54 protein-coding genes (2 of these 54 running past the window's edge) are annotated in these 56,123 nt (G+C 66.2%); 23 read left to right on the top strand and 31 right to left on the bottom strand.

What is annotated here, in order from left to right:
• Positions 1 to 639: the 3' portion of a UDP-glucuronic acid decarboxylase family protein gene (locus GobsT_RS01030; protein ID WP_010047942.1), read on the top strand. The gene continues 297 nt to the left of window position 1, outside the view; the window shows 639 of its 936 coding nt (coding positions 298-936); the start codon falls outside the window, past its left edge; its stop codon occupies positions 637 to 639.
• A gap of 158 nt (positions 640 to 797) precedes the next feature.
• Here GobsT_RS01030 and GobsT_RS01025 read toward each other — a convergent pair whose 3' ends face one another.
• Complete coding sequence (locus GobsT_RS01025) at positions 798 to 1,235, bottom strand: acyl-CoA thioesterase (protein WP_010050954.1); 438 nt, start codon at positions 1,233 to 1,235, stop codon at positions 798 to 800.
• A 160-nt stretch (positions 1,236 to 1,395) separates the two neighbouring features.
• Here GobsT_RS01025 and ndk point away from each other — a divergent pair, with 160 nt between their 5' ends.
• The 5 genes from ndk to ligA all read left to right on the top strand — a co-directional run bounded on the left by ndk (position 1,396) and on the right by ligA (position 5,176).
• The gene (gene ndk, locus GobsT_RS01020) at positions 1,396 to 1,848 is read left to right on the top strand and encodes a nucleoside-diphosphate kinase (RefSeq protein ID WP_010050955.1); all 453 of its coding nucleotides are present in this window, start codon (positions 1,396 to 1,398) and stop codon (positions 1,846 to 1,848) included.
• 178 nt (positions 1,849 to 2,026) lie between these two features.
• Complete coding sequence (locus GobsT_RS01015) at positions 2,027 to 2,302, top strand: hypothetical protein (protein ID WP_010050957.1); 276 nt, start codon at positions 2,027 to 2,029, stop codon at positions 2,300 to 2,302.
• A 57-nt stretch (positions 2,303 to 2,359) separates the two neighbouring features.
• Entirely contained in the window at positions 2,360 to 2,641 is a 282-nt protein-coding gene (locus GobsT_RS01010) for a hypothetical protein (RefSeq protein ID WP_010050959.1), read from the top strand.
• The gene (locus GobsT_RS01005; protein WP_232068318.1) at positions 2,632 to 3,054 is read left to right on the top strand and encodes a type II toxin-antitoxin system VapC family toxin; all 423 of its coding nucleotides are present in this window, start codon (positions 2,632 to 2,634) and stop codon (positions 3,052 to 3,054) included. The genes GobsT_RS01010 and GobsT_RS01005 overlap by 10 nt, the downstream gene beginning before the upstream one ends.
• A gap of 85 nt (positions 3,055 to 3,139) precedes the next feature.
• Positions 3,140 to 5,176 (top strand): NAD-dependent DNA ligase LigA, encoded by a 2,037-nt coding sequence (ligA, locus tag GobsT_RS01000; RefSeq protein ID WP_010050963.1) that lies wholly within the window; start codon positions 3,140 to 3,142, stop codon positions 5,174 to 5,176.
• Between the two features lie 76 nt (positions 5,177 to 5,252).
• Here the strand turns inward: ligA and GobsT_RS00995 are convergent, their stop codons facing one another.
• Positions 5,253 to 5,480 carry a hypothetical protein gene (locus GobsT_RS00995; protein ID WP_109571358.1) on the bottom strand — a complete coding sequence of 76 codons (228 nt, stop codon included), beginning with the start codon at positions 5,478 to 5,480 and terminating at the stop codon, positions 5,253 to 5,255.
• A 262-nt stretch (positions 5,481 to 5,742) separates the two neighbouring features.
• Here GobsT_RS00995 and GobsT_RS00990 point away from each other — a divergent pair, with 262 nt between their 5' ends.
• The 3 genes from GobsT_RS00990 to GobsT_RS00980 all read left to right on the top strand — a co-directional run bounded on the left by GobsT_RS00990 (position 5,743) and on the right by GobsT_RS00980 (position 8,382).
• Complete coding sequence (locus tag GobsT_RS00990; RefSeq protein WP_010043236.1) at positions 5,743 to 6,006, top strand: hypothetical protein; 264 nt, start codon at positions 5,743 to 5,745, stop codon at positions 6,004 to 6,006.
• 160 nt (positions 6,007 to 6,166) lie between these two features.
• The gene (locus GobsT_RS00985) at positions 6,167 to 7,348 is read left to right on the top strand and encodes an MlaD family protein (protein WP_010043237.1); all 1,182 of its coding nucleotides are present in this window, start codon (positions 6,167 to 6,169) and stop codon (positions 7,346 to 7,348) included.
• A gap of 89 nt (positions 7,349 to 7,437) precedes the next feature.
• A complete protein-coding gene (locus GobsT_RS00980) occupies positions 7,438 to 8,382 on the top strand; it encodes an RNA polymerase sigma factor (RefSeq protein WP_010043239.1) in 945 nt (314 codons plus the stop codon).
• A gap of 17 nt (positions 8,383 to 8,399) precedes the next feature.
• Here the strand turns inward: GobsT_RS00980 and GobsT_RS00975 are convergent, their stop codons facing one another.
• The 14 genes from GobsT_RS00975 to GobsT_RS00915 form a co-directional block, all read right to left on the bottom strand.
• Positions 8,400 to 8,999 carry a precorrin-2 dehydrogenase/sirohydrochlorin ferrochelatase family protein gene (locus GobsT_RS00975; protein WP_010043242.1) on the bottom strand — a complete coding sequence of 200 codons (600 nt, stop codon included), beginning with the start codon at positions 8,997 to 8,999 and terminating at the stop codon, positions 8,400 to 8,402.
• A gap of 5 nt (positions 9,000 to 9,004) precedes the next feature.
• Entirely contained in the window at positions 9,005 to 9,460 is a 456-nt protein-coding gene (locus GobsT_RS00970; protein WP_010043245.1) for a TIGR03067 domain-containing protein, read from the bottom strand.
• A 75-nt stretch (positions 9,461 to 9,535) separates the two neighbouring features.
• Entirely contained in the window at positions 9,536 to 10,642 is a 1,107-nt protein-coding gene (locus GobsT_RS00965; RefSeq protein WP_033198773.1) for a sigma-54 interaction domain-containing protein, read from the bottom strand.
• 218 nt (positions 10,643 to 10,860) lie between these two features.
• On the bottom strand, positions 10,861 to 13,599 hold the full coding sequence (locus GobsT_RS00960; protein ID WP_010043252.1) for an FtsX-like permease family protein: 2,739 nt from the start codon (positions 13,597 to 13,599) through the stop codon (positions 10,861 to 10,863).
• A 107-nt stretch (positions 13,600 to 13,706) separates the two neighbouring features.
• Entirely contained in the window at positions 13,707 to 14,390 is a 684-nt protein-coding gene (locus GobsT_RS00955; protein WP_010043254.1) for an ABC transporter ATP-binding protein, read from the bottom strand.
• Positions 14,387 to 14,590 carry a hypothetical protein gene (locus GobsT_RS00950; RefSeq protein ID WP_148087567.1) on the bottom strand — a complete coding sequence of 68 codons (204 nt, stop codon included), beginning with the start codon at positions 14,588 to 14,590 and terminating at the stop codon, positions 14,387 to 14,389. The genes GobsT_RS00955 and GobsT_RS00950 overlap by 4 nt, the downstream gene beginning before the upstream one ends.
• 120 nt (positions 14,591 to 14,710) lie before the next feature.
• Positions 14,711 to 14,848, bottom strand: a complete 138-nt coding sequence (locus GobsT_RS37385) for a hypothetical protein (protein WP_010043257.1) — start codon at positions 14,846 to 14,848, stop codon at positions 14,711 to 14,713.
• Between the two features lie 184 nt (positions 14,849 to 15,032).
• Positions 15,033 to 16,703, bottom strand: coding sequence for an energy-dependent translational throttle protein EttA (ettA, locus tag GobsT_RS00945; RefSeq protein WP_010043260.1), 1,671 nt, complete (start codon positions 16,701 to 16,703; stop codon positions 15,033 to 15,035).
• A gap of 80 nt (positions 16,704 to 16,783) precedes the next feature.
• A complete protein-coding gene (locus tag GobsT_RS00940; RefSeq protein WP_157506827.1) occupies positions 16,784 to 17,671 on the bottom strand; it encodes a DUF1559 family PulG-like putative transporter in 888 nt (295 codons plus the stop codon).
• Positions 17,672 to 17,760: 89 nt separating this feature from the next.
• Entirely contained in the window at positions 17,761 to 18,462 is a 702-nt protein-coding gene (locus tag GobsT_RS00935; protein ID WP_029601034.1) for a hypothetical protein, read from the bottom strand.
• Positions 18,463 to 18,554: 92 nt separating this feature from the next.
• A complete protein-coding gene (locus GobsT_RS00930; RefSeq protein WP_010043267.1) occupies positions 18,555 to 19,124 on the bottom strand; it encodes a cysteine hydrolase family protein in 570 nt (189 codons plus the stop codon).
• Positions 19,121 to 20,266, bottom strand: coding sequence for an ISAs1-like element ISGob5 family transposase (locus tag GobsT_RS00925; protein WP_010033957.1), 1,146 nt, complete (start codon positions 20,264 to 20,266; stop codon positions 19,121 to 19,123). The genes GobsT_RS00930 and GobsT_RS00925 overlap by 4 nt, the downstream gene beginning before the upstream one ends.
• Before the next feature lie 122 nt (positions 20,267 to 20,388).
• A complete protein-coding gene (locus GobsT_RS39245; RefSeq protein ID WP_010043273.1) occupies positions 20,389 to 20,733 on the bottom strand; it encodes a hypothetical protein in 345 nt (114 codons plus the stop codon).
• A gap of 107 nt (positions 20,734 to 20,840) precedes the next feature.
• Positions 20,841 to 22,181, bottom strand: a complete 1,341-nt coding sequence (locus tag GobsT_RS00915) for a hypothetical protein (RefSeq protein WP_148087566.1) — start codon at positions 22,179 to 22,181, stop codon at positions 20,841 to 20,843.
• A 320-nt stretch (positions 22,182 to 22,501) separates the two neighbouring features.
• Between GobsT_RS00915 and GobsT_RS00910 the strand changes: the two genes are divergently transcribed.
• A complete protein-coding gene (locus tag GobsT_RS00910; RefSeq protein WP_010043277.1) occupies positions 22,502 to 23,260 on the top strand; it encodes a 3-keto-disaccharide hydrolase in 759 nt (252 codons plus the stop codon).
• A 69-nt stretch (positions 23,261 to 23,329) separates the two neighbouring features.
• Here the strand turns inward: GobsT_RS00910 and GobsT_RS00905 are convergent, their stop codons facing one another.
• A complete protein-coding gene (locus tag GobsT_RS00905) occupies positions 23,330 to 24,325 on the bottom strand; it encodes a prenyltransferase/squalene oxidase repeat-containing protein (protein WP_010043280.1) in 996 nt (331 codons plus the stop codon).
• A gap of 69 nt (positions 24,326 to 24,394) precedes the next feature.
• Here GobsT_RS00905 and GobsT_RS00900 point away from each other — a divergent pair, with 69 nt between their 5' ends.
• On the top strand, positions 24,395 to 24,754 hold the full coding sequence (locus GobsT_RS00900; protein ID WP_010043282.1) for an STAS domain-containing protein: 360 nt from the start codon (positions 24,395 to 24,397) through the stop codon (positions 24,752 to 24,754).
• Between the two features lie 150 nt (positions 24,755 to 24,904).
• Positions 24,905 to 25,738 (top strand): hypothetical protein, encoded by an 834-nt coding sequence (locus tag GobsT_RS00895; protein ID WP_148087565.1) that lies wholly within the window; start codon positions 24,905 to 24,907, stop codon positions 25,736 to 25,738.
• A 170-nt stretch (positions 25,739 to 25,908) separates the two neighbouring features.
• On the opposite strand, the gene tkt is transcribed toward GobsT_RS00895, so the two are convergent.
• From tkt to GobsT_RS00880, 3 genes are all read right to left on the bottom strand, one after another.
• Positions 25,909 to 27,954, bottom strand: a complete 2,046-nt coding sequence (gene tkt, locus GobsT_RS00890; protein WP_010050531.1) for a transketolase — start codon at positions 27,952 to 27,954, stop codon at positions 25,909 to 25,911.
• Positions 27,955 to 28,124: 170 nt separating this feature from the next.
• Entirely contained in the window at positions 28,125 to 29,123 is a 999-nt protein-coding gene (locus GobsT_RS00885; protein ID WP_071529366.1) for a DUF3592 domain-containing protein, read from the bottom strand.
• A gap of 83 nt (positions 29,124 to 29,206) precedes the next feature.
• Positions 29,207 to 30,334, bottom strand: a complete 1,128-nt coding sequence (locus tag GobsT_RS00880) for a WD40 repeat domain-containing protein (protein WP_010050535.1) — start codon at positions 30,332 to 30,334, stop codon at positions 29,207 to 29,209.
• Between the two features lie 307 nt (positions 30,335 to 30,641).
• On the opposite strand from GobsT_RS00880, the gene GobsT_RS00875 reads away from it, so the two are divergent.
• Entirely contained in the window at positions 30,642 to 31,028 is a 387-nt protein-coding gene (locus tag GobsT_RS00875; protein WP_010050538.1) for an HU family DNA-binding protein, read from the top strand.
• A gap of 70 nt (positions 31,029 to 31,098) precedes the next feature.
• Here GobsT_RS00875 and GobsT_RS00870 read toward each other — a convergent pair whose 3' ends face one another.
• On the bottom strand, positions 31,099 to 32,121 hold the full coding sequence (locus tag GobsT_RS00870) for a histone deacetylase family protein (RefSeq protein ID WP_029601154.1): 1,023 nt from the start codon (positions 32,119 to 32,121) through the stop codon (positions 31,099 to 31,101).
• Between the two features lie 57 nt (positions 32,122 to 32,178).
• Between GobsT_RS00870 and GobsT_RS00865 the strand changes: the two genes are divergently transcribed.
• The 3 genes from GobsT_RS00865 (at position 32,179) to GobsT_RS00855 (ending at position 35,450) form a co-directional block, all read left to right on the top strand.
• The gene (locus tag GobsT_RS00865) at positions 32,179 to 32,610 is read left to right on the top strand and encodes a response regulator transcription factor (RefSeq protein ID WP_010046229.1); all 432 of its coding nucleotides are present in this window, start codon (positions 32,179 to 32,181) and stop codon (positions 32,608 to 32,610) included.
• Positions 32,611 to 32,717: 107 nt separating this feature from the next.
• Complete coding sequence (locus tag GobsT_RS00860; RefSeq protein ID WP_010046231.1) at positions 32,718 to 33,905, top strand: class I SAM-dependent rRNA methyltransferase; 1,188 nt, start codon at positions 32,718 to 32,720, stop codon at positions 33,903 to 33,905.
• Positions 33,906 to 34,046: 141 nt separating this feature from the next.
• Positions 34,047 to 35,450: an IS4 family transposase gene (locus tag GobsT_RS00855; protein ID WP_010034508.1), complete on the top strand. Its 1,404-nt coding sequence runs from the start codon at positions 34,047 to 34,049 to the stop codon at positions 35,448 to 35,450.
• A 199-nt stretch (positions 35,451 to 35,649) separates the two neighbouring features.
• Here GobsT_RS00855 and GobsT_RS00850 read toward each other — a convergent pair whose 3' ends face one another.
• Positions 35,650 to 38,076: a fused MFS/spermidine synthase gene (locus GobsT_RS00850; RefSeq protein ID WP_109571359.1), complete on the bottom strand. Its 2,427-nt coding sequence runs from the start codon at positions 38,074 to 38,076 to the stop codon at positions 35,650 to 35,652.
• 130 nt (positions 38,077 to 38,206) lie between these two features.
• Here GobsT_RS00850 and GobsT_RS00845 point away from each other — a divergent pair, with 130 nt between their 5' ends.
• The 3 genes from GobsT_RS00845 to GobsT_RS00835 all read left to right on the top strand — a co-directional run bounded on the left by GobsT_RS00845 (position 38,207) and on the right by GobsT_RS00835 (position 41,182).
• Complete coding sequence (locus GobsT_RS00845; protein ID WP_010046237.1) at positions 38,207 to 40,081, top strand: Hsp70 family protein; 1,875 nt, start codon at positions 38,207 to 38,209, stop codon at positions 40,079 to 40,081.
• Between the two features lie 134 nt (positions 40,082 to 40,215).
• Entirely contained in the window at positions 40,216 to 40,527 is a 312-nt protein-coding gene (locus GobsT_RS00840) for a hypothetical protein (RefSeq protein ID WP_148087563.1), read from the top strand.
• A gap of 70 nt (positions 40,528 to 40,597) precedes the next feature.
• A complete protein-coding gene (locus GobsT_RS00835) occupies positions 40,598 to 41,182 on the top strand; it encodes a hypothetical protein (protein ID WP_148087562.1) in 585 nt (194 codons plus the stop codon).
• On the opposite strand, the gene GobsT_RS00830 is transcribed toward GobsT_RS00835, so the two are convergent.
• The 4 genes from GobsT_RS00830 to GobsT_RS00815 all read right to left on the bottom strand — a co-directional run bounded on the left by GobsT_RS00830 (position 41,165) and on the right by GobsT_RS00815 (position 44,669).
• Complete coding sequence (locus tag GobsT_RS00830) at positions 41,165 to 42,121, bottom strand: HTTM domain-containing protein (RefSeq protein ID WP_010046245.1); 957 nt, start codon at positions 42,119 to 42,121, stop codon at positions 41,165 to 41,167. The two genes, GobsT_RS00835 and GobsT_RS00830, sit on opposite strands and share 18 nt — an antisense overlap.
• On the bottom strand, positions 42,118 to 42,909 hold the full coding sequence (locus tag GobsT_RS00825) for a hypothetical protein (protein WP_029601156.1): 792 nt from the start codon (positions 42,907 to 42,909) through the stop codon (positions 42,118 to 42,120). The genes GobsT_RS00830 and GobsT_RS00825 overlap by 4 nt, the downstream gene beginning before the upstream one ends.
• Positions 42,910 to 42,996: 87 nt before the next feature.
• Complete coding sequence (locus GobsT_RS00820) at positions 42,997 to 43,929, bottom strand: HTTM domain-containing protein (RefSeq protein WP_010046247.1); 933 nt, start codon at positions 43,927 to 43,929, stop codon at positions 42,997 to 42,999.
• Positions 43,926 to 44,669 carry a hypothetical protein gene (locus GobsT_RS00815; protein ID WP_148087561.1) on the bottom strand — a complete coding sequence of 248 codons (744 nt, stop codon included), beginning with the start codon at positions 44,667 to 44,669 and terminating at the stop codon, positions 43,926 to 43,928. The genes GobsT_RS00820 and GobsT_RS00815 overlap by 4 nt, the downstream gene beginning before the upstream one ends.
• A 171-nt stretch (positions 44,670 to 44,840) precedes the next feature.
• Between GobsT_RS00815 and GobsT_RS00810 the strand changes: the two genes are divergently transcribed.
• On the top strand, positions 44,841 to 45,863 hold the full coding sequence (locus tag GobsT_RS00810) for a YgfZ/GcvT domain-containing protein (RefSeq protein WP_010046249.1): 1,023 nt from the start codon (positions 44,841 to 44,843) through the stop codon (positions 45,861 to 45,863).
• Between the two features lie 108 nt (positions 45,864 to 45,971).
• On the opposite strand, the gene GobsT_RS00805 is transcribed toward GobsT_RS00810, so the two are convergent.
• The 3 genes from GobsT_RS00805 to GobsT_RS00795 form a co-directional block, all read right to left on the bottom strand.
• Entirely contained in the window at positions 45,972 to 46,712 is a 741-nt protein-coding gene (locus tag GobsT_RS00805; protein WP_148087560.1) for a hypothetical protein, read from the bottom strand.
• Between the two features lie 119 nt (positions 46,713 to 46,831).
• Positions 46,832 to 47,254 (bottom strand): 2Fe-2S iron-sulfur cluster-binding protein, encoded by a 423-nt coding sequence (locus GobsT_RS00800; RefSeq protein ID WP_010048371.1) that lies wholly within the window; start codon positions 47,252 to 47,254, stop codon positions 46,832 to 46,834.
• A gap of 120 nt (positions 47,255 to 47,374) precedes the next feature.
• Positions 47,375 to 48,157: a BON domain-containing protein gene (locus GobsT_RS00795; protein ID WP_010048372.1), complete on the bottom strand. Its 783-nt coding sequence runs from the start codon at positions 48,155 to 48,157 to the stop codon at positions 47,375 to 47,377.
• A gap of 217 nt (positions 48,158 to 48,374) precedes the next feature.
• Between GobsT_RS00795 and GobsT_RS00790 the strand changes: the two genes are divergently transcribed.
• Together GobsT_RS00790 and GobsT_RS00785 are read left to right on the top strand one after the other, a co-directional pair.
• Positions 48,375 to 49,283 carry a sugar phosphate isomerase/epimerase family protein gene (locus GobsT_RS00790; protein ID WP_010048373.1) on the top strand — a complete coding sequence of 303 codons (909 nt, stop codon included), beginning with the start codon at positions 48,375 to 48,377 and terminating at the stop codon, positions 49,281 to 49,283.
• A 314-nt stretch (positions 49,284 to 49,597) separates the two neighbouring features.
• Entirely contained in the window at positions 49,598 to 50,737 is a 1,140-nt protein-coding gene (locus GobsT_RS00785) for an alpha/beta hydrolase family protein (RefSeq protein ID WP_010048377.1), read from the top strand.
• Positions 50,738 to 50,791: 54 nt separating this feature from the next.
• On the opposite strand, the gene GobsT_RS00780 is transcribed toward GobsT_RS00785, so the two are convergent.
• Positions 50,792 to 52,771 carry a hypothetical protein gene (locus GobsT_RS00780; protein ID WP_010048380.1) on the bottom strand — a complete coding sequence of 660 codons (1,980 nt, stop codon included), beginning with the start codon at positions 52,769 to 52,771 and terminating at the stop codon, positions 50,792 to 50,794.
• Between the two features lie 138 nt (positions 52,772 to 52,909).
• Between GobsT_RS00780 and GobsT_RS00775 the strand changes: the two genes are divergently transcribed.
• Complete coding sequence (locus GobsT_RS00775; RefSeq protein ID WP_010048383.1) at positions 52,910 to 54,661, top strand: M90 metallopeptidase family protein; 1,752 nt, start codon at positions 52,910 to 52,912, stop codon at positions 54,659 to 54,661.
• 645 nt (positions 54,662 to 55,306) lie between these two features.
• On the opposite strand, the gene GobsT_RS00770 is transcribed toward GobsT_RS00775, so the two are convergent.
• Positions 55,307 to 56,123: the 3' portion of a hypothetical protein gene (locus GobsT_RS00770; protein ID WP_148087558.1), read on the bottom strand. 416 nt of this gene lie beyond the right edge of the window; only the last 817 of its 1,233 coding nucleotides appear in the window; its start codon lies beyond the right edge, outside the window; it ends in the stop codon at positions 55,307 to 55,309.

Raw genomic sequence — 56,123 nt, 5'->3', positions numbered from 1 at the left:
ACGCTGGGGCTGGCGAAGGCGCACGGCGCACGGTACCTGCTGGCGAGCACCAGCGAGGTGTACGGCGACCCGCTCGAGCACCCGCAAAAGGAGAGCTACTGGGGCAACGTGAACCCGGTCGGCGTGCGCGGCGTGTACGACGAGGCCAAGCGGTTCGCCGAGTCGATCACGATGGCGTACCACCGGGTCCACGGGGTGAACACGCACATCATCCGCATCTTCAACACCTACGGCGAGCGCATGCGGCTGAACGACGGCCGCGTGCTGCCGAACTTCATGTACCAGGCGCTGATGGGCGAGTCGATCACCGTTTACGGTAAGGGCGACCAGACCCGGAGCTTCCAGTACGTGTCGGACCTGGTCGAGGGGATCTGGCGGCTGCTGCCCACCGACCACCACGACCCGGTGAACCTGGGGAACCCAGCGGAGATCACGATCCTGGAGTTCGCGGAGGAGATCAAGAAGCTCGCGGGGAGCAAGAGCGAGATCGTGTTCAAGCCGCTCCCGCAGGACGACCCCAAGGTGCGCCAGCCCGACATCGCGCGCGCCCGGCAACTGCTGGGCTGGGAGCCGAAGGTGGGCCGCGACGAGGGGCTGAAGCGGACGATGGACTTCTTCCGCCGCAAGCTCGGAAAGTGACACGTCTCAAGAACAAAGGCGGTTTCACCGCAGAGGGCACGAGAGTACGCAGAGAGAAACAAACACCAAGGAGTGAGCAATTCCGCCTTGGTGCCTTCGTTCTCTCTGCGCGCTCTTGAGCCCTCTGCGGTGAAACCGCCTTTTCTGCTTCTCTGAACTCACCGCAGGCGCAGGAGCTTGTTCATCCGCTTTTCGAGCCGCTCCCACACCTCGCCGGCCGGTCGGCTCACGGCGGGCAGGTGGTCCGGAAAGTGGGTCAGTTTGCCGTCCGCGCTCACCTGGGCGAACCCGAACAGCGCCTCCGCCCACTGCGTGCCGTCGTCCCAGGGCATCCCGACCAGCCCGCACACGAGGTACGCGGAGGTGCGGTGGAGCACCGCACCCTGGATCTCAACCACTACGCCCACCGGCACCGGGCGCAGGCATTCCATGTTTAACACCCGGCGGAGCACCAGGTTCGCTTCCGGGCCGATGTGCTTCCACGCGGTCGCGTACCCGGCTTCCAGCACCAGCCGGAGCATCGCCCCGGCGTAGAGCGTGCCGTGGTGGTTCGCGTCGGCCGGTAAGACCAGCTTGTGACTGTGCGTAATTGCCATTGTGGGCAGCAGTTCGGGAGTAACGGGCGCCCGGTGCCGAAATCGTACCCGGTCCCGCCGAAAGAGTACACGCCGGTCTGCACCCGAGCGCCCGGCAGTAGACGAACCCGCACCGGTTCCGCACCATGACCGGAACCCGTTACCCGTTTATCGGTGGTTCATGACGACGCAGCGTACTCTCATCCTCCTGAAACCCGACGCCGTTCAGCGCCGTCTGGTCGGCGAGATCACCGCCCGTTTCGAGCGCAAGGGGTTGCGGCTCGCGGGCCTGAAGCTGGTGCAGGTGTCCCGCGAACTGGCCGAGAAGCACTACGCGGTCCACAAGGGTAAGCCGTTCTACGAGAGCCTGCTCACGTTCCTCACCAGCGGCCCGACGGTGGCGCTGGTGTGGGAAGGGCGTGAGGCGGTCGCGGTGTGCCGCACGCTGATGGGCATGACCGACGGCGCGAAGTCCCCCCCGGGCACGATCCGCGGCGATTTCGCGCTGAGCGTGCAGAACAACCTCGTTCACGGCAGCGACAGCCTGGAAAACGCGGCGATCGAAATCGCGCTGTGGTTCAAGGACGAGGAACTGGTGAGCTTCACCTCAACCGACGCCAACTGGGTCGCGTGACGCGTTCCAAGCGCCGGGCACACGCACAATCCGGCGTCTGCCCGGCACTCGCGCACAACCGGCGTAAACCGGCCTTCACGTCTCACACGCTGACATCCGCCGTGTGTTCAATTCCTCTCCGGCCCGGACCGCAGCCGAAAAGATGGCTGGACTGGGCAAGATTTCACGGAGAGCGAACATGAAGCGCATCCTGATTGCGGTGCTGGTGCAGGTATTGGTCGCGGGGCACGTGAACGCGGAATGGGTGAAGAAAAGCGGCACAACCGTTCCGACCGCGACTGTCAACCCGCTGAGCGTGACTCCGGCACCGGCGGTCGGGCAGTTGCAACCGATTGTGGGTTCGGTGCGCCGGACGAGTCACTTCACGAACCCGTTCACGCACAAGGCGAAATACAGTTACGGCACGTACAACCCGATCTCGGGTCAGTTCGGCACCGGCGTTTTTCGCCGCTAATCGAGCCACGCCGGCCCGTGTTACAATGACGGATACCAGCCGGCGGAGGGCATTCCGATGAGCACGATTCGTGGCATAATCCGGGACGGCAAAGTAGTCCTTGACGGGCCGGTCACCTTACCGGAAGGGACGCAGGTAACGATCGCAACGCCGCTCCCAGCAGATGATGACAACAGCCCCGAAGCGATCCAACGACGCCTCGTCCTGATGGACGCGTTCGGGGCGTGGATGTCGGAGGACGAACTCGCCGCTTGGGAACGCGTGCGAGCGGAAGATAAGGCGTTTCAACTATCGCAATGGGAGAAATGGTCCCGCGGGGGGAGTGGGCCGTGGCAGTGACCCGCTACCTACTCGATACCGGCATCGCCGGCTTGTACATCGCCCGTCGCGATCCCGTTTACTCTCGGGCACGGGACGAAGTGCGCCGCGGTAATGTGATCGGCATCTGCGTATCTGTCCTCGGGGAACTCTATTACGGAGCGGAAAACAGCACATCGCGTGAACGTGCCCTTCGCGGGCTCCGGGCCGCCCAGCCCTCGTTGCGAGTGTGGCCGTACACGAACGAAGCCGCAGAGGAGTACGGCCGGATCGCCGCGGAGTTGCGGCGCACCGGCCGGCCGATGCAACAAATCGACATTCAAATCGCGGCCATTGCCCTTTCACTCGGGAACTGCACGGTCGTGACCACCGATTCCGACCTTTCTGCGGTGCCGGGGTTGCGCGTCGAGAACTGGGCCGCGCCCGCACCGTGAGCGGCTGCCAAGCTTGCGACGCCGCGACAATCACGGCACAATCCCGGTGTCGAACCTGACCCGAACACCCAGCCGAGGTTTCGCCGTGGCCACAGCCGCCCCGACCCCGCCCGCGGAACGCGCCGCCGAGCTGCGCAAGCAACTCGACCACCACAACTACCTCTACTACGTCGAAGCCGCCCCGGTGATTTCGGACCGCGAGTTCGACACGCTTTTGAAGGAACTCGCGGACATCGAGCGGGCGAACCCGGGCTTAGTCACCCCCGACAGCCCGACGCAGCGGGTCGGCGGGCAGCCGATCCCGGGGTTCAAGCAGGTCACGCACAAGACCCCGATGCTCAGCATCGACAACAGCTACGACGAGGGCGACCTGCGCAAGTTCGACGCGGACGTGCGCAAAGCGGTCGGCCCGGGGGCCGCGGTCGATTACGTGACGGAGCTGAAGATCGACGGCGTGTCGATGTCGCTCACCTACGAGAACGGGGTGCTCGCGTTCGCCGCCACCCGGGGTAGCGGCACCGTCGGCGACGACGTGACCCACAACATCAAAACCATCGCCGCCATCCCGTTAAAGCTCAAAACGAGCAACCCGCCGGCAATCTTCGAGGTCCGCGGCGAAGTCTACATGACCCGCGGCGAACTGGCACGGATCAACGCGGAGCAGGCGAAGGGCAACCAGGAGCCGTACAAGAACGCCCGCAATCTCACCGCGGGGACGCTCAAGCTGAAAGACCCGCGCGAGTGCGCCACCCGGAAACTCGCGTTCTTCGCCTACGGGTCCGGCGACATCGGCGGGCTCGCCATCACGACCCAGGCCGCGATGCTCGCGAAGCTGAAGGAGTTCGGGTTCCCAGTGAACCCGCACGAGCGGGTGTGCGGCAGCATCGACGAGGTTATCGCCTACTGCCAGGAGTGGGAGCCGAAGCGCAAGGAACTGGCCTACGACACCGACGGCATCGTGGTGAAGGTGAACGACTGGGCACAGCGCGAGCGGATCGGGTACACCGCGAAGGTGCCCAAGTGGGCCAAGGCGTACAAGTTCGAAGCCGAGCAGGCGACGACGAAGCTCGGGAAGGTGGTGTTCTACCTCGGCAAGTTCGGCGAGCTGACCCCGGTCGCGACGTTCGACCCGCCCGTCCAACTGGCCGGCACCACGGTCACCCACGCCAGCATGCACAACGCGTCCTGGGTGGCCGAGCGTGACGTGCGAATCGGCGACACGGTGGTGGTGGAGAAAAAAGGCGAGATCATCCCCCAAGTGGTGGACGTGATAAAGGCCGACCGCACCGGCGCGGAGCAGGTCATCACGTGGCCGGACAAGTGCCCGAAGTGCGGCGGCCCCGTTGAGAAAGAGGAGTCGGCGACCAGCTACAACTTCATCTGCGCGAACACCGGCGTATGCCCCGCGCAACTGGCCAAGCGGCTCGAAGGGTTCGCCAAGAAAACGCGGATGGAGATCGACGGGCTCGGCCGTGAGGTGGCGGTCCAGCTCGTCGACACGGAACTCGTCAAATCCGTCGCCGACCTGTACCGGCTCACGAAGGCGCAACTGCTGGCGCTGGAGGGTTTCAAGGACAAAAAGGCACAGAACCTCCTGGACGGGATCGCGGCGAGCAAGGGGCGCGGGCTGGCGCGGCTGCTACCCGGGCTGACCATTTACATGGTCGGCGAGGCCATGTCCGACCTGCTGGTCGAAGAGTTCCCCGACATCGACCTGATCATCGCCGCCGCGCCCGAGGACCTGGCCCGGGTGAAGGGATTCGGGCCGAAACGCGCACAGTTCGTGCGGGCGTTCTTCGACAGTGAGAGCGGACGGCAACTGATCGCCGACCTGAAGCAGTTCGGCATCAAGATGACGCATGACAAGAAGGCAGCCCCGACCGGCGGCCTGCCGCTGGCCGGGAAAACTGTTGTCGTAACCGGTACGCTGGTTAATTACGATCGCATCGGGATCGAACAGGCAATCAAAGATGCGGGCGCCAAAGCGAGCGGCAGCGTTTCCAAGAAAACTGACTTCGTACTGGTGGGTGACAAGCCTGGTAGTAAAGCCGATAAAGCGAAAGAGCTTGGCGTCAAGATCATCAACGAGGCTGAGTTCCGACAAATGATCGGTGAAGGGTAAGTTCTCAGGTACGAAAGTGCGCGAGGGCGGGCGACCAAATCTCGATTTGGTCGCCCGCCCTCGCGCGCGTCCGCACTCACACCCGTTCGGGTTCGGTAACCCGCTGCCAGGATCGCTTCGTAAGCCCAATCAACCACCACCCGCTGACCATCCCGAGCACATATACCCCGATCACAAGTGCCGGCAGCGGGAGGTCGCCGTGCCAGGTTCCGGCACTGACGGCCGTGGTGTGGTTGTTTACGTACGTCAGATATCCCACGCCGCCGACGAGGGCGATCAAGAACAGTGCGCTCAGTAACCGCATGACTTTTCCCCCGATTGAAGTCTGAGAAACGAAACGCGTGAGGCCGCCACTCTGGTTTCCGATTCTTTTGGCGGGCCAGACCGGCGCTTCCCATTTCTCTGTGTGTTGAGGAGAAAGTTCGCATCCGCGGTGTCTGTGTAACCTGGGCGCGAACTGCAGCTCCGTTAGTCCCTAGTGCGAACGGGATACCAATCGCCCATCTTTTGTGGCACTTTTCTTGCTCACAACTTTACGTTGCCCCAGAAGCTACGGAGAACCGGCGATGCGCGACCGCTCCGATGATGCGACCGATCTGAGCACCAATTTGTTTGGCGGGGCGGCAACTCAGCCGCAATCGGTCGATCCGGCCGCCCTGCGGCGCGCGATGCGGTACGGCGAGCGCGCCCGCGAACAGTTCTGGGGGATGTCGTTTCGAGCTGTGGAAGCCGAACTGAGTTCCGGCTGGTATCAGCGCGGCGAAACCACCGAATGGGACTGGGTTCGTGCGGCCGTCCGTGTGGGGTTCGAGCAGGGCGAGGACGTGTGACACCGGTCGCGCGCAACCGCGCAAGATTTTTCACGAGGGGGCGGCGGGCTGAAACCCATCGCCCCCTCGCGTTTTCACTTCGGAGTAAAAGCACAAGACGATCGAGGACACAGCGAAGGGTATAATGTCGCGTCGTTGCACACCGACGGAGCGCGTTCCCGTGTCACAATCGCTGTCGCGCCGGCAGGCTGTTGCTCTGGGGCTGGTCGTTTTGGTGGCCCTGACGCTCGGCGGGTACGGTATTACCTGCATTGCCGACAAACAGGGTGTCTGGGCCGACACGGTCGAACTGACCGCGGGCTTTCCCGAAGCTCACGACATCACCCCGGGAACGCCGGTCCGCTTGCGCGGCGTCGACGCCGGCCAAGTGGTCGCGGTCGAGTACCCGGACCACGACGGCCCCGGCGCCGAGGTCACGGTTCGCATGAAGATCCAGGCGCGGTACGCGAGCCGCCTGTACGCCGACGCGGACGCGCAGGTCCACGGCACCGGGTTGCTCGGATCGAAAGTCATCAGCGTTCGCCCCGGCGACCCGACAAAGGGCGTTCTGGCGGGCGGCCGGCTCCGCGGAGTAAAGCCTTTCCAGATCGAAGAGGCCGTCGCTGAGGTGCGCGATCTCGCAAAAGAGGCCAAGGGCACCGCGGCGGAAGTCAAACAGCTCGCCGCCGAGTCGCGCGAAACGGTCGCGGCGGCGAAGAGCTTCATCAAGGGCGTCGAGGACAGCAACGGAACGCTGGCGAAGCTCGTCAGCGACGACGCCTTGTACGAGGACGCGCGGGGCACGTTGGCAACGCTGCGCAAGGTGCTGGTCGGTATGGAAGCCGAGATGGGCAACCTGAACGGGTTCGTCTCCGACGGCCGCGACACCCTCCGGTCCGTAAGACAGGGGGCCGACGCGCTCAGCAAGATGCCAATCGTGCGCAGCTACGTCGAGGACTCGGTCGCGCTGCTCGTCCGCCCGACAATGAACCGGCACCAGGCGCTCTTCCAATCCAAGGACATCTTCGAGCCCGGCACCGCGACGCTCACGCCCGAGGGCCGGCGGCACATGGATGGCGTGGCCGACTGGCTCAACCAGAACCGGGTCGCGGGGTCCGAGGTGATCGTGGCCGCCTTCCACGACCCGCGGGACAAGCACATCGTCCCGGCGGTGGCTCTGGAATTGACCCGCAAGCAGGCGGAAGTCGTGGCCGAACACCTCAAGAGCGCGGGGGCGACGAAGCTCGGTACGTTCAGCCGGCGGAAGGTCACGCCGCTGGGGATGGGCACCGGCCTGTCGCCCGCGGAGCCGGCACCGGACGCGCCGTCCAACGTTCAGATTTTAACGTTCACCCCGCGGTGAACCGGCCCCGGCGCCCGGGCGGTATGCGAACCCCGGGCCGAAATGCGTATCATAAGAGAGTCTGGATTCATCCGCACCGGACCGGTCACGTGAGTTCATCGACGCCACCCGCGGACCCGCCGACGCTCAGCCCCGCGGACCGCGGCCGGGTCACGGTACTTTACCACTTCACCCGTCTGCAGTTACCTGCAGTGAAGCTCTCGGAAAGTACGTTCCTCGCCCACCTCCGGCGCACGTTCGGCATCTTTCTGCCCAAGGCCGAAGGGGCGGTCAGTTGGGCCGCGTACCTCGAAGGGCTGTACGCGGTGGACTGGCTGGTGTGTGTCGGGTGTTTGGAGGGGCAGAGCGCCGCGTGGGAGTCGCTGTTCAACGCCCGCACAGGGCGGAGCGACTGCTTGCTCGTGGACGCGTTCCGGGCGCGGGCGGTGCGCCTGTACCCGCGGAACGAGGAGCGCCAGGAAACGGCCGTGTCCGAGTTTTGGAGCAACCTGATCGCCCCCGAGAGCGAGGGCACGCTCCCGGTGCTGGCGCGGTACGACGGCCAGCGCCCGCTGGCGCCCTGGCTGATCCGCGTGTTCCAGAACTGGCACCTGTCGAAGCTCCGGCAGCACGCCGGGGTGACCGCGCTGCCCGACGACGAGATCGCGCTGCCGATGAACACCGGGCCGAAGGCGAACGCCTCCGACCGGTGGCACGAGACGTTCGTCTCGGCGGCCCGCGAGTGGCTCGGCACCATCGACGACGACGAGCGCCTGCTGCTCGGGCTGCGGTGGCGCTACCGGTTGAGCCAGCGCGAGGCGGCGAAGCTGTTCGGGCTGAACGAGGGCACCCTGACCCGCCGCACGGACAAGCTCCGCGACCGCGCGCTCGAGCACATCGGCGGAAAGTTGATCGCGGACGGGTGGGACGGCGAAGAGCTGGAAGACTTTATCCTTACCGAACTCGGCACGCTGCTGACCGACGACCCGCGGCTGAGCGCCGACCAGCTCGGTAGGTTGCTCGCGGCCCGCGGGAAGGTGCTGCCCGAATCGTAGGCGGTAGAGAGCCAGTTCTACAACCGCGCGAGCATCGCCTCGCGCACCGGTCCGACCCCTTCGGTCCGCAACCGCTCCAGCCAACTCCAATCCGCGAACCCGTCGAGTAGTTCCCGCCGCCGGGCCTCATCCGGCACCCGCGCCAGCACCTCGGCGCGCAGCTCGGCGAGCACCCGCACCCACTCCCCGAACGCCGCGTCGTATTCGGCTTCGAGCCGTTCGCGCACCCGCCGGGCCAGCGCCGGCGACGCCCCGCCGGTGTTCACCGCCAGCGTAAACTCGCCGCGGCGCACCACCGCGGGCAGCGTGAAATCGCCCTCATGAGGGGAAGAGGCAGCGTTAACCCATACGCCCCGCTTCTTGGCGTCCACGACGACCTGGGCGTTCACCTCGGGAGTCGCACACGCGAACGCCACAGCCGCACCTTCGAGATGTTCGGCCCGATACGCTTCGCCAATGTGAACCACTTCGGGCGGGAGCGTGAGAGCACCGCGCGGATCAACCACACATACGGCCGCCCCCACGGCGAGGAGCGCCGACACCTTTCGTGCGCCGACGGCGCCGCCACCGATGACGACCGTCCGTCTGTCCGTCAGATCGAGGAGAACGGGGAACACGGCGCTCAGTCCTTCACCTTAACGCGCTTCCAGGCCGCGACCTGACCGGTTTCTTCCTTCGTCGCGAACTCGGTCGGCCGCTCCTTGCCCTTGGCCACGTCGCAGGTCTTGTACGTGTCTCCGTCCAGTTCGTAGATGCCAATGAACTCCTGATCGCCGTCGGCCCCGGTGATTGTGTACGTAAGCTGTTTGGGCTTCTTGGCCGGATCCAGGCGAAGTGTTCCCTTCGAGGTGCCGCCGTCCCCGTCCGTCACCGTCCACCGATCACCGTCCACCACCATCACCCATTTGCACTCTTTGGTGTCTTCCTGCCCTGCGGTCTCGTGGTACGTCAGCTCCCACCGACCTTGAAGCTTCTTCAGCTCGGGATCGAGTGGCTTCTCACCCTTTTTGTCGTCCGCGGTGCCGCGCAGCGCGACACACAGAGCCACTACAAGCACGAAGGCTGCCCCGCAACGCATGACGCCCCTCCCACCGGTTCGACGGCCGAAGTGATTCTACCGCGGGCCGGCGGAGCGGACGCTGCGGGAGCGACCTCACCCCGCGGCGGCGGACGAATCGGGCGGCCCATCACCCGCACCGGATTCGGGACCGCCGGAGTCGGCGTCGCGGTACGCCTCGCGCTTTTTGTGCAACGTGTTCCGGTTGATGCCGAGACGGTCCGCGGCCTTCACCTGGTTGTCGCCGCACTCGCGTAAAACCTCCTCGATCAGCTCTCGCTCCACCCCATCGACGAGGAACTTGTGGAGCTTGACGTGCGGCGGGCGCGGGGCGTGCATGCCCGCCCGCACCAGCGAGTGAATCAGGGACGGCACGTCGGCCGGCGCGGCGCCGCGGGGCGCCCGGATCACCGGCCGCGCGCGTCCGAACCGCAGCAGGTCCGCCGTGAGCGGCCCGCCGTCGGCGAATATCGTGAGTCGCTCCAGCGTGTTTTCGAGTTCGCGAACGTTCCCCGGCCAGTCGTGCGCTTTCAAAGCGTCGACCACCAGAGGGGTCAGTTCGGGCACCGCACATTTGTGCTGATCGCCGTAGCGTTTCAGAAAGTACTGCGCCAGCAGGGGGATGTCGTCGCGGCGCTCGCGCAGCGGCGGCAACGCGATCGGGATGACGTTAAGCCGGTAGTAGAGGTCTTCGCGAAACTCGCCATCTTCAACCGCTTGTTCGAGTGAGGTGTTGGTTGCCGCAATAACGCGCACATCAACGCGAATGGTGCGGCTCTCGCCCACCCGCTCGAACTCGCGCTCTTGTAGCACCCGCAACAGCTTCACCTGAAGCTTGGGCGTGGTGCTGTTGATCTCGTCGAGAAAAATGGTGCCGCCGTGCGCGGCCTCGAACCGGCCGGGTTTGTTCTCAATGGCCCCGGTGAACGCACCTTTGACGTGCCCGAACAGCTCGCTTTCGAGCAGGTTTTCGTGCAGCGCGCCGCAGTTCACGCGTATGAACGGTCCGTCCGCGCGGCGGCTGAGTTTGTGAACCGCTTTGGCGATCACTTCCTTACCGGTCCCGGTTTCGCCGATCAACAGAACGGTTGCAGACGAGGGCGCAGGCGCAGCCAGACGCACCAGTCGGTAAACGTCTTGCATGGCCGGCGCGCTGCCCACAATCTCGGGCAACGGTGGCGCAAATTGCTCACTTTTAGGCATTGAGTAAACGCTTCCGGGAGAGGAAGCCGCGATCGCCGTTTAGAACTTGCTCCGCACAATAACAGAGTATCATGCCGTGCCTGAAAGTGCCATAGATCTAGCTCAGGAAACGCGCACCAGCTAAGTGCGAAGTACGGAACACAAAACGCGGCGTTGCAGACCGTAACCAGCGAGGTGGTTACGGTCTGCAACGCCGCGTTCCGCATTCCGCGTTCTGCTCACTCGTATTGCATGGCGTCCGGGATGCGAGTTTGAATCGCGCGCCACGCCGGGAGCAATCCCGCGAGCGTCGCGAGCGTAATCGATGCGCTCGCGATGCCCAGGGTCGCCTTCCACGGGATCAGCATGTCGAGGTTGAAGCCGGACTCGTCCACGAACATCACTTTTAGAACGTACCATTCCATCGGCAGCCCGATAAGGACGCCGAGGACCGTGCCGAACGCGCCCATCAGAAACGCTTCGGCCAGCACCGACAGCAGCACTTGGCCCGGGGTGGCCCCCACCGCGAGCAGCAGCCCGAGTTCACGTTTGCGCTGGAGCACCGAAATGAGCAGCGCGGTGACCACTCCTAGCGCCGCCACCACCCCCACCAGAAGTTGCTGCATGTACGCCAGGACGTACACACGGTTCAACAGCTCGGAGAGAAACTTGCGGAGCGAGAACCGGTCGGTCACGAACAGCCCCTTGTCCGCGGCGTACCGGTCCAGCGCGGGCTCCGCGCCCGCGGTCGCGCCGGGCTTCACGAACACGTGGCAGATGTCGATCAGGTTGTCCCCGAACAGTTTGGCGTACCGGGCGCGGTCGAGGAAGATGGTGCCGCGGCTCCACGAGTAGTCCCGCACCGCCCCGACGATGACGAGCGGCACCGGGCCGCGCGGGCCGGGGACGAGGATGGTGTCGCCCACCTTCACCTTGTGCCGTTCCACGAAGTTGTGGCTCACCAGTACCTTGTTCGCGCCGCTGTGGTCGGGGTGGGTGTCGTCCAGTTCGGGGAACACCTCCAGGTCCGACGCCAGTTCCGGGGCGCGGTGCCGCATCGTGCCCGCGTAGGTCTTCACGTCGAGCGCCACGAGGTACACGACGGTCCCGTTGTACTCGGGCCGGAAGTACCGGATGCTCATCACGTCCTCGACCCCGGGCAGCCCCTTCAGGTCGCCGGCGACGTTCGCCGACATCGGGCTGTTCGAGCTGTTCGCGGAGGTCATGTTCCCGTTGAACACGAAGTGGTCCGCCTGAACCACCTGCTCGATCCACGACAGAATCGGCTCCTCGTTGCTGCGGCCCACGCCGGCGGTCTGGAACATCAGCGCGACCCCGGCCCCCAGCGCGCCGATCACCACGCCCGTCCGGCCCGGCGCGCGGGACAGGTTGTCGAACGCGAGCCGGAGCGTGAACGGGGCCGTCGCGCGCACGACCGGCCGCGCCAGCCGAACCATCACCGCGACCAGAATCGGCGACGCCAGCAGCAGCCCGACCAGAACGAGGGTGAGCCCACCGACCGACCCCACGCGAGAGGGCAGGTTGAACCGGAGGAGAATCATCGCCGCCCCGGTCACGATCAGCGAGAGGCACGCGGAGCGGTGGAGCACGTTCCAGATGCCCTTGACGCTACCCGTGGAGCGGCGGACGACGTGCGCCGGGTCGTCGCCGGCGGCCTGAAGCGCCGGGACCAGCGCGGCGAACACGGCGGTCCCGGTCCCGGCGGCCACGGCCGCGGCGGCGGTCGCCCACGAGAGGTGTGTGAGCCGCACCTCGGGGTTCAGGAACATCGACTCCAGTTCGCTGCGGAACTGGCGGACGGTGAGTTCCGCGAGGAGCATGCCGAGCGGCACCCCGAGCACCGCGCCGACGAACCCAAGCGCCGCGGACGCGGCCGAGAACAGCACCACGATTTGCGTGCGCGTGGCCCCGATGGAGCGGAGCACGCCGATGTCCGCCCTGCGCTCCGCGACGGTGACCGACATCGCGTTGTACACGAGGAACAGCCCGATAATCATCGCCCCCAGCGAGCACATCAGCACGCCCACCTGGATCCCGGTGACGATCTCCTGGGTGCTGCGGCGCTGGGCGTCGGGGGTGCGGACCTCCGCACGGCGGCCGACCACCTGGGCCGCGGCGGCGAGGACGGTTTCCGGATCGGCGCCCGGCTCCAAAAAGAGGTCGATGCGGTTCACCTTCGGGGGGTACGGCGATTCCGCCGCGCCCGCGCCCGCGGCGCCGCCGACCGCGGCGTAGGGCGGCGCGGGGCGCACCACGCCGAGCGCCTGGCCGACGCTCATGCCGATGAAGCTCTTGCCCATCGGGGCGAGCGGGGAGTCCGCTTCGAAGTCCACGACGCCGATCGGCAGGCACACGGCGTCGCGGTTGGCGTGGCGCACCACGAACGGCGGCGCAGGCTGGCCTGCGGCGAGCGCGGTCTGGCACCGGCCGTTCCAGTCCTCGTAGATCGACCGGCTGACCATCGCCAGCCGCGCCGGGATGCGGTCCCACAAATCGCCGGCCCTGGTGAGGTCGCCGTCCTTAACCGCGGCGAGCACCGGGAGGAGCTGCCACTTCGGGATGTCGCCGACCGGGGTCACCTTCACCTTGAGGGAGTTGTTGTCGGTGAGGAGCTGGGACGACACCTCCGCGCCCACCAGAACCGCGACCCGCCCGTCGAGGTCGGGGAGCGAGACCCGTTCGACCACCAGCGGCTGAACAGACTTCACCCCCGGCACCTTGGCCGCGCGGAGCTCGTCCGCGAGCGCGCGGGCGACGCCGGCCTCGCCGTTGGTGACGTACAGCTCGGCGCTGCCGGCGGGCGTGGTGGTGCCCTGGGCCGCGATCTCGAAGCACTGGTTGAGGATGCGCGCGGACACGAGCGTGGCGACGCCCAGGGCGATGCTCGAGATGATGAGCACGGCCCGGTCCCACCGCTGGAACAGGTAGCGCACGGCCAGCAGACGGTACACCGACATGCGGCGGCCCTTGAATGGATGTCACGGGCACCGGCGCGCGGCGGCCCGGTGCGGACCAGTGTTGCTGTCTTCACAGGCGGCGCCGGCCGCGCGGCAGGCGGGCCGGATCACTTGCGGACCGCCTCGTCCGACTCGAGCAACCCGTCCCGGATGCGCACGAGGCGGGTGCCGTAAGACGCCCCGTTGGGGTCGTGGGTGACCATGATGACCGCCCGCTTGCCCGGCTCCGGGAGCTTCGAGAGCAGCGTCAGGATTTCGCGGCTCGCGGCGGTGTCGAGGTTCCCGGTGGGCTCGTCGCACAGCACCGCCTCGGGGTCGGCCACGAGCGCGCGGGCCACGGCGACGCGCTGCATCTCCCCGCCGGACATCTCGTCGGGGAAGTGCTCGGCCCGGTGGGCGAGCAGCACTCGCTCCAGGCACTCGGCCGCGCGGTGGAGCGCCTGCCGGCGGTTCGTTCCGGCGAGCAGCAGGGGCAGCGCAACGTTTTCGGCGGCGGTGAGCGTGGGCAACAGGTTGAACGCCTGGAACACGAACCCGATGCGGTCGCGGCGCAAGAGCGACCGCTGCCGGTCGGACATGGTTTGCAGGTCCTGCCCGTGGAACACGGCCCGGCCGCCGGAGGGCGTGTCGAGCGCGCCCATCAGGTGCATGAGGGTGGATTTGCCGGACCCGGACGGTCCCATGATGGTCACGAACTCGCCGCTGTTGACGCGGAGCGTGACCCCGCGAACCGCGTTCACCGTGCGCCGCCCCTGCGTGTAGGTCTTCACGGCGTCGAGGAGTTCGATCATGGGGATCCAGTGAGTGCGTCGAGGGCCTTGTAAATTTCGGCAAGAATCGCAGCCGACACGTCGCCGAGTTTGTCACCCAACCGCAGCCGATTGGTCGCACCGAACTGGAACGCGAGAGCGTAAGAATCGGCGGTCAGCACATTGGCCGCGGCGGCTGTATGGTTTTGGAGGATGACGCCGGGGCTGCGACCGGCAGGCACGTGTCCACCGCTCGGAGGAACTCGACCCAGTACACCTCACCCGGTTGCACGGTCGCCCTCCCACTCCCATTCGTTAATCATGCCCCAGGCTTCGTCGCCCAACGATTCCCCACCAGCGAATTAGGCCTGTTCCTCCGGCGTGAACGGGAGTGGGGCGACGATGACTTCGACCTCCGTACCATCCGGCAACTTCGTCGGCGCGTCGAACACGACGCCGTTACGAACGACGCCTTTCAGGGCAGGTGCCTTGCCCGACATGCCGCACCTCATTGTTCTGCGTAGCGTCACCCGCGGAACCCGTCATTCACGGGGCCGCGGTGCTCGCGCGTCGCTCAGCCGGCAAACACAATCGCTGGCTGAGCAGTCGCGCGACCTCGACCGCGGTGCCGTGAACCGTTTCAGTAAAGATCGCGGGCACGCCGGTCTCCGTTGTACCCGCAACTTAGTTCGTGAGTTTCCGGTACTTGATCCGGGTCGGCAGTTCGGCGGCGGCGCCGAGCCGGGCCTTGCGCTGCTCTTCATACACCTGGAAGTTGCCGTCGCACCAGACCACCTTGCTGTCGCCCTCGAACGCCAGGATGTGGGTCGCGATGCGGTCCAGGAACCAGCGGTCGTGCGAGATCACCACCGCGCAGCCGCCGAAGTTCAGGAGCGCCTCCTCCAGCGCGCGGAGCGTGTCCACGTCGAGGTCGTTGGTCGGCTCGTCTAATAACAGCAGGTTGCCGTTGCTGCGCAACAGCTTCGCGAGGTGAATCCGGTTCCGCTCGCCGCCCGAGCAGTTGCCCACCAGCTTCTGCTGGTCCGGCCCCTTGAAGTTGAACCGGGCGCAGTACCCGCGGGACGCGACCCGCTGCTTGCCCAGCATGATGTAGTCGGTGCCGCCGGTGATCTCCTCGAAGATCGTGTTGGTCGCCACCAGGGCGTCGCGGTTCTGGTCCACGTAGGCCGTCTTCACCGTCGTCCCAACGGTCAGCTTCCCGCCGTCCGGTTGCTCCTGACCGACGATCATCTTGAACAGCGTGGTCTTGCCCGCGCCGTTCGGGCCGATCACGCCCACGATGCCGCCCTTCGGGAGGTCGAACGTGAGGTCGTCGTACAGGAGCACGTCGCCGAAGCCCTTCTTCAGCCCTTCGGCGCGGACCACCAGGTCGCCGAGCGGCGGGCCGCTCGGGATCTGGATCAGCAGCTCCTTGTCGTCCTCCTCAATGATCGAGTCTTGCAGCTTGTCGATGGCCGCGAGCCGCGCCTTGCTCTTGCTCATACGCGCCTTGGGGGAGCTCTTCGCCCACTCCAGCTCGCGCTCGAGCTGCTTCTTCTTGGCGGACTCTTGCTTCTCCTCGACCGCCATCCGCTTCTGCTTCATCTCCATCCAGCCCGAGTAGTTGCCCGAGAACGGGTACCCGCGGCCGGCGTGCAGCTCCAGAATCCACTTGGCGACGTTGTCGAGGAAGTACCGGTCGTGCGTCACGGCGACGACCGCGCCGGGGAACTGCGCGAGGTGGTGCTCGAGCCACTCGACGCTCTCGGCGTCGAGGTGGTTGGTCGGCTCGTCGAGGATCAGCAGGTCGTTCTGCTGGAGCAGCGTCTTGCAGAGCGCGACGCGGCGGCGCTCGCCGCCGGAGAGCCGCTCGACGGCAGCGTCCGACGGCGGCAGCCGCATCGCGTCCATCGCCATCTCGAGCGTGCGGTCGAGTTCGTAGGCGTTGGTCGCGTCGATCCGCGCCTGCACCCGCTCCATTTCGTTGGAGAGCTTCTCGAACTTCTTCTCGTCCGCGGTGCCCATCTCGTCGCCGATCTCCTCCTGCCGCCTCAGCAGCGCGCGGATCGGCGCGACGGCCTCTTCGACGTTCTCGATGACCGTCTTGCCCGGCGTGAGGTGCGGCTCCTGCGGCACGTAGCCGATGGTCGCGCCCTGGTGCGGCCACGCCTCGCCCATGAACTCCTTGTCCACACCGGCCATGATGCGGAGCAGCGTGGTCTTGCCGGACCCGTTGGACCCGATCACCCCGATCTTGGCGCCGGGGTAGAAGTTCAGGTTGATGTCCTTGAGGATTTCCCGCTTCCCGTAGTGCTTGGTCAGGTTGCGGATGTTGTAGATGTAATGGTCGCTCATGCAGTCCTCGCGCGGTGCCGGCCCGTCTGGGTGGTGGAATCTTATCAGGCGGGCGCGATATGGGGTAACGCGAGTTCGCGTCACTCCGGCGGCCGGTCCGTGAATTCCGCAAGTTCTTTGGGGTCGAACGCACGCACGGAGCCGTCGAGCATCAGGAACTGGGGCGGGCGTTTGCCCGCGGTGCCGTAGGCGTGCGGCCCGCCGCCCGTGCCCGCGCGCGGATCGCGAACGTTAAGCGGATCGCCCCACGCGCGGAACCCCGCGTTCACCTCGCCCGCCAGGATCGTGTTTTCGCTGCCCTTTTGGAAGTCGCTGAGCTTCTTTGCCCGGCCCATGACCACAGCCGGGTTGCAGGCGTAATGGCTGACGCCGAAGCCGTTTACCCGATCGTCCGGCATTGCCGGATTCAAAAACGATTTCACGGGCGTGCCGAGCGGTTCTGCGTTCGCGGGGTGTGTCCACGGCTGCGTTCGGTCGATCCGTTTGTAAGTCTCGTCTTGCTCCAGCCAGGGCAGCAGCGCCGTCTGCCACGAGTGCATCGGCCGGCCGGCGGCGTCGAACGTCGATTGCGGAAGGGTGCCGGCCCGGTCCTCGTTGTCGTGAGCCGCTAAACCAATTTGTTTCAGGTTGTTTGATGAGATTATTCGCGCGTGCATCTTGCGACCGTCGCTCACAAGCGGTTCGGGCGAACGGGCCAGCCACGCGGCCTGGTGCGTCACACCGACCATCGCGATACCCGCGACGAACATGAGCAGTACCAGCGTCACACACTTCAGGCTGCGTGTCCACGGCCACGCGCCACCGGCCAACCACCGCAAGAAGTAGTGCGAACCGACGGTCACACCCGCCAGGGACGCCACGGCCGTGCCAACGGCCCACGGGTCGGGGTTGACGTTCGGAATCACACGCCGCAGGTACGTCACCCATCCGAACGCAAGAGTGGCCGGGATATCCAGAACAGATCCCAAATTGGCGATCACCAAAAAAAGGCCCCACGTGCCCAACGTAATAATGCTGCCCGTGGTCAACAGAGTTCGGACGATTTTCCTGTGCGCCATCACTTCACGCCTTTCAGCAGCGGCGCCAGTTCGTCCGAGGTCATGCCCCGGATATCACCGTTCGTGAACAGGACGAGCCGCTCCGAACCGAACAGTTCGGGCTCACAGGCCAGCACGCGTCCCGGATCGGTCGTCGTGCGGCCGGGGAGGTAGATGAACGGCATCCCCGATGCGTGGGCCGTGTGCCACAGGCTCGCCGGGATCGCGGTGTCGTTCGGCGGCGGGTACTGGCCGTTGTGCGCCGCCGCGTAGACCACGAGCGAGTGAAACAACGATTTCAGTTTGTCCCGTCGCACACTCTCTGACGGTTCAAAAGCAGGCACCGGCGCCGCCGGCTTCTGCTCGTCCGCCAGCGAGTAGGTCACGCCATCCTTTTTCCAGGCGCCGGGCGTCATCAGCTCGCGCGCCCCGGAAATCATCGTGAGGACGAGTACGAACAGCAGCCCCCAGAGCCCGACCAACGCCACGGCCTTCGGGTAGCTGAGGCGCGGGAGCCGCGGGAAGTCGGACCGGAACCCGTTCCAGATCCCGCGCACCGCCACCGCCGAGAGTAGAAACAGCGCGAGGAAAAACGAAATGCTCTGGAGCCGCAGCGACGCGGCGTCGGTGAGGTTGACGCTGGGCATCCCGGCGGCAACGGGCGCGGCGTCGGACGCCACAAGCGCCAAGCCTCCGAGAAACCCCGCTCGCGTTCGGCGCATCGAATCGCTCGTAATGAAAGGGCCGGGCCACCGAATCGACGCGAGCCGCGGCACCGCGTTTCACACCTACCCGCTGGCGTCTGTCGTGGCCGTCACTTCTTGAGCAGCGCGTTGCTCTCGGTCGTCGGGCACCAGTGCTGTTCGATGAACGCGATGATGAGCTGCGTGCCCTTGTCGTGCTCCACGAACGGTTTCATCTTCGGGTTGTACATCGCGTCCGTCAGGTCGCGCACCAGAACCGTCCGCACGTCCCACTTCACCAGTTGCTTGATGGCAAACGTGCGGTTCAGCACGCACATGTTGGTGTGAACGCCGAGTACGAGGACGGTGTCGAGACCCTTCTCTTTGAGAACGTTGTACACCTCGGCGCCGCTGTCGGTGATGTAGTCCTTCGCGTCGTCGATGTTGATGGCGGCGTGCTGCCGCGTCCAGGCCTTGAACGACTTCGCGGGCTTCTCGTCGTCGCACCCGCCGTCGGAGTCGTCCACCGGCAGCGGCGGGTTCGGCAGTTCCTTCGCCTTCGGCGGGGCGGCCTTCTTGGCCTCCAGGGCGCGCGTGCGTGCCGGGTGGTCCTTGTAAAAGCTCATCGTGTCCGACGGGCAGTGAATGATCGTCATCCCCCGGTCGCGGCACGCCTTCAGCACCAGGGCAAACGCACTCAATCCTCGGGATTTTTCAGTAGTACCTGTTCGAGGTAGGTATTATCCCATCCGGCCTTGAGTCGCCGGTTCTTGATCCCACATTTGGCGTTTGCCTTCTTCAACATCGCCAAGGCGATCTTGCGCACGAGGGCCATATTCTGCGGGCCGTGCCCTTCACGGAGTCGGTGGTCGTCTTCTCGGAACGCGACATCCAGCACCCAATGGCATGAATTCTCGATGCACCAATGAGCCCGGATCCACGTTTGGAACCGCTTGGCCGATGCCTTCCGCGAGCTGATGTAATACCGCACCTCGTCGCTCGTCCTACCGGCGACCGTGCGGCTGCTGACGAGCACCACGACGGACCGCAACCGGGGCCACACATTCCGGTCCCGGATCGACTCCAGGTCGTCGATCACGAAGCAGAACCGCATCTCCTCGCGCCCGTGGCCCGTTCCTTCGTTGAGGTCGGTCGAGCGGCCCGCGTAGCTCGCCTCTAGGGCCCCCTCGGCCAACCGCTGGATGTCCTCGAGCAGCCGCGGCTGGTTGTCCTTGACCGCCAGCAGGTAGTCCCCCTTGGCGGCCACGATCTGCTGGGCGATGTCCTTCTGGGTGCCCATCGCGTCGATGCTCACCAGGGCCCCCGCGAGGTCCAGCCGCTCCAGCAGTTCCGGGATCGCGGTGATCTCGTTGGACTTCTCGTCGGTCTTCACCTGGGCCAACGTGAGGCCCAACTGCTGAGCCCATGCGCTGACGATGTGTGTGGCCTTGCGAGCCCCCGTGCCGGTGACCCGCTTGGACCCCCGCATGGTCTTCCCGTCGATCGGGATGTGGGGCACCCGGAGGCCCTCGGCGGCGTCCGCGACCCACGCCCGGAAGCACCGCCCGAACGCCTCCGGGCGGACCAGCGCGAACACCCGGTTGAGGGTGTCGTGGGACGGAATCCCGTTGCGCAGCGTCAGCCCCAGCCGGTCCCGGAACCAGGACTCCTTGGCCCGCGCGAACTCGGCGATCGACACGAAGTCATCGGCCCCGACGATCGTCCCACAGGTCACGATCATGAGTACATCAATCAAGTCGTGGAAGCACTTCAACTCGACCCGCGGATCCGGGATCTGGGACAGGTACTCGATTAACGGGCGTGGGCCGGGGGCGGCACTCATCGGCAGACTCCGAGGCGGTGAGGGCGCGCCAGAATCATATGGAGGCGGGGCCGCACATGCGCAGGAGGCGAGCGATGGCCGCTCGATCACACGCCTCAAAATTAGCTAGAATCCAGCGATTCCTAGGGGATTGAGTGCGTTTGCCCTGCCTTCAGCACCGGTTCGGTTCGCTTGGCGAGTTCGCCGCACCGTTTCGAGGCGCTCTTACACCAGTGGTCGTCCCACATGTCGCAGACCACGACCGCGCACTTCTTCGGGTCCACCTCGTAAGTCGTGAACACCGGTGCCATCTCCGAGGTGAGGACCTGCTTCTTTTCCTTGGCTCCCGGGTTGGTGACCGTTTTAAACTTCGTCACCTCGGCGATCTTTCGGATCGGCAGCTTCAGCACCTCCGGCTCGGCCGCCGGCGTGCCCGCGATGATGAAGAGGAAGGCGGCGAAGGCGAGAACGGCGCGGCAGCGGGTCATTGCGATACTCCGTCGGGTGTTCGGCCCGATGATACCCGGCTGACGAGCGGAGAAAAACGAAAAGACCCCCGGCACACGCCGAGGGTCTTGGGGACTTCAAAAGCGGGTTACTTGCAACCGCACAGCTTGCCCTTGAACAGCCCGCCCTTGGCCGGAGCCGCGCTGCCGCAGCCGGCGGTCATGGCCGGAGCGCACGGGGTTTCGCACGGCGAAGCGCACGGGGCCGGAGCCGGGGCCGGAACGAAGGTGCTGACCGCGACCTTCACCACCTTCTCCGTCGGAACGCACTTCTTCACGTCGCGGGTGCCGGTCTTCTCGACCTGCTTGTAGGTGGTGATGTCCACTTCCTTGGTCACGTCCACCCAGTGGCACACCTTGCGGGTGCCGGTCTTCTCGACCGGCACGCACTTCGTCACGTTCACTTCCTTTGCCACGTCCACCCAGTGGCACACCTTGCGGGTGCCGGTCTTCTCGACCGGCACGCACTTGGTCACGTTCACTTCCTTGGCCACATCGACCCAGTGGCACACCTTGCGGGTACCGGTCTTCTCAACGGCCACGCACTTCTTGACGTCCACTTCCTTCTCGGTCCAGACGGTCTCGTAGGTGGTGACCGGCTTCTTTTCCTTCTTCTCGACCTTGTTGTAAGTGGTCACGTCCACCTCGACCTCGCGGGTCACCGGCTGGCGCTGCATGACCGTCTTGGTGACGACCTGCGGGCACGGGGCGTCGCAGGGGGTCGGGCACGGCGGGGCGCAGTCGCTCTTCTTCTTGCCGCACAGCCGGCCGAAGAGCCCGACCTTGCCGGTCTCGCACGGGGCGGGGGCCGGGGCGGCGCAGGTCACGGTGACCGGCACGCACACCCACTCGCACACCGTCTTCTTCTGCTTGGTCACGACCGGCGTGTAGCTGTAGCTCGTGTACTCGACGTCCTTGGTCACGGCCTTGCACTCGGCGACCTTCACCTTTTCCTTGCTCGTCACCCACTCGTTGGCGGTGTACTTGAAGGACTCGTCCTTCCAGGCCGCTTCCTTAACCGTCACCTTCTCCTTGCTGGTGACCAGCTCGTTGACGGTGTACTTGAAGCTCTCGTCCTTCCAGGCCGGCTCCTTGACCGTCACCTTCTCCTTGCTGGTGACCAGCTCGTTGACGGTGTACTTGAAGCTCTCGTCCTTCCAGGCCGCTTCCTTGACCGTCACCTTCTCCTTCTTGGTGACCGGCTCGTTGACCCAGTACTTGTACTCTTCCTTAACGGTGACCCACTCGTTGACCTTCACCTTCTGGTCAACGTAGTTGGTGACGTAGCTGCCACAACCGACGGTCGAGGCCGGGGCGCACGGGGTCTCGCAGTCGCTCTTCTTCTTGCGGCCGCCGAAGCCCTGAGCTTCGCCGGCCACGAACAGCACTGCGGTTCCCAGCAGGGCGACACCCAACAAACGCCTTTTCATTGCGAAGCCTCCACTAACGGGATGGGGAGTGGGGCGACCGCTACGTCCCTGCTGCGACCCGGCCCGGTGAATCGTCGGCGCGAACCGTGAGGCAATCAAATTGCCCAAACTGCCCAGCCCGGCCCGACGACAAACAACGTACTGGCGATCCAAATGGTAGGCAACGAAATCTGCACACTCTGGGTGATTTTTTCGGGGTGTGATGGTGGCGTCGTAACGATTGATTGCTCCGAACGCTGGAACCACACCGCGCCTACCGGTAGGATTGGCTCCGGAATCGCGCACGTCGCGATTCGGCCAACTTTTACTGGAGCCCGCATATGCAATCCCGATGCCTCTCCCGTCCGTCCGCGCTGGTTGCGCTGGTCGCGGCGGTTGCCCTGGCTTCTGCCGCCGCCCCCCGGTCCGCTCGCGCCGCGGACGACGAATGGGTCCAACTGTTCAACGGCAAGGACCTCACCGGCTGGAAGATCCCGAACCCGCCGAGTGGGCAGTTCAAGGGCGTGAAGGAAGTGAAGAACGACGCCGGCAAGGTGACCGCCTTCGTAGGCATCCTGAAGGACTCCAAGGACGGCACCCCGGGCAAAGAAGTGACCCTGTGGCAGGTGAAGGACGGTATGATCGTCGGCGGCGGCCCGGCGTCGCACATCTTCACGGAAACGGAAGCCGACAACTGCCACTTCAAGGTCGAGGCGAAGATCAACGACAAGGGCAACAGCGGGATGTACCTCCGCACGAAGTTCGGCCCGGGCTTTCCCCAGGGCTACGAAGTACAGATCAACGCCACCCACACCGACCAGATCCGCACCGGGAGCCTGTACCCGGCGTTCAAGCTGAGCGACGAGGACCGGAAGAAAATCGTGGTGCTGAAGGACGCCCCGCACAAGGCCAACGAGTTCTTCACCCAAGAGGTGATCGCCGAGGGAAACCACATCCAGATCATCGTGAACGGCAAGAAGACGGTGGACTTCAAGGACCCGAACGAGACCTACAAGAAGGGCCACTTCGCGCTCCAGGGGCACGACCCGGGCAGCGTGATGACCTTCAAGAAGGTTGAGTACAAGCCGATCAAGAAGTGAGTGCGGCCTGAATTGCGATAGCGAGCGGCCAGGGCCTTCGGTCCTTGGCCGCTCGGGTTTCACAGCGGCTTATTTGCCGGGCAGCGCGAACGTGAGTGCGGCGGCGGCCCAACCGCTCGCCGCGATCGAGATGAACTGGTCCTTCTCGTGCGGGAAGCCGCTCTCGTAGTACGGCTGGAACGGCTTGCTCCGCGACTTCACGAACCACGTCCCGTCCGCCCGCTGCGTTTTCAGCAGGTAGGCGGTCCCTGCGCGATACGCGGGCGCGTCCGCCTTCAGTTCGCCGCCAGCGTGCAGGGCTACCAGCGCCAGCCCCGTTGCGTAAGCGTCCCCACGCCCACCGTCGAGCTGCGCCCAGCTACCGTCCGGGCGTTGCCTGCGGAGCAGCTCCCACGCGGCGGCGGCCAGTTCCTTCCGCTCGGCCCCGACCTCTTTCAGCGCCAGCAGCCGGAAGGCCCGGTCCTCGGTGTCCTTCGCGTCCGCTTTTGCGAGCCACCCGCGGGCGCTTGCGGCGCGCGTCTTGACCTTGTCCGCGTCGAGTTTCGCGCCCGGCCCCCACACTCGCAGCGCCCGGAGGGCGAAATACGTCGTTGTGAAGTCGCTCGCCTCCGTGGGCGGACGGTTCGAGGTGGTGCGCCAGTGGTCGCGATCGGCCTGGGTGGTCAGGAGGTAGCCCGCGACGGCGGCGGTGTCCTCGTCCGGCTTGTGACCGGCCAGTTCGAGTGTGAACAGGGCGTAGCCCGCGGTGGCCGCCGCACCGCCGGTGCCGGTGCCGTTCTTGAACCGCGTGCGGTTCGTTTCGAGGAACCCGAGCACGTGCGTGGCCTGAGAGGTGAACAGCGACGCGGGCAGTTCGAACCCGTGCCCTTTCGCGGTGGCGAATGCGAACATCGGCGGGGCCTGGTTGTGACACGCGAAGCACGTTTTCTGCTCGGCGTGACCAACGGCTCCGAGGCGCAGCGGCCCGAGAGCCGCGGTCACCGCGTCGCGAAGGGCTTTCGTGCCCGGCCCGGACGGCACCGGCGCGGGAACCGCCAGAGCGGCGGCGAGGAGGGCGGAGAACATTTGGGGTACTCCGGAAGGTGCCGTTCGTTATACTCGATCCAGCGACACCCTCTCCAACTGAGCCGGCCCATGTCGAAGAAGCCCACATTCGCCTGTCAGTTCGAGTTCACCCCGGACAACCGCGCGGTCGTGATTGCGCTGCTGGGAAAGTTGGACCCGGAGGCGGTTGAAGAGTTGCACCCGCAGGTTCAGGAAGTGTACCGCGCCGGGGTGCGGCGGTTCGTGTTCGATCTGACCCACCTCGAGTACGCCGGGAGCCTCGGCCTGCGGCTCCTGGTGGGGCTGGCGAATCAGGTGCGGGGCGAAGGCGCGATTGCGGTGTACCGCCCGACCGAGGCCGTACTCTCGATGCTGACGATGACCAAGCTCACCCAACTGCTGCCGGTTCATCTCACGCGGGAAGAGGCGCTGGCGGCCGTCCATAAGTGAACGTGGCGCGGAATCTCGGTAACGGGTGTGAGCGTGCGTACATACCGGCATTCGTCGCGCGTGCAGTCCGTCGCCTACGGGCCGGACGGGACGCTGTTCGCGCTGACCGGCGGTGAACTCTGGGCGTACCCGGCCGGCGGTACCGGCCGCGTGCTTGTCGCCCGTGAGACCGCAGAGGATCGGTTCGACGGCTGGCTCGATGTTTCGCCCGACGGTCACTGGCTCGCGGTCACCGGTTTTGAAGCTCCAACTCTTTTTAAAGTCGGCTCGTTCGCACCGCCGGACGCGCCGAATGCCGAGAGCCGTTGCCTGCTCCGCGGCTGGAACAAATATCGCTTCCCCGACCGCGTCTTCTATTCCCGGATGTGTTTCACCGGCGATTCGACCTTCTGGTTCGGCCGGACGGAGCGCCGCGTCACCCGTTACGATTTCCGCTACTGGCGCTTGCCTAACCTCACGGAGTTCGAGTACAGCGGCTTCTCGGATACCGATTGTCAGCACGTGACCACCGTTCCTGGAACGAGCCAAATCGTGATTGATTGCTGGTCACGCGAGCGCGGCGGGGTTGCGTACTGGAGCGGCGACCTCGCGCAGCCGGAAGCGAGGGTAACGAAGCCGGTGGGTACGACAGAACATTGTAACGGGTTCTTGGTCGGCTCCGACGGCCGCTACTACGTCTCGGACCACCAGCGCGTGTTGATCTACTCGGTCGGGAGGAATGGCTTCCACCTCGATTTGACGGTGGAGCTGCCGCACTGCGAGTCCACGCCCAAACTCTCGCTTTGCGCAGACGCCCGACGGTTCATCGCTCACTGTTTCGAGAGTAAATTGGTGTGTGCCATCGAGAGCGGCACCGGGCAGATGCGCGGACCGTGGGACTGGGGAGTTGGGAAGGTGAACGACGCGGCTATCGCACCAGATGGCCTAGCCGCGACCGTCGGCGGCTCGTCGAAGAAGCTCGCCGTCTGGGATTTGGATGACTGATATCAAGTCCGATTGAAAGGCGCTGGTGACGGTGAGCGTTACCTGCCGGCGTTGATCGGTGGGGCAGCATTTTTGACGGGATCGACAGGATGAACAGGATTTGAAAGGCAGAAGCCACTTTCTGCTGCCTTTCAAATCCTGTTCATCTTGTCAAAAGCTATCTCCTCAACTCACTTCCCGACCTGTTCCTTCGCGGCCTTCACGACGGCTTCGACCGTGAACCCGAAGTGCTTGAGCAGGTCCTTCAGCGGGGCCGACGCGCCGAACGACCGCATCGCGATGATGGCGCCCGTGGTCCCCGCGTACCGCTCCCACCCGAACGCCGCGCCCATCTCCACGCACACGCGGGCCTTCACGTCCGGCGGGATGACGCTGTCGCGGTAGGACTTGTCCTGCTTCTCGAACAGCTCCCAGCTCGGCAGGCTCACCACGCGGGCCTTGATGCCCTCGGCCGCGAGCTTGTCCGACGCGTCCAGCGCCAGCGACAGCTCGCTGCCGGTGGCGATGAGGACCACGTCCGGGCTCGGCACGTTGTTGACCGCGTACCCGCCCTTCGCCAGCCCGGACGCGGCGTTGTACTTCGAGCGGTCCAGCGTCGGCAGCGCCTGGCGAGTCATCGCCAGCACGACCGGGTGGTGCTTCTCCTGCACCGCCACCTTGTACGCCTCGGCCACCTCGTTCGCGTCGCCCGGGCGGATGACGATCAGATTCGGCATCGCCCGCAGCGACATCAGTTGTTCGATGGGCTGGTGCGTCGGGCCGTCCTCGCCGACCCCGATCGAGTCGTGGGTGAACACGTACAGCACCGGCAGGCCCATGATCGCGGCGAGGCGGATCGGCGGGCGGCCGTAGTCCGAGAAGATGAGGAAGCCCGAGCCGTAGCTGCGGAGCTTCGACAGCGCCATGCCGTTCATGATGGCGCCCATGCCGTGCTCGCGGACGCCGAAGTGGACGTTGCGCCCGGCCCAGTTCTTGGGCGAGAACACGCCCTTGTCCTTCAGGAACGTCTTGGTGGACGGGTTCAGGTCCGCGGACCCGCCCACGATCCACGGCACGGTCTTCGCGAGCGCGTTCAGCACCGTGCCGGAGCTTTCGCGGGTGGCGAGGCCCTTCGGGTCGGCCGGGAACACCGGGATGTCCTTGTCCCAACCGGCGGGCAGGTCGCGCTTCTCCATCGCGGCCAGTTCCGCGGCCTCCGTCGGGTACTTCGCGGTGTACTCTTCGAACAGCTTCTGCCACGCGGCCCGGGCGGCGGCGCCGCGGGCGCCGATGCCGCTCTTGAACAGGTCGTAAACCCCGTCCGGGACCAGGAACGACGAGTCCTCCGGCCAGCCGTACGCCTTCTTCGTGAGCTTGATCTCGTCGGCGCCGAGCGGCTCGCCGTGGGCGCCGTGCGTGTCGGCCTTGTTCGGCGACCCGTACCCGATCACCGTCTTCAGCACGATCAGCGTCGGGCGGTCGGCGGTCTTGGACGCCGCGATCGCGTTCGCCATGCCCTCCAGGTCGTTGCCGTCGTTGACCCGCAGGACGTTCCAGCCGTAGGCCTCGAACCGCTTCGCCACGTCCTCCGAGAACGCGAGGTGCGTGTGCCCGTCGATGGTGATGCCGTTGTCGTCGTAGATCAGCGTGAGGTTGTTGAGCTTCAGGTGCCCGGCGAGCGACGCGGCCTCGCTCGCCACGCCCTCCATCATGCACCCGTCGCCGCAGATCGCGTACACGCGGTGCTCGAACAGGGGCTCGAACCCCGGGCGGCCGTAGTACCCGGCCCGCCACTTCTGCGCGATCGCCATGCCGACCGCGTTGCCCACCCCGGTGCCCAGCGGGCCGGTCGTGGTCTCGACGCCGGCGGTGTACTCGTTCTCGGGGTGCCCCGGGGTCTTGCTGTTGAGTTGGCGGAACCGCTGCAACTGTTCGATCGGCAGCGACGGCTCGTCGTGCACCTTGCCGTCGTGGTCGACGTTCTTGATCTGCGCCAGGTGGATCAGCGAGTACGTCAGCATCGACGCGTGGCCGTTCGACAGCACGAACCGGTCGCGGTTCGGCCACATCGGGTCGGCGGGGTCGTAGTTGAGGAACTTGTTCCACAGCGTGTACGCGACCGGCGCCAGCCCCATCGGCGCGCCCGGGTGCCCGGAGTTGGCCTTCTGCACCGCGTCCATGGCGAGCGTACGAATGGTGTTGATCGCGGTGGTGTCGAGCGCGGTGAAGGTGCTCATCTCGTCGGCCTCATCAGAGTGAGTGTGGGGAGCGCTGTAGAGGATATGACCCCGCGCATCGGTTGAAAACAGAAATACTTACCGCAAAAGATGAACAACCTGATGGTTCCCCCCACTCCCAAATTGGACAAGGAAATCCTTTATCTCACAGTGGAATAAACGAGGTTGACTCAGTCGAGAGTCGAAGCACCGAACACGGTCTCGCGCAACCGGGCGGCAACGGCTTCGACCGCAGCCCAATTCGCGCCACCGGGAATGACGAGTGTTTGCGTTCGATCTTTCGTTGTGTACCAGTCGATCTCAAGGCGGCGAGTGCGAATCCCCCGGTGGTCCTCGTGTTCGGCAGTCCGAACATCCACAACGGCCTCGAACGGGAGTCGAAACGTACCATCAAGAAGCCGGCCCGAGCGCCACCGCAGCTCTCGCTTTTCAACATCCACGTCCAGCCGCGCCCTCCAGCGTTGCACCCAAGCACACCCGAACGCGGCGAACACAAACATCAATGAGGACACCAACAAAACTTGGACGGCCTCACTAGTAGTCGGGAATGGTCCTGAAACTACCGCCAGGAGTGGGCCGCCAAAAAACAGAGCAAACACAAAAAGCCAACTACTGGGCACGGGAAACTTGCCCGCCGTGAGAACGATTCGCCAGCCGAACTTGGTGAAACGAATCGTGTGTTTGACGTAATCATCCGGCGGCGACTCGCGCATGGCTTGTGTGATGCCCCAGGGGCACAAGTTTAGCGCAATTAACCACAACAACCCAAAGACGTGCGCCCCTTGAAGCCCTGGAAGCAGCACAGCATCGGCCGGGTCCGCCGGATTGTAGGACACCGACACCTGGGCGCCGATCGGGAAGCGAGCCGTTAACTCGCGCTCGAGCGGCGGCATAATGAACGCGGCATCGTACCAACAGCAGTCCGAAGTGCGCTGAATTCCGTCGACTTCGTACTCGTAGACGATCACCGGCCTCGTGGATTTCCCTGACGGTACTCGGTGGTGCCCCACGACTACACCAGGGGTCGTGGGAAACGAGGCCGATCGGATCTGGTGAACCCAAGCAAAAGCAACCCACCCGTCCAATGCCAGTAAGCCCAAAGCGATGACCGCAAGCGCTTGCCTGCGTTCTCGTTGTTTCTGTTGCTTGTCTTCTAATTCGGTCGGCATCGGATTGCACATTCGGACCGGGTGACAGTTCCGGCAGCATAGCACGCCCAGCCTCATCAGTTTTCCAGAATCGTGCGGCATCGTCACACGAGCCGCGGGCGCCCGTCGGCGGTAAACCCGATCGCCGCCGGTGGAGCCCCGCGCTTCGGCGGCCAGGCGCGGACCAATTTACCGGTCGCGACCTCCCACATCTTCACGGAACCGTCCGCACCGCCGGACAGCGCCTTCGCGCCGTCGGGCGAAAACGCGACGCAAACGACCCAGCCCGTGTGGCCCGCCAGTCGGCGCAGTTCCTTGCCGGTCCGTGCGTCAAACAGCCGAAGCTTCCCGTCGTACTTCGATCCGCCGAGGACACGGGTGCCGTCCGGCGACGCCGCGACCACGCCGTTGGTTTGTTCGCGGAACCGATCCGCGACCGACGGCTCCGGTACGTCCACGACCTCGTCCGCAAACGGCAACTCCTGATCCCGGAGCGTCTCGTGGAGCGCGTCCAGGCGGGCGGCGACACCCGCGAGCGCGGTCGCGGCGTTCTCCTGCGTGCGGCCGATCACCTCGAGCTGCGAGAACGTGAAGCCCTGGAACAGCCGCGGATCCTCCTCCACTGCGCGGCGGAAGTAGTACCGCACCGTGACCGCCAGCAACGGGTCGGCGTTGGCGTCACCGACCGGGCGCAGGGTCAGCAGTGCGGCCAACGTTCCGAACCCGCAGGCGCGCAGCTCGACGGCGATTTCGTCGGCCAGCGCCCACTGCTCGCGGACAACCGCGGCCGGGTCGCTGAAGTGCGCGAGGTCGCCAAGCCGGTTCGCGAGCGCCGCCGGGTCGGCCGCACCGTCCAGCAAACCCAGGACCCGCGCGGACCGCAACTCGGCCAGGCACCGCGGCGCGAAATCGGCGTCGGCACCGAGCCCGCAGTTCAATTGGGCGTTCAGAACGAACAACCGGATCTGCTCACGCAGCGCCTTATCGTCCGCCCGATCAGCCAACGTGATCACGGATTCACCGCTCAGCGCGCCTTCAATCGCAGCCCAGGCCCGGTCGGAGGCGTGCGCGAGCGCCTCGGTAGCGCGGAGGCTGCGATCGGTGAACCGCTCGGCAATGGCCCGGCCGACACTCGCGGCCCCTTCACTGAGCGCGGCGGCGCCGGCGGCCCGGCAGACCGCGCCGGCCAGCGGGCCGAGGGCCATTAGTGACACGCGCGAAACCAGGTTCATCAGATCGGCCCTCGCGACACGCGCAACCCCACCCGCCGCTCTCGTTACGCCCGTGAGCGAGGACGCGCGAAGCCACTTCCGGGTTCGTGCCCGGCCGGCTGGTGCCGGTGGCGCGCGTAGGGCGCGTACCGTATGTAGGGCCGTGAAAGGCTGAAAAACACGTACAAACCGCGTTACAAGAGGGGTTCGGGTGCGAAAATGCCAGATATTTCAAGTGATTTCGCGTTGTCGTGTTGACAACCCGCTGCGGAAACCCTTAGTTTTCAAGCAGATTCCGGTTTTTACTCCCTCTTTTGGAGGACCTGCTATGGCGAAGGCAGCCAAGTCGGCGGCCAAATCCGCCGCGGCCAAGCCCGCGGCGAAGGCGGCCAAGAAGGCCGTCGTTAAGAAGGCTCTGACCAAGTCGCAACTGGTAGCGCAACTGTCCGAGAAAACAGAGCTGAGCAAAAAACAGGTGGAGGGGGTGCTCGACGCGATCGTCGACGCGGTGAAGGCTCAGCTCGGGCCGAACGGTCCGGGCAAGTTCGTGTTCCCGGGGCTGGCTCGCATGTCGCTGTCCCAGGTCGCGGAACGGAAGGGCGGCGAAACGAAGATCAACCCGCTCAACAAACAGCCGTACGTGACCCAGCCCCGGCCGGCGTACAACAAGGTGAACATCCGCCCGGTCAAGTCGATCAAAACGGAACTCGCGTGAGCGAATGGGTCGTGAACGGAGCCGGGGCGGAACGTGAGTTCCGCCCCGGCTCCGTTCGTTCCACAACACATCAACGAGCTTCAAAGCCGCCCAACAGGGCGACCGCGCTCGCGCCGAGCGCCCCGAGGTCGTACCCGCCCTCCTGAACGATCACCGTCGGCAGCCCCAAGCCACGAACCGCGGCCCCCATTTCGCCGAAGAAGCCGGTCGGCAACTTGAGCCCGCCGATCGGGTCGGCCTCGTGTGTGTCCGCACCGAACGCGAGCACCAGGAACTCCGGACGGAACCGCGCTACCGCGTCGAGCGCCCGCGCGAGGGCCGGTCGGTACTCGTGCGGGCCGGTGCCGGGCGGAAGCGGAACGTTCACGTTCGCACCGAGGCCGGCGCCGGTGCCCGTTTCGTCTGCGAACCCGCTGAAGAACGGGTACAACCCGGCCGGGTCGCCGTGGACCGACACGGTCAGCACGTCCGCGCGGTCGTAGAAGATGTGCTGGGTCCCGTTCCCATGGTGAACGTCGAGATCGAGCACTGCCACTTTGCCCAGGCGCGACAGGTGTTGCGCCGCGACCGCCGCGTTGTTGAAGTAGCAGTACCCGCCGCAGCGGTCGTGTTCTGCGTGGTGCCCCGGCGGGCGGGTCAGAACGTACACCTGCTTTTCGGCCCCCGCGGCCACCAGTTCAGCCGCCCGGAACGCGGCACTGGCGCCTCCGAGGGCCGCGCCAAACGTTCCGGGCAGAATCGGGGTGTAAACGTCGAAACAGTACGTGCCGCGGAGGGCGTGCGCGCCACGGGCGCGGGGGTTCGGCCCGAAGGGAAAAACGGTGGGCCAGAACGAATTCAGTCCGCCGCCTTTCGCGTGCCTGGCCTCGGCACTGGCTCCGCGCAGGTACGCGACGTACGCGGGGTGGTGGACCGCCGCGACGCACCCTTCGTTCTGCGCGGCGTCCTCGAAAGTGAAGCCCCCGGCCGCCTCGAGCGCGCCGCGGATCGCGCCGCACCGCCCCGGCGCCTCGTGGCACGGGATGACCGCCCCGGCCTCGAACTCCCCGGGCGCCGCGTGGTCCGCGTGGCGCGAGTTCAGGATCACTCTCATGGCTCGTCCCGCGCGGCGCTTATAATGCTCCCTGGTGGAAGGATACAGGGGAACAAGATGCCGCGCATTCTGATCGCCGACGACAACCCGTCCAACGCGGACCTGCTCGACGCGCACCTGGACGGCTCCGGGTTCGAGACGAAGTTGGTCCACAACGGGGCCGACGCGCTGGCCGCGGCGCGCGAGTGGAACCCGGACCTGATCCTGCTCGACGTGATGATGCCGAAGATGAGCGGGTTCGAGGTGTGCCGGCGGCTCCGCGCGGACCCGGCCACGGCGGGCGTTGCGGTGCTGATGGTCACCGCGCTGGACCAGCCCAACGACGTCGAGACGGCGGTGGACGCGGGCACCGACGACTTCATCACGAAACCGATCAACAAGACCGAGCTGCTGCTCCGGGTGCGGGCGATGCTCGACAGCCGCGCCGAGCCGACCCAGATCGATCGCGCGCTCGCGTACCTCGGGCGGGTCCAACAGGGGCTGCAGTGACGCCCCGGCTCGTCAGGCCGCCTGGCCTTACCTGATGTTATGTGTGACCGAAAAACCGTCGGCGAACTCGGGGGGCTCACGCCCCCCGATCGCCTTTTGGGGGAATCATGTCCGCGAAAGTGATCTTGAAGGCCAAGCGTGCGCAGCCGTTCTTCGGGCGCCACCCATGGGTGTTCGCCGGGGCGATCGAGCGCGTCGAGGGCGCGCCCGCCGACGGCGCCGAGGTCGATCTGGTGTCGCACGGCGGCAACTTCGTCGCCCGCGGGCTGTTCAACTCGCAGTCGAAGATCCACGTGCGGCTGTACTCGTGGGAAGAGAACGTTCCGCTCGACGAGGCTTTCTTCCGCAACCGGCTCGCGACGGCCCTCCGGCTGCGGCACGACGTGCTGAAGCTGAACGGGCCGGACGCGGGCTACCGCGTTTGCTTCAGCGAGTCCGACTACCTCTCGGGCATGGTGGTGGACCGCTACGGCGACTGGCTCACGGTGCAGTTCACGGCCCTCGGGATCGCGAGCCGCCGCGAGACGATCGTGTCCGCGCTCCGCGAGCTGCTGAACCCGAAGGGCATCTACCTGCGCACCGAAAAGGGCGTCGGCAAGCTCGAAGGCGTTGAGCTGCACGACCAGTTGCTCTGGGGCGAGCCGCCCCCGCCCGACCTCAGCATTCTCGAAAACGGGATGCGGTTCCTGGTGAACCTCACCGAGGGGCAAAAGACCGGCTACTACCTCGACCAGCGCGACAACCGCGCCGCGGTGGCGCGTCTGGCCCCCGGAAAGCGGTTCCTGGACGCGTTCTGTTACTCGGGCGGGTTCGGGTTGCACGCGGCCCGCGCGGGCGCCGCCGAGGTGCTGTGCCTCGACGGCTCCGAGCCGGCGCTGGAACTGGCCCGCCGGAACGCGGCCCTCAACGGCCTCGAAAACGTGGCGTTCGAGCGCGTGAACGTGTTCAACCACCTCGGCACGCTCGCCACGTCGGGGCGGAAGTTCGACGTGGTGGTGCTGGACCCGCCGAAGTTCGCCCGGAACCGGGGGGCGATCCCGGAGGCGCTCAAGGGCTACCGGCGGTTGCACCAGCTCGCGCTGAAGCTGCTCGCCCCGGACGGCGTGCTGGTGTCGTGCTGCTGCACCGGCCTGATCACCATGCTGGACCTCGAAGAGATGCTCGCGCAGGTCGCCGTCGAGGCGAAGCGGGACGTGCAGATCGTCGAGCGCCGCGGCCCCGCCCCGGACCACCCGGTCGCGGTGACGTGCCGCGAGTCCGGCTACCTCAAGTGCCTCGTCAGTCGTGTGCTGTGAGTGAGGGCAGAAGAGGATTGGCCACAAGGGACGAATGCGGAAGAGGATTGGCCACAAGAAAGCCAGGCCATTCACGGTGCCGTCCGTAATTGTAAGGTGTTTCCAGGGAACGATTAGTGTGCTCTACGGACGGACGGGCTCATGATTCTTGGCGCCGTGTTCGAGCGATTCATGAACGAGAGCCCATTAAGCGTCATGTCCCGTGCCACGATCGAACACGCGCTGTCGGCTTCGGCTCTGGATGCGTTGTTCGCACGGGTGGCGGAGCGCGGGTACACTCGGGAGCTGTTGTTCTCCACGGTGGTGGAGCTGATGAGCGCGGTGGTGTGCGGTAAGGCGCACCATGTGCAATCGGCGTATCAGCAGATGGCGGACCGGATCCCGGTGTCCCTGAAGTCGGTGTACGAGAAGCTGCAACATCTTGAGCCGGCGGTGTCGGCCGCGTTGGTGCGGCACGTGGCGGATCGGTGCCACGAGCTGATCCAGCAGTTGGGTGGGGAGCGCTCGCCGGTGCTGTCCGGCCGGGCCGTTCGGGTTCTGGACGGGAATCACTTGGGGGCCACCCAGAAGCGGCTCCGGGTGACCCGCGGGCGCACCGCCGGACCGCTCCCGGGGCTGGTCCTTGCGGTTCTGGATCCGGCCCAGATGCGGATCACGGACCTGATCCCATGCGAGGACGGTCACACCCAGGAGCGGGCTCTTTTGGATCAGGTGGTGCCGCTGGTGCAACCGGACCAGGTGTGGGTCGCGGATCGGAACTTCTGCACCGCCGAGTTCGTGTCCCGGATCGATCAGCGGGGCGCGTTCTTCGCGATCCGCCGACACGGGAACACCACACTCGACCCGGCCGGGGAATGGACCCCGGACGTGCGCACCGCGACCGGGTGGGTGAGCGAGCGACCGGTGTGGGTGTGCGTGGGCGGTGAGCCGGTGCTGCGGGTACGGTGCGTGCGCGTGCGGTTGGATCATCCGACCGGAGACGGGGACGCGGAGATCGAGATCCTGACCAACCTGCCGGAGGACGAGGCGGACGCGGTGGTGGTGGCCGTCGTGTATCGGGGGCGGTGGGCCATCGAAGGCGCGTTCCACGAGCTGACCGTGGCGCTGCGGTGCGAGGTGAACACGCTCGGGTATCCGAAGGCGGCCCTGTTCGGGTTCGCGGTGGCGGTGGTGGGGTACAACGTGCTCGCGGTGCTCAAGGCCGCAATGCGAGCGGTACACGGAGCGGACACGGTGCAGAAGGATGTATCCGGGTACTACGTGGCCTTGGAATGGGCCACCGTGTACCCGGGCATGATGATCGCCCTCCCTCCGGCCGAGTGGGTCGTGTTCGGTACCCTCTCGGCCGACCAACTGGCCCCGCAGCTTCGGGACTGGGCCGCGAAGATCAACCTGAAGAAGGTCCAGAAGGCACCGCCTCGTAAACCGACGAAACAGAAGCCCCCGCGCATCAACGACAATAGCCCGCATGTCTCGACCGCCCGGTTACTCGAAGACGAACGGAAGAGCAGCCGGACAAAAATTAAGGCACGTAAACAAGAGTAGCCCACCGTGAATGGCCTGGCCACAAGAAAGCACAAAGGGCACAAAAGGAAACCAAAGCAGATAGAGAAGAGTTTGAACTTGCTCCTTCGTCTTCGTCTGTGGTTTCCTTTTGTGCCCTTTGTGCTTTTTTGTGGCCAATCCTCTTCCGCATTCGTCTGTAATTTCCGTTTGCGGCCAATCCTCTTCTTCTTGGCTGTTGCTACGGCTTGTTCCGCTGGCGGAACACCTCGGCCATGAGGTTATCGATCGGGCAAAACTGGTCGGTCAGAACGACGCCGGCTTCGCGGTCGGTGTACGGCTTGAGCCGGTCCGCGGGAACCACGGTGGTGAAGATCCGAAGCCGGCGCAGGTACTCGGCGCGCTCCGCCACCATCGACCGGGCGGTGTACGGAACCGGTCCGCCGCCGGGCAGTTCAACGAACCCCATATCGAAACCGAGCGCGCCACCGATCTTCCGCAACCGCACGTCCGACGGGAGCTGCGCGGCGACCACGTTGCTGAGGTCCGTGAAGTTAAACGGCTTGTCGGAGGCGTAGATCACCAGCACCCGCCGGTTCTTATCCCACGCGTCGATCGACTCGCCCGGGGCGGGGCCCTCCGCGGTGAGCAGCACCACGTTCTCGGGCGGGAACGACTGGCGCAGGGTCGCCATTGCGGCCTTCCACAGCTTCCCGTAGCCGACCGAATCGATGATGGTGAGCAGGTACACGCCGTCCTTTTTCAGCGCCACCTTGACCGCGTCGTTGTACTCCTTGGTCATCAGGTGTGCGGGCACCGACAGGTCGTTCACCGCGTCCTGAATGACGAGGTCGTAGGTGCCGACGGGCACCTGCTCCGCCACGAACTGCCGGCCGTCCATGTGGATCGCCCGCATGTTCGGGTAGTCATGCAGCCCGAGGTGCTCGCGCGCGACCTGCGTGACCTTCGGGTCGATCTCCACCACGTCGATCTTCGATTCGGGCATGAGTTCTTGGGCGTACCGCGGGAACGTGTACCCGCCGCCGCCGATCACCAGCGCTTTCGGCTCCGGGGCGTCGGTCCGTGCCAGGCGCAGGAACTCCATCTGGATGTGCTCGTGCTCGTAGTACAGGTACGACGGGTCGAGCAGCTTCACGCTGGAGTGGATCAGGTGGTCCAGGGTGAGCTTCCGGATCGGCTCGTCGCCTTCCACCTCGGTCACCTTGATCGTGTAGTAGTTCGATTCGACCCGCGCCACCAACCCCTCTTCGTTGGCGCTGCGGATGCCCAGGATGAACCCGCCGACCACGCCCCCGAGGACGATGCTGAACAGGTACAGCAGCGAGTTGTTCTCCCACACCCGCGCGACGATCATGCTGGTGGCGATCAGAATCAGGCCGGCGAGAAGTAACGTGTTCCGCATCCCCAGAGTGGAAAGCAGGACATAGCCGGTGGCGAATGTCCCGACGATGGCCCCAGCGGTGCTCCACGCGTACACGCGCCCCGCGACCCGGCCCGCGTGCGCGACGTCGGGAACCGCGAGCCGGATCACCTGCGGCGACACCAGCCCCAACAGGAACATGGGCAAGAAGAACAGGCTGAAGGTCCACGCGAGCACCTGGGTGATCGCGTCCAGGTTCGCGTACGTCTCGGTGCGCGAGAGGACCGCGTAGACGAGCAGCGCGAGGACCACCGACCCCGCGGCACCGCACAGGGTCCAGCCGAGCGCGAGGCGCGGGTTCAAACCCCGCCCGGGCTTATTCACCCCGTCGGCGAGTTGCCCGCCGACGAAGTTCCCCAGCGCGGTGCCGGCGAGCATCACGCCGATGACGCCGGTCCAGGTGAACAGCGACACCCCCAGTTGCTGCGCCAGCATCCGCGTCGCGGTGAGTTCGAGCGTCATTCCGCAGAAGCTCGCGAGGAACACGACGAGGTACGCCCGGGCGATGCTCGGGAACGCGTGCGGGTTGATCCGCGGCGCCCCCGCCACCGACGAATCGGATTCCCCCTTCTCTCCCTCCGGGGCGGCCGACGCAGCGCGCCCCATCGCCAGTGCCACGCCGGCGAGGGCGAACAACCCCCCGGCCGCCGCCAGCACCAGCGCGTTGATCGTGAGTACCGGGATCAGGTAAAACCCAGTCACGTAGTTCCCGATGAGGCACCCGAGCGTGCTGAGGGCGAAGATGACGCCCGCGACGCGACCGGTGTGCCCCACGTCCGGCAGCCCGAGCTTGATCGCGAGCGGGGTGAGCAGGCTCAGCACGAATCCCGCGGGCAGGCACAGGGCCGCGGCCAGGATCAGTATGCGCGGCCCGAGCGGGAGGGACTTGTGCAGGCCCGTGGCGCCGAGCAGTTGCGGGAACAGCATCATCCACAGGGCCGTCAGCCCGCCGACGGCGAGCAGCACCGCGAGCGTCTTCGGGGTGGGATAGCGATCGGCCAGCTTCCCGCCGAAGGCGTTCCCCAGCGCGATCCCGGCGAGGAACACGCCGATCACCGCGGTCCACGTTTCCAGGCTGGAGCCGATGTACGGGCTCAACAGCCGACCCGCGACCAGTTGCAGCACGAGGAGGGCCGCGTTCGCGAAGAAAATGACGGCCCCGACCCCGACGAGCCGGCCCACGGGAAGGGGGGTCAAGGTGCCGGCCGGTGCGGGTGCGATACTCATAAGGTGTTAATCAAAAGTCCGGTGGTACGGGGGCACGGTTGAACGCAAGCTACGTTTGGAACCGGCCGACGGCCATCCGGTTCCGCCGGGCGGGTAGAATTGGTTTAATTCGTACTCGGAGCACCCCGTCATGAGCTCGCGCTTCGTCGTCGGCCTCGACCTCGGCACGACCAACAGTGCCCTCGCATACGTGGACACCGGCGCCGGCAAGGACGCGAAGGTCGTCACGCTCCCCATCGCGCAGGTGGTGGCTCAGGGCGCCGTCGAGGAGCGCCCGCTGCTGCCGTCGTTCCTGTACCTGCCGGGCGAGGGCGAGCAGCCGGCCGGGGCGCTCAAACTGCCCTGGGACGCCAAGCGCGATTACACGGTGGGCGAGTTCGCGCGGGCGTTCGGCTCGCAGGTGCCCACCCGGCTCGTTTCGAGCGCGAAGTCGTGGCTGTGCCACCCCGGCGTGGACCGGCGCGCCCCGATCCTGCCGACCCGCGCGCCCGACGCCGGCGCGCGGAAGGTGTCCCCGCTCGAAGCCAGCACCCGCTACCTGAAGCACATCGCGGAGGCGTGGAACGACTCGATCGCGAAGGACGTGGCCGACAACCGGCTCGAGGTGCAGGACATCGTGCTCACGGTGCCCGCGTCGTTCGACGCCGCGGCCCGCGAGCTGACGGTCGAGGCCGCCCGCGCCGCCGGGTTCGAGAACCTGACCCTCCTGGAAGAACCGCAGGCGGCGTTCTACGCGTGGCTCGACCGCACCGGCGACGAGTGGCGCAAGCAGGTGAGCGTCGGCGAACTGGTGCTGGTGGCGGACGTGGGCGGCGGCACCACCGACTTCACACTCATTGAGGTGGGTGAGGAGGACGGGAGCCTGGCGCTGACCCGGCTGGCGGTGGGCGACCACCTGCTGCTCGGCGGCGACAACATGGACCTGACCCTCGCGTACCACGCGTCGCAGGCGCTGGCCGCGAAGGGGGCGCGGCTCGACGCCGGGCAGATGGTTCAGCTCACCTACGCCTGCCGCGGCGCGAAGGAGGAGCTGTTCGCGCGGCCCGAGCTGCAAAGCGCGCCGGTCACGGTTCTGGGCAAGGGCCGGAGCCTCGTCGGCGGGAGCATCAAGCACGAGCTGACGCGCGCGGACGTCGTGCGGGTGCTGGTGGACGGCTTCTTCCCGGAGTGCCCGCGGGACGCGCTCCCCGCCCTGAACCGCACCTCGGGTCTGGCCGAGGTGGGGCTACCGTACGTGGCGGACGCGGGCATCACGCGGCACCTCGCGTCGTTCCTCTCGCGCCAGGCCGAGGCGCTGGCGAATCGCGAGGCGCCGAGCACCGGAAAGAAGAAAAAGGCCGGCGCTCCGGCTCCGACACCCGCGACCGCGACCGGCACCCCGGCGGCGGTGCTGTTCAACGGCGGGGTGTTCAAGGGCGACCCGCTCCGCACCCGGTTGCTGAGCGTTCTCGGGGACTGGGCGCGGGCCGCCGGCGCCGAGCCGACGCGCGAGCTGCCCGGAGCGGACCTGGACCTGGCGGTGGCCCGCGGGGCGGCGTACTACGGCCTGGTGAAGCGCGGGAAGGGGGTTCGCATCCGGGGCGGGACGGCCCGCTCCTATTACATCGGCGTGGAAACGAACATGCCCGCGGTTCCGGGGTTCGCCCCGCCGGTCAAGGCGATTTGTGTCGCCCCGTTCGGCATGGAAGAGGGCACCGAGGCCGACGTGCCCAGCTACGAAGTCGGCGTGCGCGTCGGGACGGAGGCGGAGTTCCGGTTCCTGGGTTCGACGGTCCGCCGCGAGGACCCGCCCGGCGCAGTGGTCGAGGAATGGGAAGGGCAGATCGACGAACTGGCGCCGGTGAAGACCACCCTGGAGGTAACGGGCGCGGCGCCGGGCGGCACGGTGGTGCCGGTCCACCTGTACAGCAAGGTGACGACGGTGGGACAGTTGGAACTGTGGCTCCAGTCCCGCGACGGCAAGCAGAAGTGGAAGCTGGAGTTCAACGCCCGCGAGGGAAAGTAAAGTGGCGCAATCCAGAGGATGGCGCGGTATGGGCGTGCTAGCGGAATACCTGCGAGCAGAAGCGGAGCAACTCAAAAATAGAGAAGCTCCGGCGCGGTGAGATCCTACAAGAGTGGCTCGACGCGCTTAACGGCTTGTACCGGCAGCTCCAAGAATGGCTGACAGTATGCGATCCGGAAAACCTCATTGACCGCACGATCGAGAAGATCCCCGGCGAGGAACTCGCGTTCGGAGATTACCAAGTACCGGTTCTCAAGCTCGCCTTGGTGGATCGAATCGTGCGATTCCTGCCGATGGCCCGGTTCGTGGCCGCGACGATCCGTCTGCCGGGACAAGCCACACCAGTGCGCGCGCAGGGAGGGGTTCAGCTCCGCGGGCTCGGCATGCGCACGTGCTATTTGTTCCGGGCGGGAAGTGGTACACCCAGAAAAAGTTCGAGCCGCTGAATGTCAACGGAAACGATGTCGTCCCACTGGACGCGGAGCGGTTTGAGGCGGTTGTTCGAGAGTCGTTCTGATGCGCACCCTCAATGACGCCTGGCGCTGGTATCAGGCGGTGGCCGAGGGGATGAAACGCTTGACGCACATCGCCAAATTCTGGGGCGAGTTCCCGTGGGAGCAATCCGATGAGTGGGTGGCCCGCGTCAAACAAAACAATGTGCTCCGGCACGTGGAAGCCGTGCAAATGTCGACAGAAGCCAAGGTCGTGAGCGATGAGCACGACGACCTAGCGGTACTCGTGCTGTTCTCGGTGTTCGAGGCTGTCGTTCGCGATCGACTCCGATCCCAACTGGAGCCAGAAATCAGCCAGCTGAAGCACCCGAGTTTAGTACGAGCTGGGGAAGAGGTAGAAGAACGCATCGCGCACGGGAGCTTCGGCAAGTTACTCCAGGCATTCAAACTCAACGAACGGGTATCAGTACCCCACCGATGTTCCCCGCTTCGTGGTGAATCACGCGCAGCACCCCGGCCACCTTCATGCGCTTCCCGTCGCGAAACTTCGCGAGCCAGTCGCCGCGCAGGAAAACGGTGCACTCCTGATCGTCTGTACACACAACTTGACAGGCTGACGACGCATAGCCATTTACCACGAAACACTTGAAAAATCAGCATTTCGTGGCGTCTTTCGGGTTCGCATAAGCTCCCACGGCACGAACAGGACGTAAAACGCCAGCGAGTACAGCGCGAAGTGCCCCACTTCGAGCGTCAGGAATGTGATGATGTGAAACGCCACGCCCATCACCAAGCACAGCACGCGGGTCCGCCGAAACGCGAGCAGCACCGGGAACGCCAGTTCCCAGCCGATCGCGACCCACGAACTCAACCGGTGCGCGAACGGCGGCAAGTACGGGCTCAGGTTCGGCGTCAGCGACCACTCCAGATCGTGGTTCACGAAGTACATCACGTACCCCGTCTGCCACCCCGGGGACACCAGCTTGTAAACCGCGCTAAACACGTACAGGCACACGAACTGAACTAGCAGCACCTTCGCCGGCCACCCGGGCACGAACACCCGCCCCGCGAACCCGCGGCGCCGCACGGACTCGACGCCCCACACCGCTCCCGTTCGCCCCACCGCGACCGCAAGAAACAACGAGTTGCGGATCTGGTCCCCGCCGTTGCACAGTCCGTAGTTGATGTTCCAGAACGACACCGCACACGCCCAGCACACCAGAGCGCTCACAAACGGCCGCGAACCCACCAACAGGGCAACCGCCGCCACGACCCACACGGACATGAGCGCGACCGGTCCCCAGGTTGGGGGTAACACGCGGAGCAGCGACCAGTAGTAGTGCCCGCTCCGAAAGCGCGACGGGTACGCGTTCGGGCCGCCCAAGCCGTCCTCGAAGAAGTAGGTCGCGAACTGCGGCGCGCACGCAATGCCGATGTCGAGCAGCGCCGCCACCGCGACCGCAACGCGCAGCGCCGCCATGCGCTCGGCCGGGACCGGTCGCAGTAGCCACGCCCAGCGTTTCAGTGGACCGGGGAGCCGGGGCTGGATCCCGACGAACCGCGTCTCGGATTCGGGAAACGCGTTCACGGCGGCGACACCACTTTCAGCTCAACGAACCGTTCCGTAACCGGGTCGAACCCTTCGAGCGGGAGCAGCCCTGGCGCGCGCGGCCCACCCGGGCGCCACCGCGCGAAGGGCCGCTCGAACGACGGCCGGCGCGGCGCGCCCGGCGGGTCGTTCGGAAGCGGCGTGGGGATGTACCGAAACACCAACACGACCTCGACCGGTACCGCCTCACCGGGGCTCGCGCGGAGGTGAACGCGCGTCTTCCACGCCAGCCAGTGCGAGAGGAGTTCGTGATTCTCCCGCACCCGCTCGGGCAGTTCGCGTCCGTGCTCGGGCCGCGCCGCGATCGCTTCCGGTGTCGCGTGCCACCCGAGCATGGTGATGTTGGCCTCGTAGTTGAACTCGCGATCGTGGACGAGGGGCCACCGCATCCCCGGTCGTTCGGGGTCTGCGGGCGAGAACCGCGATTCCACTCGCACCGCACGCCCGTCCGCGAACTTCAGTTCCGCAATGGGGACGACCGTGTGCGGCGGGAAATCGGGGGTGAACATGTTCCACCCCTGGTCCTGGCCGGTCGCCTCGGCCCAGAATGCGAACACGTCGCCGATGCGTTCGCTCGTCACTTGCAGAGTGTCGGAGTTGGTGAAACGGCCCCAGCGCTGGGTGGTGCTGCGCTCGGGGTAGTCGTCGGCGGGTGTCGGGCGCCGCGGGAGCCACTCCCAGGCGTTCGCCAGCGGAATGAACGCGATCTGCCAGAGGGCGAGCAGCCCCACAAGCCACGGGACGAAACCCGCCTTCGGCTCAGGCATGGACGGGTTCTCCGCCATTGGTCGCACCTCTGGTACCACAGCCGACGCTGCCCAGAAGTGTAACCGACCGCGGCCCCGGGGTGTAGGTTACGGCCCCGCGGGCGACTGTGAGGCGACGCCGCAGCGACCGCGGAGCCGCTCCCAGGGCACGAATGCCGTGTAGCAGGCGATCGAGTACAGCGCGAACGCGCCGACTTCGAGCGTGAGCAGGGTGCCGAGGTGGAACAGTACCCCGAGCACCAGTGTGGGCACACGTGTGAGGCGCCAAACGGCCAGTACCGGGAATCCCAGTTCCCAGCCGAGCGTAACCAGCGCCGAAAGCCGGTGCGCCCAAACCGGAACCTGGTTCGCCGTTCCCGGGCACAGCGACCACCCGAGGTCGTGCGAGGCCCAGTACATCACGTACCCGCTCCGCCAGATCGGGCTGAGAACCTTGTAATAACCGCTAAAGAAATACAGGCACGCGAGTTGTACGAACAGCACCTTCACCGGCCACCCGGGAACCACGATCGGGCGCGGGTCGGTGCGATTGCGGAGCGACGCCACGCCCCACACCGCACCCGAACAACTCACGGCGGTCATCAGGAACAAGGTGTGCCGAAGCCGGTCACCGCCGTTGTGCAGCCCGGGGTTGAAGTTCCACACGGAAACCGCGCACGCCCACGCCACCAGCCCGCTCAGCAGCGGTCGCCAGCCCACAAGAAGGGCCACCGCCGAAGCGACCCACACCGCGAACAGGGCTTGCGCGCCCCACGCCTTGGGTAGCCAGCGCAGCGCGGACCAGTACGCGTGATCGGCGCCGAACCGGCTCTCGTACAGGTGGTCCCCCACGGCGTCGGGCGAAAAGAACTTCGTGAAGTGCGGGGCGTACCCGAGTCCGATGTCGATCAGAAGCACGAGCGCGGTGGCGACGCGCAGGGCCGCGACCCGCTCCGCGGGGATTTGCTCGTTCCACCAGTTCCACCGCGACAGCGGCCAGGGGAACCACGGCCGCACGCCCACCGCTCGCAGGTCACTCAAGGGTTGCCCTCCCGCACCGCGACGAACCGCTTCGCGACCACGTCGAACGCTTCCAGCTCGTTGGTATCCGGGTGCCACCGGGCGTACGGCCGCTCCTCGATCGTGCGCGGCACATCGGCCGGCTCCTTGGGATCGGGGGTCGAGATGTAGCGGTGCTTCAACACGACCGTGGTCGGGCGCGTGCGGTGCGGGTTCGCGGCCGAGTACACGCTCAGCCGCCCCCGGAGCCACGCCCGGATCTCGGCCCCGCTCGCGCGGATCTCGTCCGGCAGGGTGGTCCACACCTGCGGGTGCTCCGCGATCGCCTCCGCGCTCGCGTACCACACCGGGTACACGAACTGCGTCTCGAAGTGGTGGTCCCGGTAGTGGATCAGCGGCGCCCGGAGCGGCGGGCGCGTCAGGTCGCGCGGCTCGTAGCGCGAAAGGAGGGTGTCCCGGGAACCGTCAGCCCACTGGAATTCGGTCGCGACGAACACCGAATACGGCGGCGGCCCCGGGGTGAACAGCGACCACCCTTGCTCCTGCCCGCTAGCCTCGGTCCAGAACTCGAGCACGCGACCGACGGCTTCGGCGGTCCGCTGGAGCGGCTCACTGTCGGTGAACGTCCCCCGCGCCTGGAGCGTGTTCGCGCTTGGTTCGGGCGGTCTCCCTGACGGGCGGAGCGGCACGAGCAGCATCAGGTTCGTGGCCGGAATCGCCACGAGCTGCCACACCGCGAACAGGCCCACGAGCACACTCACGCCGCACTTAATGCACGAACACGACGGGGGTGAGGGCGTGCTCATAAGCGACCACGAAAAGGGAACGGGCGTGTCCGAACCCTAGTACACCTTCGCACACATGGCGCGGCCGCTTTTTCGGCCGCGTGCGTAAAATCTCGTGTGACGCCAACAGACCTACGGACCCGCGCGATGAACCTTGCCTCCACACTGTCCGGCCCGCCCGAGTACCAGGCCGCCGTCACCGGCGCGGCGCTGTTCGACACGTCGGCCGCGGCGAAGCTCGTGCTGACCGGGCCGGACGCGCCGATGTTCCTCGGCAACCTGAGCACCAACGACACCAAGGAGCTCCCGCTCGGCGGCGGGTGTGAGGCGTACTTTTGCGACCCGCGGGCCAAGGTCAAGTTCCAGACCTGGATCTACCACATCCGGCTGAGCGACGGCCGGCACGCGATGTGGGTCGAAACCACCGCCGGCCGCAACACGGAACTGGTGCAGTACCTCGACCGCTACCTCATTTCCGAACAGGTCGAAATCGCGGACCGCACCGCGGACTTCGCGCAGCTCCACCTCGCCGGCCCGGGCGCGGCGGCGGTCCTCGGTACGGCACTCGGCGAACCGGTGCCGGACCTGCCCCCATTCGCCCACATGGAACGGACGTTCGGCGGCACCGCGACGTGCTCTCTGCGGCGGCGTGACCAGCTCGGCGTGCCCGGTTTCGATATCGTTTGCCGCACCGACGTGGCCGACGGCGTGCGGCGGCTGCTGTCGGCCGCCGGTGCGGTGCCCGCCGGCCCCGACGTGTTCGAGACGCTCCGCATCGAGGCCGGGGCGCCGGTGTTCGGCAAGGACATCGACGAGAACCGCTTCGTGATGGAGGTGGGCTTCGCGCCCCGCGCGGTCAGCTACTCGAAGGGGTGCTACCTGGGCCAGGAGCCGATCGTGATGGCCCGCGACCGCGCCGGTCACGTGAACCGTGCGTTTCTGGGTGTAAAGGTTCTGGAAGGCGGGCCGCTGCCCGCCGGCACGAAACTCTTTCGCGACGGTGCCGAGGTCGGGCTGGTGACATCGAGTTGCGATTCGCCGCGACTCGGCGCCCCAATCGCGCTGGGCTATTTGAAGTGGAAGCACCAGGAACCGGGCACGAAGATGGACGCCGAAACCCCGACCGGCAAGCGCGCGGTGGAGGTGCTGGGGCTACCGCCGGTAAAGTGACCGAATGACGAGGGCTCGTGAGTGAAGGTGACGGTTGCCCTCACTCACGAGCCCTCGTCGGCGTCTGACAACGCCGCTGCGACGCGCCTCACCCTGCGGAAAGCGGCACTACTTCGGCCAGGGCAGTTGCACCGGCAGCGACAACCACCCCTGCGATTGTGCGACGTGCAAGCCGGTGTACACGATTAACCCTAGCCCGGCGAAGCCGTACAGGTTCTTGAAGAAACCGGAACGGAAGAGCCGGCCGGGCGGGCCGAACAGTTCGCAAATGCCGTCGAACAAACCGTTGAGAGCGACGAACGGGATCGCGGCAAGCGGCACCGGAACGTCCGCCCCCGAAGGTGCCGGAGCCGGCGTTGGTGGCGCCGCGGGCTTCGGCACCGGAACGGGAGTAACCTTCGACGCCGGAAACGTTGGAGACGGAACCGTTTGCTTCGGTGCGGACGCCGCCGGTGCAGGAGCGCTCTTCGGCGCTGGCGTCGGTGGAGCCTTCGGCGCAGGAGCCGCGGCCACCGGCTTCGGCACAGGTGTCGGGGCCGGAGCGGGCGCGGGGGACGCCTTCGCGACCGGCGTGGGGGGCGGTGGAGGCGTCTGTACCGCCGGCGGCTCAAACTTGAGCGTCGCGGGCGGTTGAGTCGTCGCGAGATGAGCCAAAGACGGTGCCGGAACCGGCGGTTCCGGGCGCCAGTTTGGTGGCCCCGGCGGTTGGACCGGCGGGGGCAAAGGTGCCGTCTGGGTCGGCGGATCGACCGGCGCCAGCGGCACCGTCAGCATCTTCTGAAGTAGGGCATCGAGTTCATCAAGCTGCTGGCGCGTCAAATCGTTCGGGCTGGGTGGGGCGGTGGCCATGAGAATCCTTCCGCGGCCGGAGCCGTGTCGCGCCCGAAACTCAGCACCGGGACGCACCGGTCAGGAAGTCTAGCCCCACGTCGGGACGGAAAAAAGGGCAGTCGCGCGCCGGCACCGGCCTAATGGTGGCCTTCCTTCACTTCGTTCCGGTTCCATTTCGGGATCAGCACGATCAGATCTTGCGTTCCGTTGGGAACACACTGACACGCCAGCCGCGAGTCCGGCGACAGCGCCGGAGCCTGATCCAGTTCGTCCTCTTCGTCATCGGTCGCGTTTGAGCAACTGCTCCCACCTTTTTGAACGTGAACGTGGCACGTCGAACACGCGCACACGCCGCCGCACGAGTGGTTAATCTCGATCCCGGCGCCGTCGGCGATGTCGAGCACGCTTCCGTCCAAACCGATATTACCGAACGGAAACGTCGCCGGGTCCACCACCACTTCGGTGCTCTTACCCGTCGCCTCGTCCACGAACGTGACTTTGAACGGCTGGGCGGCCTTCTGCGCCGAAGCCTTCTGAATATACGGGTTTATGCCCGCCATGATTGGTCTGCCGCATCGGGTACGAAATAGCTCCTATCCAGTATCATATTCACCCGAAGCAAACAAAAAACGGCCCGCGAACACCCTGTTCGCGGGCCGCGGCGTTTTTCCGTTCGTCCGCTACTTCGGCGTAACCGGGTAGGTCAGCTCGTTGGTGATGGCGCGGACGCCCGGGGTGAGTCGGATCAGCCCTTCGGCAAGTCGCTTCTCGTCGTCATCTCGCACGGTGCCCCTGAGCGTAACGTTGTTGTTCGCGTCGACGACGACCTGCACCGAGGTGGGGTTCGCCAGCCCGCTCGTATCAATGGCGCCGCGCAGTTCGGCGTTCAGCCGGGGGGGGGCCACCGGCGCCGCCGGGAACTGCAACTGCGCCGTGTAATTGATCTGCACCGGCAGGGGGATCAAAATGCCGCTCTGCGTCGAGCCGGTCGTTCCCGTGCGGCCGGTTGTGCGGCCGGTCGTACTGGTTCCCGTGCGGCCGGTCGTGCTCGTGGTCGTGGCACCGAACAGTGGCGACCCGAACCCACCGCCGCCGCTCGTGGAAGAGATCCCAAGTGCGTACGGGTTCCCGTAGAAGGTGCTGAACACGTTCGACTTCTGGAGCGTGCTGGTGCCGGTGGTGATGCCGATGTCCGTAAACTGCAAGTTCTGCTGTTGCAGGCTCTCCAGCGCGCTCGAGTTCAAAGCGTCGGTGCTGCTGGACCCGCTCGTGCTGCTGGTCCCGGTCGTGCTGGTCCCGGTCGTACTCCCGCTGGAAATGCTGCCGGTGCCGGTCGTCGTTCGGGTCGTCCCGGTCGAACCCGTTCCCCCGGTCAAACCAGACCCGCCCGAGATTTGGGCGAATGCCGGAGCGGCCGACGCCGCGAACACGACCGCGCAGGCCCAAGCCTTCAGTCCGCTCATCGGCTCTCCCTTATCATTTGTGGTTCGCGGTGGTATGCTGCGGGCCGCAACATCAGTGCCGGTATTATCGACCGCCGGCGCGGGCCAGTCCAGCGATCCGGTGATGAGAAAGCGAGTAATCTCCGGCCCGAGAGCGCGGTTACAGGGCGGCATCCCCTTCGGTGGCGGCCCTCCGGCCTCAAAGACAAACACCCCACTCGCCATTTTTGGAGTTCCGATGCAACTGGGCTTCGTCTCGGCCATTCTCGGCGACTTGCCGCTGGAGCAAGTGTTGGCGTTCGCGGCAGACGAGGGGTTCGCGTGCGTCGAGCTCATGTGCTGGCCGCCCGGAAAGGCCGACCGCCGGTACGCGGGTGTGACGCACCTCGATGTCACCGATTTCAGCGCCGCGACCGTAACGGGCGTTCAGGACCTGCTCCGCATCCACCGGGTCGCCGTGTCGGGGCTCGGCTACTACCCGAACCCGTTGGACCCGGACCCGGCCCACCGCGCGCTGGTGAGCGACCACCTCATCAAGGTGATCGAGGCGGCGGCGAAGCTCGGGGTGGGGGTGGTGAACACGTTCATCGGGCGCGACCCGACCGGGACGGTCGAGGCGAACTTCGAGCTGGTGAAGCAGGTGTGGCCGCCGATCCTGGACGCGGCCCGCCGCGCCGGGGTGAAAATCGGTATCGAGCACTGCCCGATGCTGTTCAGCGCCGACGAGTGGCCCGGCGGCAAAAACCTGGCGTCGTGTCCGGCGCACTGGCGGCGGCTGTTCGAAATGTTCCCCGACGCGCCGCTGGGCCTCAACTTCGACCCCTCGCACCTGATCTGGCAGTCGATCGACTGCGCGAAAGCGGTCCGGGAGTTCGGCCCGCGGATCGTTCACGCACACGCCAAGGACGAGCGCATCGACCACGCCCGGTTGCACGACGTGGGGGTGATGGGGTTGGGCTGGCACGTGCCGAAGCTGCCCGGGCTGGGGGACGTGAAGTGGAGCGAGTTCTTCGCGGCCCTCACCGACACCGGGTACGACGGCCCGGTGTGCATCGAAGTCGAGGACCGCGCGTACGAAGGCTCGCTCGCCGCCCGCCAGCGGGCGCTGCGGCAGAGCCGTAAGTTCCTGGAGCAGTTCATGGGGTAGCGGAAAGCCGAACGTACTCCGTAAAAGCGGTGAGGGAACACGAAGCCGCACCAAGCGAGGCGCAACGAGTTTCGAGAGCGGACATCTGGGGCGTGCGTCGGCGGTACCAGCGGCGCACGTCCCCTCCGAGTTCTCGCCGTCCACTTCATTCGCGCCTCGTGGCGTGTTTTCGGGCTCCTTCGGGAGCCCTTGTGGCGTGCCCTTCCGCCGTTCCCCCCTGTGCCGCCCCTCTGGCATCGCGCGCGCCAACGACGTATGATCGGGGTACGTTCCTCACGTATCGCTCCCTCCCACTTCGCCGACGAGGACTGGTCATGCGACGCTGGTTAGCGGCCCCGGTTGTGCTGTTCGCCGCCATCGGCTTGGCGTCCGTGAGCGCGCCGCGCGCGGCGGCCCAGCCCGCGCCGCCCGAAGAAGAGTCGTTCCTCACCGCCGACGGGGTGCAGCTCAAGGGCGTGTTCCACGCCACCGACAAGAACGCCGGCGCGGCCCCGGTGGTGGTGTTCATGTACCCGCCCGGCGCGGACCGGGACATGACCAAGGGCGACTGGGTCGGGCTCGCGCAGTTGCTCAACAAAAACGGCTACCACGTGTTCCGGTTCGACTGGCGCGGGCACGGCAAGAGCAACGACATCAAGGACACGCGCCGGTTCTGGGAGAACTCGTACCTGAACGGCCCCGGCAACTTCAACGCCTACATCCGGGGCGGCCCGCCCCGCAAGCCGGTCAAAAACGAGCTGTTCGTCAAGGACCTGACCCGGGCGGAGCGGTACTTCCCGGTGTACCTCAACGACCTCGCCGCGGTGCGGCTCCACCTGGACACGAAGAACGACAACCGGACGATCAACACCAGCTCCATTTACCTGCTCGGGGCCGGCGACGCGGCGACCCTGGGGATGGCGTGGCTGACCACCGAGTGGCAGCGCCCGGCCGTGTTCCCGGCCCCCGGACTGTTGGGCCTGAACGTGGCCGGCTACGAGTTCGTGCCGCAGCGGCTCACCGGCGCGTTCCCGAACGAGGGCGGGCAGGACTTCGCCGGCGCCATCTGGCTCAGCCCGAGCCGCCCCGCGTCCGTACCCGACACGCTGGTCAAGCAGTGGGTGTCCACCTACTCGTCCAAGATCCGCGAGTTCAACCCGATGCTGTTCCTGTACGCCGACAAGGACGCCGCCGGGAAGAAGCAGGGCGAGTTCTTCTTTAACGAAGTGTTGGTCGCCAACCCGAAAAAGACGTCCGGGCTGAAGCCGCTCGATCAGACGTTCCTCACGGAGGTCAAAGGCGCCCAGCAGTTGAGCGGGGTGAAGCTGCTCGGTAACGGGAACCCGAAGGTGGAGGACACCATCCTCCAGTTCATGACCGCCATCCAGAAGGAGCGGGCCAAGGTCCCGTCAAAGACCCGGGGCTACAACAACCCGTATTTCATCGACCTCCGGTTCTACGGGTTCAAGCCGTAACGCGAGAAGCGGCGGGGGCGAAACGATCGCTCCCCGCCGCTCCGTTCATCACGGCTACTCCCCGGACGCTTTCCGCACCTCTTGCTCCAGCGCGGCCATCGCCTTGCCGACCTGGTTCGCGTCGGCCAGCAGCTTCTTGTCGGCATCGCTCGCCGGGTCCAGTTGCGCGACCAGTTCGTTCAACTTCACCACCGCCGTACTGAAGACGGTCAGCAGTTTGCGCATGGTCCAGGTGTCCTTGTGCTTCTTGCACTCGTCCACCGCGTTCCGGATCAGCGGGAGGCTGTCCCGGAAGTCCGCGACCGTCTGCACCCCGGGCCACGTCTTCAGCAGGTAGTCGCGGGCCTTCTGGTGCGCCTCGTCCTTCACTTTCCACTCGGCCGCGAGCTTGTCCTTGCGGGCCTTCACGTCCGCGTCGCCCGGGATCAGGAACGCCAGTTGGTCGTAAGCCGCGAGCGCCTCGTCCACGTCCCCGCGGGCGAGCAGCAGCGCGATGCGGGCGTTAATCGCCTCGGCGTGGGCCTCCTTGGCCGCGACGGACGGGTCGTTCTCCCGCGCCACCACCTTCGCGATCTTGTCCCGGTGCCCGGCCAGTTGCGCATTGTACGTCCGCAGGGCCGCGAGGTTCTGTTCCGCCTTCGCCAGGATGGCGTCGACGTTGTCGGCCTTCTGCACGCGCGGCGCCTGCTCTTTGAGCCGCGCCAGCTCGTCACTCAGGGACTTGTCCGCCGCGTCGGCCGCTTTGAACCCGTCCTCGGCGCGGGCCAGCGCGTCGGCGTTCTTCTGCTTACTAATGAGGTTCGCGACCGCCTCGAAGCACACGGACTGGGCCTGCCGCGCGTCCGCCGCTTCGGTCGCCGTCTTGAGGACGGCCCGCTCGAACGCCGCCCGCTCCTCCTTCGCGGGGTCGATGTCGAACGGGATCGTCACCGGGTCGTCGCTGAGGATCGGCACCGGGAACTGTTTGGCCTGCGACGGCCCGAGCGCCACCGTGACGCACGCCACGTTGGCCAGCGGTCGCTGCGACCGGAACTGGTACGTCGCGTTATCGAACGCGCACACCTCCGACGGGTCGCCACCCGTGCTGAAGGCGCGGTCACTGGCACGCACGCTGACCGCCGACGCGGTCTTGTACACCACGCCGTCGGTACTCGCCAGCCGCACCGCGACCGGCGCGCTGATCGTCCCGAGCTTCATGGCGCGGTACCCGATCACGCCGCCGGTCACCGGCATGGCGTTCTGGTACCGCGTGAGTACGGCGCAGCGGCAGCTCCCGTCGGCCCCCACGTCGAGCACCTTCAGCAGGGTAAAGTCGCGCGGCGTCGAAGTGAGCCCCGGGGGCGGGACCGAGCCGGGCGGGGGTTCAACGATTTTCCCCGTCGCCGTCCGGACGACCGGGGCCGGGCGGTTGGTCTTCCGCACCGCCGCCACCGCAAACACGTCTCCGGTCCGCACAACACCCTTGACCGACCCTAACCCGGCGCCCCGGACCAACAGGCGCGCCTCGTCGGGCCTGCCGACGACCGGTTCGACGGTGCCGACCGGGCCGAAATCGCGGTCGAGCATCAGCCCGGCGGTGCGCCCGGCCAACTCCGGTGCCCGGATCGTTTGCGTGCGGACCAGCGGCGATGACAGGCCGGTAAAGCCGTCGTACTGGCGCGCCGCGAGGTAGATTCGTCCGTCGCGGTGCTCGACCCTCAGGAAGTGCGTCTTCGCACCGGTCAGGTCGCGCGGTGCGTCGAGCGCCGCGAACCCCTTGTCGTCGAACTGCTGTAGCAGCGTGTCTCCGGCGCGCGCGCGTGCCGCGAGATCGACCACCTCGACCGTGCCGAGAGCGCCCAGCCCGGGTTGGAGAGCGGCGAGCACATCCCGCTTGAGGCGCTCGCGGAACTCGGGTGTCAGCAGCGGGTGGGGCTTCACCGAGACCACTACCCGCCAGACGTAGGGCTGTTTCGGCTCGGCGTCCAGTTGAGCGAGCGCCGGCGTCGCGCTCAGGATTACCGCAGCGGCGGCGAGAATCAGTTTGCGGGTCATGGGTGCTCCGGCGGGCGGTGGGAGTTGAGTGTACCACATCGCGCCGCCCGTGTGAGCCCGCGCCGGTTGCACCGCGCCCCGTCCCGCGTTACATTGTCTGTCAGCCGACCGAACGAAGGGCGTTATTCCGGGAGCACCATGCGCACCCTCACCCTCCTCGCGCTGACCGCGTGCTCCTGGCCCGCCGGCGCCCAGGAGCCGAAACCCCAACCCAAAGCCCAGGCCGATAAGAACGAGCCGGTCTCCGGACGAAAGACCAAAAAAATCGAGGGCTTCACGTTCCTCATAAGCGACGAGGCGCTAGCGGCCGACGCGTCCAAATACGAGCGCCCGCCGCTCGAGGTGCTCGAGCACGAGTGCAAGCACCTCACCAAGATGCTGTCACCGAAAGCGGTCGACCTGCTCCGCCGGTTGACCGTGTTCGTGAACTGGGACGAGCGTGTCTCGCTCAGTAACGGGCGCCAGGGCGCCGCCCTGGCAACGTATTACGGCGGCGGCCCGCAGCTCCAGGTGAAGGAGGGGCGGCACCCGCTCCAGGCGAAGACGGTCACCATCCACAGCCTCAAATCGCTCACCGAGCAGCGGCAGCCGAAGAACGACGGTCGGGCCAAATCCCTGCTGCTCCACGAGTTCGCACACGCGGTTCACGACCAGTTGTTCGGCTTCGACCACGCCGGAATCCGGGCGGCCTACGAACAGGCGATGGAGCGGCGGCTTTATGAGAAGGATTTTTACGCGGCGACCAACCGCATGGAGTTCTTCGCCGAGCTGAGCTGCGCCTACCTGGACCAGTTGCACCACTACCCGCACAACCGAGCCGAGCTGAAGAAACACGACCCGGTCACCTTCAAGACGCTGGAATCGCTGTGGGCCGGCGCGGCCACAAAGGTGACCGTCGAACCCCTCTACGCGGAGAAGCGCGACACCGCTCTGGCACTGCCCGAAGACATCAAACTCGGCCCCGCCCTCGCCGGCCCCAAGCCGCCGGCGGAGTTGAAGGGTCAGGTGGTACTGGTTGGATTCTGGGGCGGGGCGCACACGAACGTGCTGAACCGACTCGACCGGCTTCAGGGAGAGTTGGGCGAGTACGGGCTGGTGGTCCTGTGTCCGCACACCTACGTCCGGGACGACGAGTTGGTGCGAGAGGACGGTGAAAAGCGTGCGCCACGGGTCGCGGTGCTGAAAGCGGCCTTTGTGCGCGAGGGCACCAGCGACTTCAAAACCCAGCCCGCCGGTCACGTGCTCGTGTTCGACACGGCCGGAAGGTGCGTTCACCGCGGTTCCGCCTACGACGCCGACGAACCCGTCCGGGCCGCAGTCGGCAAGGCGCTGCTGACAACCGCGGTCGGGGACGATGTGCCGAAAGCGTTCAAGCCGGTCGCCGACGCGTTCGCCGCCGGTGCCACACCGGTGGCGGTGATCCCCAAACTGATTCCGCTTCTGACCTCGGCCGACGAAGCCACCAAAACCGCGGCCAAGAAGTTGCACGATCGGATCATGGCACCGGGCCAGAAGGTGTTCGACGGCGCGCGAGCGGGTGCGAAAACCGACCCGCTCGGTTCGTTCCTGGCCGCCGAGCGAGTGGCAGCAGATTTTAAGGCCACCCCACTCGGGCCGAAGGCCACAGCGCTCCTAACGAACCTCCGCGGCGACAAAGCGGTGGCGGCGGAGCTGAAAGCTCGCGCTCAAGCGGCTGAGATCGAAAAAACCGCCACCAAGCTCCGCGGCCAGGAAGGAAGCTTCGACCCGGCGGCGGCCGAATTTCAGGCCAAGCACCGGCCCGCGCTCACGCAGTTGAAAACGCAACTCGACCAGTTGCGGAAGCAGCACCCGAACGCGCGAGCCACCGCCGACGCCGAAAAGGCCGCCCGGGAGTTCGGCGTGCAGTGAGCACCCCGGCCGTAACGGCGCGTGGCTACTTCGACCGCGCCGAAGCGCGTGTCGAAGGCGCGTGCGTCTTCTCCGAACGAGCTTTCGCGTTGGCGTTGCCCACCCGAGGCGAGGGCAATGTGGCACTCAATCGCGACGGAGAGGCCAAGACCATTTTGACAGGATCGACAGGACAAACAGTATTTCAAATTGGTCTCAGTAGTTTCAAGTTCGCGACAGCCGCGACGGGATCAATCGCCAGCACGGAACACGCCCAGGTGCCACCCGCCTGCCTCAGCAGGCGGGTGGCGCACAACCAACGAACTTGAAACGACTGGATCTGTCTTCACTCTGTCAAAATCGGTCTTCATAAAAGCGCGCGGCCGGCGCGGGCCGAAACGGAGCCGCGACCGGCCGCCCGTTCCGCCACCGCTTCTGGCGCTTGATCCGTCTCCCTGTGTCGTTGCAAACACATTTCCGGCACGTGGTGCGGGGTTCAAACGCTCAACTCGCAAGGCCGGCGCCACCAACTGTTGGTGGCGCCGGCCTTGCGAGTTGCGAAGCGGCGGCTGTAAACGAGAACCCCCGCCCGGGTGAGGGAGCCCGGGCGGGGGTGACTCGACCGGGCGAACGGGGTGCCCGGTCAGTCGTGCTCGCGGAGACGACTTAGTGGCAGCAGGCAGCGGCCGCGCCGGTCGCGGCCGGGGCCGCGCACCCGCCGCAGTCGGCGATCGGGGCGCACTCGTTCTTCTTGCACAGCTTCCCCTTCAGGCCGCCGAGCTTGCCCTTCAGGCGGTCCAGGACGCTGGCCTTGGCAGCGGTGCTGCAGGCCGGGGCGCACGCGTCGCCGCAGGCCGGGGCGCACGGGGCGGCCACCACCACGTCCTTCTCAACTTCCTTGGCCACCATCTTGCAGACCTTGACCTTCTCTTGCACCGGCTCGCACACCGTCACCTGGCGGGTCGCGGTGTACGGCACGCACTTCTTCACGTTCACGGTCTTGGTCACGGTCTCGACGGTCGGCACGCACTTGGTCTTGCAGACGGTCGTCGGCACCATCTTGGTGACGCACTCGTAGGCGGTCACGGTCTTCTGGGTCGGCACGCACTCGTACACGCAGACGGTCTTCTGGACCGGGCGGCACTCGTAGGTGCAAACGGTCTTGCAGACCGGCACGCACTCGGCGACCTTCTTGCACACGGTGACCGGCTCGCACACGGTCTCACGGACCTTTTCGGTCTTGCAGCCGCTCACGGTGCGGGGGCACGGGTCGTAGCACGGGTCGCAGATCTTCTTGAGGCGGTCGCCGATGGTCGGCCCGAGTTCCTTGCAGTACGGCACCTGCACCTTGTGCGTCACCGTCTTGCTCTTCATCTCGGTGACCATCACCGTCTTCCACTGCGTCTCGTTCACCGTGATGGTCTTGGTGACCGGGACGCGCTCGTTCACGGTGATCGTCTTCTGCACCGGGACGCGCTCGTTC

Origin of the sequence: Gemmata obscuriglobus, from assembly GCF_008065095.1 — a bacterium.
Lineage (GTDB): Bacteria > Planctomycetota > Planctomycetia > Gemmatales > Gemmataceae > Gemmata > Gemmata obscuriglobus.
Note: the sequence above shows the minus strand (reverse complement) of the source record. Positions and strands in the feature narration are given on the sequence as shown.

What these genes read in the sequence shown, in the direction of transcription:
- GobsT_RS01025 (WP_010050954.1), bottom strand. Translation starts at nt 1,235, where the DNA reads ATGGCAATTACGCACAGTCACAAGCTGGTCTTACCGGCCGACGCGAAC.
- ndk (WP_010050955.1), top strand. Translation starts at nt 1,396, where the DNA reads ATGACGACGCAGCGTACTCTCATCCTCCTGAAACCCGACGCCGTTCAG.
- GobsT_RS01015 (WP_010050957.1), top strand. Translation starts at nt 2,027, where the DNA reads ATGAAGCGCATCCTGATTGCGGTGCTGGTGCAGGTATTGGTCGCGGGG.
- GobsT_RS01010 (WP_010050959.1), top strand. Translation starts at nt 2,360, where the DNA reads ATGAGCACGATTCGTGGCATAATCCGGGACGGCAAAGTAGTCCTTGAC.
- GobsT_RS00995 (WP_109571358.1), bottom strand. Translation starts at nt 5,480, where the DNA reads ATGCGGTTACTGAGCGCACTGTTCTTGATCGCCCTCGTCGGCGGCGTG.
- GobsT_RS00990 (WP_010043236.1), top strand. Translation starts at nt 5,743, where the DNA reads ATGCGCGACCGCTCCGATGATGCGACCGATCTGAGCACCAATTTGTTT.
- GobsT_RS00970 (WP_010043245.1), bottom strand. Translation starts at nt 9,460, where the DNA reads ATGCGTTGCGGGGCAGCCTTCGTGCTTGTAGTGGCTCTGTGTGTCGCG.
- GobsT_RS00965 (WP_033198773.1), bottom strand. Translation starts at nt 10,642, where the DNA reads ATGCCTAAAAGTGAGCAATTTGCGCCACCGTTGCCCGAGATTGTGGGC.
- GobsT_RS00960 (WP_010043252.1), bottom strand. Translation starts at nt 13,599, where the DNA reads ATGTCGGTGTACCGTCTGCTGGCCGTGCGCTACCTGTTCCAGCGGTGG.
- GobsT_RS00955 (WP_010043254.1), bottom strand. Translation starts at nt 14,390, where the DNA reads ATGATCGAACTCCTCGACGCCGTGAAGACCTACACGCAGGGGCGGCGC.
- GobsT_RS37385 (WP_010043257.1), bottom strand. Translation starts at nt 14,848, where the DNA reads ATGTCGGGCAAGGCACCTGCCCTGAAAGGCGTCGTTCGTAACGGCGTC.
- ettA (WP_010043260.1), bottom strand. Translation starts at nt 16,703, where the DNA reads ATGAGCGACCATTACATCTACAACATCCGCAACCTGACCAAGCACTAC.
- GobsT_RS00935 (WP_029601034.1), bottom strand. Translation starts at nt 18,462, where the DNA reads ATGCGCCGAACGCGAGCGGGGTTTCTCGGAGGCTTGGCGCTTGTGGCG.
- GobsT_RS00925 (WP_010033957.1), bottom strand. Translation starts at nt 20,266, where the DNA reads ATGAGTGCCGCCCCCGGCCCACGCCCGTTAATCGAGTACCTGTCCCAG.
- GobsT_RS39245 (WP_010043273.1), bottom strand. Translation starts at nt 20,733, where the DNA reads ATGACCCGCTGCCGCGCCGTTCTCGCCTTCGCCGCCTTCCTCTTCATC.
- GobsT_RS00915 (WP_148087566.1), bottom strand. Translation starts at nt 22,181, where the DNA reads ATGAAAAGGCGTTTGTTGGGTGTCGCCCTGCTGGGAACCGCAGTGCTG.
- GobsT_RS00910 (WP_010043277.1), top strand. Translation starts at nt 22,502, where the DNA reads ATGCAATCCCGATGCCTCTCCCGTCCGTCCGCGCTGGTTGCGCTGGTC.
- GobsT_RS00905 (WP_010043280.1), bottom strand. Translation starts at nt 24,325, where the DNA reads ATGTTCTCCGCCCTCCTCGCCGCCGCTCTGGCGGTTCCCGCGCCGGTG.
- GobsT_RS00900 (WP_010043282.1), top strand. Translation starts at nt 24,395, where the DNA reads ATGTCGAAGAAGCCCACATTCGCCTGTCAGTTCGAGTTCACCCCGGAC.
- tkt (WP_010050531.1), bottom strand. Translation starts at nt 27,954, where the DNA reads ATGAGCACCTTCACCGCGCTCGACACCACCGCGATCAACACCATTCGT.
- GobsT_RS00885 (WP_071529366.1), bottom strand. Translation starts at nt 29,123, where the DNA reads ATGCCGACCGAATTAGAAGACAAGCAACAGAAACAACGAGAACGCAGG.
- GobsT_RS00880 (WP_010050535.1), bottom strand. Translation starts at nt 30,334, where the DNA reads ATGAACCTGGTTTCGCGCGTGTCACTAATGGCCCTCGGCCCGCTGGCC.
- GobsT_RS00875 (WP_010050538.1), top strand. Translation starts at nt 30,642, where the DNA reads ATGGCGAAGGCAGCCAAGTCGGCGGCCAAATCCGCCGCGGCCAAGCCC.
- GobsT_RS00870 (WP_029601154.1), bottom strand. Translation starts at nt 32,121, where the DNA reads ATGAGAGTGATCCTGAACTCGCGCCACGCGGACCACGCGGCGCCCGGG.
- GobsT_RS00865 (WP_010046229.1), top strand. Translation starts at nt 32,179, where the DNA reads ATGCCGCGCATTCTGATCGCCGACGACAACCCGTCCAACGCGGACCTG.
- GobsT_RS00860 (WP_010046231.1), top strand. Translation starts at nt 32,718, where the DNA reads ATGTCCGCGAAAGTGATCTTGAAGGCCAAGCGTGCGCAGCCGTTCTTC.
- GobsT_RS00855 (WP_010034508.1), top strand. Translation starts at nt 34,047, where the DNA reads ATGATTCTTGGCGCCGTGTTCGAGCGATTCATGAACGAGAGCCCATTA.
- GobsT_RS00850 (WP_109571359.1), bottom strand. Translation starts at nt 38,076, where the DNA reads ATGAGTATCGCACCCGCACCGGCCGGCACCTTGACCCCCCTTCCCGTG.
- GobsT_RS00845 (WP_010046237.1), top strand. Translation starts at nt 38,207, where the DNA reads ATGAGCTCGCGCTTCGTCGTCGGCCTCGACCTCGGCACGACCAACAGT.
- GobsT_RS00835 (WP_148087562.1), top strand. Translation starts at nt 40,598, where the DNA reads ATGCGCACCCTCAATGACGCCTGGCGCTGGTATCAGGCGGTGGCCGAG.
- GobsT_RS00825 (WP_029601156.1), bottom strand. Translation starts at nt 42,909, where the DNA reads ATGCCTGAGCCGAAGGCGGGTTTCGTCCCGTGGCTTGTGGGGCTGCTC.
- GobsT_RS00810 (WP_010046249.1), top strand. Translation starts at nt 44,841, where the DNA reads ATGAACCTTGCCTCCACACTGTCCGGCCCGCCCGAGTACCAGGCCGCC.
- GobsT_RS00805 (WP_148087560.1), bottom strand. Translation starts at nt 46,712, where the DNA reads ATGGCCACCGCCCCACCCAGCCCGAACGATTTGACGCGCCAGCAGCTT.
- GobsT_RS00800 (WP_010048371.1), bottom strand. Translation starts at nt 47,254, where the DNA reads ATGGCGGGCATAAACCCGTATATTCAGAAGGCTTCGGCGCAGAAGGCC.
- GobsT_RS00795 (WP_010048372.1), bottom strand. Translation starts at nt 48,157, where the DNA reads ATGAGCGGACTGAAGGCTTGGGCCTGCGCGGTCGTGTTCGCGGCGTCG.
- GobsT_RS00790 (WP_010048373.1), top strand. Translation starts at nt 48,375, where the DNA reads ATGCAACTGGGCTTCGTCTCGGCCATTCTCGGCGACTTGCCGCTGGAG.
- GobsT_RS00785 (WP_010048377.1), top strand. Translation starts at nt 49,598, where the DNA reads ATGCGACGCTGGTTAGCGGCCCCGGTTGTGCTGTTCGCCGCCATCGGC.
- GobsT_RS00780 (WP_010048380.1), bottom strand. Translation starts at nt 52,771, where the DNA reads ATGACCCGCAAACTGATTCTCGCCGCCGCTGCGGTAATCCTGAGCGCG.
- GobsT_RS00775 (WP_010048383.1), top strand. Translation starts at nt 52,910, where the DNA reads ATGCGCACCCTCACCCTCCTCGCGCTGACCGCGTGCTCCTGGCCCGCC.